The following is a 56135-nucleotide window of genomic DNA, read 5'->3' as shown; positions in this document are numbered from 1 at the left end:
TGGGACGATTTCATCACGCCGGTGGAACTGCACGATCTGCTTGTTGCGGCAGGCCTGAAGATGGGCAATCCGATGGGCATCGCATGGAGCGTATCGCGCGGCCTGCATCTGTCCGACGATCTGGCGCTGAATTACATCGTTACCGTGACCAGAGAGGATTGAACCATGGCCGCCGAACGCTTTGAACGCCACAAGCAGGCGTGGACTGCCGATGAAATCCAGAAGCTGCATACTTTGGCGAAAAAAGGCATGGCGCTCAAAGCCATTGCCAAGGCGCTTACCCGCAGCGAGGAATCGGTGAAGTTGCGCGCGAAGAACGACAGCCTTAGCATCGCCAAGCTGCGCTGATCGTCACTTCCAGAACTGTTGCATCAGATCCCATGCGTTCCAGCAGACGATCGCGATGATCTGAAGAAACGCGATTGTGTGCAGATAGCGCACGAACGGCTGCTTGCGGGTCTTGTGGCGGAACACGCGGCGGCCAAGATAGGCACCCGGCGTGCCGCCCAGTAACGCCAGTTGCAGCAAGGTTCCTTCGCTGACGCGCCAACGCCCAGTGCGGGCTTTCCACTTGTCGATCCCGAATGAGACAAAGGTCGTGGCGTTCAGTGCGAGGAGCGCTGTCACGACGTTTTCGATGGTCAACAGGTCGGCAAGCGAATCGATCATCGCCGCAGAACTATCCGCGCATGGTCAACGATTGGTATATTGCATCTGCCGGGCGTGTTAAGCCGCCGAAGATGGCAGGAACTTCTCCACCAGATCGCGCGCAAGCCGTGCCGGCCGCAGCGTTTCGGCGTCAAGGCAGCACCAGCTGGATTTGACTTCCGCCAGCACGTCTTCGCCGCGCTTGATGATCGTTTCGTAGAACGCGCGTGCACCTTGCACCTTTTCAAGGATGACATGGGCAATCACCGCGTCGTCCAGAAAGGTTGGTCGGCGATAGGTGATCTCGTGTTTCAGCGCGACCCACAGGTGCGCTGCCACCGCATCGGCAGGCGCAATTGCGCGCCAGTGGTCTATCACCGCGTCCTGCACCCACTTCAGGTAGGACGCGTTGTTAACGTGCCCCATGAAATCAATGTCGGCGGGATCGACGGAAATCGGGACGAGGTGGGGGATCGCGTTGTTCACACCGATGTAGATAACATGATTCGCGGCTGGCCGGTAGGGCGGCGTTCAACCTTATTGCGCTTCGCAACACTTCATGACGAGAGCAGTTCGCCCACCCAATCCGGCACGATCTGCGTTGCGGGACCAAGCCGGGTTTCATGGAACCACGCAGACCCTTTCGAGCGTTCGAGATTGAGTTCGAGCGTCTGCACGCCAAGGTCACGCGCGTTGCGCACAAGCCCGGCAGCCGGGTAGACCGCGCCGGAAGTACCGATCGAGACAAAAAGATCAGCAGTAGAAACGGCGGCGTAAATTTCCTCCATACGATAGGGCATCTCGCCAAACCACACGATATCGGGGCGCAGCGCCGCCATTCCGCACGCCGGGCATGGCGGGCGGTGGATCAGCGGCCCTGTCCACCGATGGCGTGTGTCGCAGGCAATGCACCACGCGTTGAGATGTTCGCCATGCATGTGCAGGACATTCAATGCGCCGCCTCTCTCGTGCAGGTCATCCACGTTCTGCGTTACGATCAACACATCCCCGCCTTCGCGTTTTGGCCATTCACGGTCCAGCCGGGCGAGCGCCACGTGGGCAGCGTTGGGCTGTTTTGTCTGGATCGCCTCACGCCGCATGTCGTAAAAGCGCAGAACCAGATCGGGATCGCGCACGAAAGCTTCGGGCGTGGCAACGTCCTCCACCCGATGTTGCTCCCACAATCCGCCTTCACTGCGGAAAGTGTCGATGCCGGATTCGGCGGAAATTCCCGCTCCGGTGAGAATGACGATATTGCGCAGCTTGCTCATCCCGACCATGAAGCACGCCACGCAAGGGGTAAGCAATGACCAGAATCGGGATTATCGGCAGCGCTGGACGAATGGGCAATGCGCTGCAGGCAGCTGTGGCGGCTGCGGGGCACGACTTTGCAGGCGGAATCGATAAAGGTGGCGATCCGCTTGCGCTGGCGCAGGCCAGCGATGTGCTGGTTGATTTCTCCGCTCCCGCTGCGCTGGAGTTCAATCTGGACGCAGCGATCCATGCGGGCATTCCCGTCGTGATTGGCACCACCGGCCTTGAAGAGCGCCACCACTGGCTGATCGATGCGGCTGCGGTGAGCATTCCGGTGTTGCAGACTGGCAATACCTCGCTTGGCGTTACGCTGCTCGCCCATCTGGTGCGCGAAGCGGCGCAGAGGCTGGGCGACGATTGGGACATCGAGATCGTCGAGACGCACCACCGCATGAAGGTGGACGCGCCATCGGGCACCGCACTGCTGCTGGGCGAGGCGGCGGCCAAGGGGCGCGGCGTTGCGCTGGCCAATGAAGCCGTGCGCGGGCGCGACGGGATCACTGGCGCGCGTCAGGCAGGCACCATCGGTTTTGCATCGTTGCGAGGCGGATCGGTGGCGGGTGACCATTCGGTGCATTTTCTGGCGGACAATGAACGGCTGACGTTCTCGCACCTCGCCGAAAACCGCGCGATCTTTGCCAAAGGTGCGGTGCGCGCGGCGGAATGGCTGCTGGGGCAGAAGCCAGGCCGCTATACCATGCCCGAAGTGTTGGGTCTGTAAGATGAAGAAGGCGGACGTATTCGAATTCTTCCGCCGTCTCGCCGAGGCCAATCCTTCGCCCGAGACTGAGTTGGAATACGGCAACACCTACCAGCTGCTGGTGGCCGTCACGCTTTCGGCGCAGGCAACCGATGTTGGCGTGAACAAAGCAACGCGCAAGCTGTTCGCCATCGTGAAGACGCCACAGGACATGCTGGATCTGGGCGAAGATGGGCTGAAGCAGCACATCAAAACCATCGGCCTGTTCAATTCCAAGGCCAAAAACGTTATGGCGATGGCAGAGATTCTCGTCAGGCAGCACGGTGGCGAAGTTCCGGCAGACCGCGATCTGCTGACCGAATTGCCCGGCGTGGGGCGCAAGACTGCCAATGTAGTGATGAACTGCGCTTTTGGCGCGGAGACCTTTGCAGTCGACACACACATCTTCCGCGTCGGCAATCGCACCGGCCTTGCGAAGGGCAAGACGCCGCTCGCCGTTGAAAAGGGACTGGAGAAACACGTCCCCCAACCTTTTCGTGTGGGCGCACACCACTGGCTGATCCTGCATGGGCGCTACATCTGCAAGGCGCGCACACCCGAATGCTGGCACTGCGGACTGGTTGACCTTTGCGCGTTCAAGGGCAAGGTTCTGGAGAAGGGGGCGAAACCCGCAACGGCAGCGCAAAAGCCTGTCGCGCGGAAACGCAAGGAGAGCATGGCATGAAGCGCACGACTCCAATCCTTATTGCAAGTTTGTCACTGGCTTTGGCGAGCTGCGCTGCTGGTGAGAACAAAGGCAACGACGGCCACCGCGCCGACATTCCCAAGGCAACAGTCACCGGCAAGCCTGTCACCTGCCTGCCAATCCAGTCGATCCGTGAAAGCATCGTCCGCGATGACTGGACCATCGATTTCCGCACCGGTGCAAACACCTGGTATCGCAACAGCCTGCCGCGTCGCTGCAATGGATTGGGGTTCGAGCGCGCGTTCTCTTACGCCACGTCACTGTCGCAGCTGTGCAACGTGGATATCATCACGGTGATCGTGAACAATGCTGGTTCCGGTCCGATGAACCGTGGGTCGTGCGGGTTGGGCGAATTTACGCCGGTAGAGCTGGCAAAGTAGCGCAAACAACAAAACGCCACCCCGGCCAAGGCTGGGATGGCGTTTGTAACTTACCACTGTGACGAATCAGCTGGCGCGGCGCACCTTGTTGCGGTGTGCGCCTACGCCGGGCGCGCCGCCGCCACGTGGGCGGAAGTTGCGCGGCTGATTGCCGTCACGCTCGCCGCCATTGACGGTCGCATCAAGCACCGGATTGCGCACCGGCCCACGATCATTCGCGGCACCATCACGGCGTTCCTGACGCGGTGAAGTGTCGCGCGGGCGTCCGTCACGGCCCTGTGCCTTGCCGCCAAAGTTCTGGTTTCCGCGCTTTTGCTCTCCGCGCGGTTGACCGCTGCCGCCACGGCCACCATTGCCACGCTGGGCGCGGGCATCATGGCGGGCATCGCGCTCTTCTTCGGCAGGCTTGCGGGTAGGAGCGGGCAGTTTTGCGGCTTCGGACAGGAAGTTTTCCGGCAGGGCCATCGTGTCGATCTTGAGGCGGGTAAGCTTCTCGATGTCCTTGAGGTACGGCTTTTCATCCGGCGCGCAGAAGCTCATCGCGATGCCATCGGCCCCGGCGCGCGCGGTGCGGCCAATGCGGTGGACGTACTGCTCAGGCACGTTAGGCAGTTCGAAGTTGAAGACGTGCGAAACGCCCGAAACGTCGATCCCGCGCGCGGCGATGTCGGTTGCCACCAGCACAGGGCACGAACCCTGACGGAAAGCTTCAAGTGCGGCGGTGCGCTGGGCCTGGCTCTTGTTGCCGTGAATGGCGCGCGCTTCGATCCCGGCAGAGATCAGGTGGCGCACCACGCGGTCTGCGCCGTGCTTCGTGCGGGTGAACACCAATGCGCGGTCCATTTCCTTCGACGCCAGCAGCGTGCGGATACGCAGTGTCAGCAGTGCCTGCTTTTCTGCTTGGTTGATGAAGGTGACGTACTGTTCGACGCGCTCGGCCGTGGTCGAGTTCGGGGCGACTTCGACGCGCACCGGGTTGACGATGAACTGCTTGCCCAGATCCTCGATCGCCTTTGGCATCGTGGCGGAGAAGAACAGGCTCTGGCGTGTTTTCGGCAGCAGGTTGGCCACGCGCTTCAGCGCATGGATAAAGCCGAGGTCCATCATCTGGTCGGCTTCATCAAGCACGAAGATTTCGGTGCGGCTGAGTGTCAGCGCGCGCTGGTCGATCAGGTCGAGCAGGCGGCCGGGCGTGGCGACAAGGATGTCGACGCCGGGCACAAGGCGGCGGGCCTGCTTGCCGACGGGGACGCCGCCGAACACGCAGGCAACCGAGATGTTGAGGTACTTGGCATAGCCCTCGATATTGTCGGCAATCTGCGCCGCCAGTTCGCGCGTCGGCGAAAGGATCAACATGCGGCACGAAGCCGGCTTGCGATCAATGCGGTTGGCAGCAAGGCGATGCAATGAAGGCAGCGCGAATGCGGCGGTCTTGCCGGTTCCGGTCTGCGCAATGCCGAGCAGGTCGCGGCCTTCGAGCAGCGCGGGGATCGACTGGCGCTGGATCGGGGTAGGATCGTTGTAGCCCTTGGCTTCGAGGGCACGGAGAATGGGTTCGGCAAGGCCGAGTTCAGCAAAAAATGACATGAATATGCTTTCGTGAAACGTATCGGCAAAAGCCGACGCGCAAATTGGGTTCGCTATGCGCAAGCGCCGAAAAGGCACATGCGGGGTCGATCGTGCGACCCATGCGTGAAAGGGGAAGCGGGCGGGGCAAAAACCGTTCGTCCGGGGCGGAGCCAGTGCTTTTCAGCAGGCTCTCACGCCAGCACCCGGATTGCAGCGGATAAGTCCGCCGCCGGTCTTGCTGCGGCGCACATAGGTATAGATTGGCAATAAGGCAAGGAAATTCGCGGAAAAGGCGGTTGCATGGGCAGGGCGCGCGCGCCAACGTGGACGCCAAAGGAGCCTCAGATGCGTTCGATTTCCGCTGTTGTCGTGTCTCTTGCCGTGATTTGTGGCTCTGCGCAGGCCGCCCCCAGCGGCGGTGAGGCAAAAATGGTCGCAACTGTCGATACAGAACAGAAGCGCACGCTGAAATTCCTTGAGACCATGGTCAACCAGAACTCTGGCAGCCGCAATCTGGATGGCGTACGCAAGGTACGTGACATCGTGGTGCCGGAATTCACTGCACTGGGCTTCACGGCCCGTTGGATACCTATGGAGCAGATCGGCCGCGCGGGTCACCTTGTCCTCACGCACAAGGGCCGCAAGGGCGCCAAGAAACTGTTGCTCATCGGCCACCTCGACACGGTGTTCGAACCTGATTCGCCATTCCAGACTTATGTGCTGAAGGGCGATAAGGCGATTGGCCCCGGTGTAGGGGACGACAAAGGCGGCATTGCCGTAATCCTTGCCGCTGCGCGTGCAATGCAGGCCGCGGGAACGCTAAAAACCGCCAATATTGAAGTGTTCCTGACCGGTGACGAGGAAGAGGCAGGCTCTCCCACCGAAGTCGCCCGTGCCGATCTGGTCGCTGCGGCAAAGGCGGCAGACGTCGCGCTCGATTTCGAAGGGCTCAGCCGTGAAGATGGCAAAGACATGGGCTCGATCGCGCGTCGCTCCTCACAAAGCTGGACGCTGACCATCGAGGCGCTTTCTGGCCATTCGAGCGGGGTGTGGAACCCGAAGTCGGGCGATGGTGCGATCTACGCTGCGGCAAAGATGATCACCGCCTTGCGTGAAGAACTGCCCGAACCCTATCTCACGCTCAACGTCGGTCTGATTGCGGGTGGGGCGCAGGCAGACGTTGCGAAAGACAACGCCCACGTTTCGGCGCGAGGCAAGACAAACATCATCGCCGGAAAAGCTGTCGCGCGTGGCGATCTGCGCACGCTCAGTCTTGAGCAGAACCGCGCTGCAATGCGCAAGATGGAGGCCATCGTCGCGCGCAAGTTCCCCGGCGTAACCTCGGCCAAGATCACCTTCAGTGAAGGTTATCCGCCGATGGCCCCGACCGAGGGCAACAAGGCGCTGCTGGCAAAGCTCAATGGCGTCAACGCCACGCTCGGCCTGCCCGAAATGCAACCGCTCGACCCGATGAAGCGTGGCGCGGGCGATATCAGCTTTGTGGCGGAATACATCGACGGTTTGGTCGGCCTCGGCCCACATTCCACGGGCGACCATGCGCCGGGTGAGACGGTCGACGTGCCTAGCCTGTGGACTCAGGCCAAGCGTGCTGCCCTGCTGATGACCCGGCTCTCTGCGGAGAAGTCAGCCCGGTGACGTCTGCCGATCCGCCGAGCCCATGCACCGGCGTTTGCGTGATTGAACCGGCGCAGCAGCTGTGCCGGGGATGCTACCGGACGATCGAGGAAATTACCGCTTGGCCCGCTGCAAGTGCAGCGCGCAAGCAAGCAATCCTTGGCGAAGTGGCGAGCCGTCATAGCGTAAGCGTCAGGTCGACATAACCATAGCGCGTGTTGCCGCTGACCGGTGCATTGGTCGCATCGCGCAAAAGCCCGCGTTTCAGCAGCAAGGCCGCACCTGCATCAATCTGTAGCAATCCCGGCACGATCCAGTGGCGCACACGGCTTTCGATCTGGTGTGCGCCGAGGCTGCCCGAAGTGTTGGTCGCATTGCGTACCCCGGTCGCGGCGAACTGGTCGCGCCTGTTTTCGGCCCAAGCACTGCGCCACGCCACGAAGGCGTCGGTTCGTTTGGAAGGCGCAACTTCCAGCCGCAGCGATGGCGAGACGATGTTGCTGCGCCGGAATGGACCGTAGAGTCCGTTCGGCCCGAATTCGAACCGGCGTGCGGAATAGAGCGTGTCAAAGCGGGTGTACTTGCCCGCCTTGCCGCCATCGCCACTGGCTGCATCGAACAGCACGGCAATGCGCGGTGTCCAACCGCCTGACAAGGTGTGGCCCAATTCTGCGTGGACGAACCATGCAAAGACGTCGAGGTCTGTGCGATCCGCAGCGGAGGAACTGCGCCGTGCCTTGCCGAATTGCACTGCACCTTCCAGATCATGATCCCACTCTCCGCGCATTGCCTTCACGAAATGCCGCGCGCCCACTGTGCCGATGCGGCGATTGGCCGTGGCGAGCCGTGCGCCATCTCGCTCGATCAGTCCGAAAGCATAGGGCAGCAGCGTCCCACCCAACACATCTGGCAAAGTGCCATGCGCGCCGAAGAACATGACATCGAAATTCTCGCGGTCCCACTTCACTCGGTCGCTGCGGATGCCATCCACATCATCGGGCAGACGCTGGTGAGGCAGCGCGAACATCAAGTCCAGCTTGCGCCCGGCCCCACCATCAAGCGCAAGATAGGCGCCGGTAAAGGCGTTGGTGGTGTTGCGAAACCGCTGTCGCGCCACCATCCGGCGGTTGCCCAGATCGAGCGTGTATCGTCCCAGTGTCAGCACACTTTTGCCCGCCAGCGGCACCTGCACATTGGCCTGTACCAGTTCCAGTGCATTGACCTCGCTGGTATTGGCCGATGAGCGGACATCCTGCCCCCAAGCACGCGCGTCCCACAGTTCCGCCACGAAGCGCAAGTGGCCGGCATTGTATTGCGCGGCGATCTCTGTGCGCAGCGATACCATCGTGTCATGTTCGGGCGCGGGTGCGGGGCGGAACTGGCCGTCGATGGACTCAATACGCAGCCGCGCCGATGCGGAAATGCTCCATGGATCGTCGTGCGCCAAAGCCGGAAAGGCGCAGGAAACCGCCACGGTTGCCAGAAGTGCCGCAATCACCAACCGCATACCGCACCTTATATCAACTAAATAAGTAGACTTTATAGCGACGCAACTGCGCCCGCACCAGTCCTGATTTCGAGTACTCAGAGCCGACCCGGCCTTGCACCTTTGGCCATACGCGGTTAACGCGCAGTCACGTCACTTGGGGAGTAGCCACCGCTTTTGCAGCGGCCCTCAGCGTCAACATGCTTGGTCGAGAGGCCATGGCGCAGGCGGCGGGACTTTTCCGGTCCCCCGGGCGAGACCAATGACAGCGCGCTTTCTATCCGGGCCGGGTGGAGGGGCACGCTGTCGTTGGCCAGATCGCTCCGCCCGGCCCCGGAAATGTCATGATCTTCGAAGCTTTTACCACTTCCACCGCGATCGTCGCACTGGCAGAGATCGGCGACAAGACGCAGCTTCTCGCCATCGTCCTTGCCGCGCGGTTCAAGCGGCCTATGCCGATCGTGCTCGGGATTCTGGCAGCAACGCTTGCCAACCATTTCCTTGCGGCCCTGCTGGGGGCAACTGCCGCCGCTTTCCTCGATGGCATGTGGTTCCGTATCGCCATCGCGGTCGGCTTCGTGGCCATGGGACTGTGGACGCTGGTCCCAGACAAACTGGACGATGACGAAGCGCCGAAACCCTCGCGCTATGGTGCCTTCCTCACCACACTCGTCGCGTTCTTCATCGTCGAGATGGGTGACAAGACGCAGATCGCCACAATTGCCTTGGGCGCGCGCTTCAACGATGCGCTGATGGTCACGGCGGGCACCACGCTGGGCATGATGATTGCCAATGTGCCTGCTGTCGTGTTCGGTAATGCCTTGATAAAGCGCGTCCCGCTCGATGTGGTGCGAATGATTGCAGCGGCGCTGCTGGTGGCAACAGGCGTATGGCTGTTCGTGCAGACGATCGGGCTCTGGTAAGCTCTTTACCTGTTCGTCATTTGTTCTTACGCTGTGCAGATGGTCGAATCACTTCCCGTCAGTCAGGACGCCATCGAACGTGAGGCACGCGCCGTGGCGCGCGGCATCTGCCGTTTGTTCGCGCGCAACGACATCTGGTGTCTGCTGGAAATGCCGTTGCGCTCGGGCAGGCGGGCCGACCTGATGGGCATAGATGCCAAGGGGCAGGTCGTGATCGTGGAGATCAAGGTCTCCCGCGCAGACTTGCTGGGCGATGCCAAGTGGACCGACTATCTCGACCATTGCGACAGATATTACTGGGGCCTCGCCCCGCATCTGGACCCTGCGGTGCTGGAAACCGAGGATTTTCTGCCGCACGCCTGCGGGGTGATTGTGGCTGATGGGTATGACGCTGAAATCTTGCGTCCGGCACCGACTGTTCCGTTAGCAGCTGCAAGACGGAAAGCAGAGGTTGAGCGATTGGCCCGCGCCTCGCTGCGCCGCCATCTTGTCAGCCTCGATCCCCACTGCGCAGCGTGGGGCGGGTAGGGATCACGGCCTGCGCTTGATTCCCAGCGGGGGGATCAGCGCCAGCAGGGCAGTGCGGGCCGAAACGAATTCATGCCAAAGTGCCGTTGCGGCCGGTGCGGGTGAGTGCCCCCGTGCCGATACTGCCAGCAATGCCGCCAGTCCTGGCTCCATAAATGCAGCCAGATCATCAACGCCCTGCCGCGCCAGTTCATAGCGCCAGCCGCCAGTATCGCGCATGATTGCGGGAAAGTTGCGCACTTCAGGCTTGCGCATTTCAGGCTGCAACCCTGCAAGTTGGCAGATTATCGATGAAGCGTCGTGCAGCGCCGACCATTTCATCGACATGGCATTGCCCGAACCTTGCCCGAACGCAGTACGCTGAGTCCCGTTTCTGGCTGCGCTATGCGGCACATTGCGCGAATCGCTTCCGGCTAGGCTGGGTTCCTTCATGGGTTGAGGGGATACCCTGCCGTTGGCTACCAAAACCCTAAACAGCCGGATTGGATGAGAGCCTGCACGCGGCGCACAAAACACTGGCAAGCCAGCCGCAGCACTGCTAGGTGGCCCAACGGCTCAGGCACCCGTAGCTCAGCTGGATAGAGTACTGCCCTCCGAAGGCAGGGGTCACAGGTTCGAATCCTGTCGGGTGCACCATTTCCCTTTTTGGGCTTGAAATGTCCTCTAATGCCTTGAAAGGCATGGATATTTCAGGGGTTTGAAACCCTGTTTTCCGGGCATATAAGAGACTGCCCGGAAAGACCAATTTAAGCATAGCTCTGCGGTCCTCTAACCTGCCAGTTTCCTAAAGATTCCAAGGGTTTGTGAGAAACGTCATCGAGGTTTGAAAAACCTCGTCATAGTAGTGTGCGGGCGTACTGCATTTGGCGATGTTTTCCGCTAAAATCCGCTTGTCGCGCTCCGGTTCGCCAATCTTGCTCTCATGGGATAGTGGCAATCGCCGCAGGCGATGAAGCCGCGCATCGGGAAATCCGCGTTGATGTCCTTGCGAGATGGAGCGCGAGCCTTGCCCGCCAAACGCTGCTGAATGAGATCGAAGGCCTCAAGAGAAATCAGCCCGTCATGCTGTCCCTTGCGCAGTGACAGGTTCCAGCGCGGCACTTCGATATACCCGGCATAAAGTGGCTGGGTCAGGATTTGATTGACGCGCTCATTGGTCACCAACCCTTGCCGATCCTTGGGGAAGAGTGCGTTCGACTCGAAGAAGCGCTTCACCTCCGCCTGAGAGCCAAAGCGACCTGAGGCGTAGCCTTCCAAACCTTCCTGAATGATCGAGGCTATGGGTTCGTCACGAACCAGATGCTTGCCGCCGCCGGACGCTTTCTCAAAACGATAGCCCCACGGGGCCTGAAAAACCCAGTAGCCGTTCATGACGCGAGCACGCATCCGGGTCATGGTCTGTTCGGCATTCTTGCGGCGATGCTCGCCTGCAAAGGCGGCTTCGATGATTTCGAGAATATCGTCGTCGGGATCGTCCGCGAACACGCGCTTGGGCGATTCCAGTTTGCCGCCAGCTTTCGCCACAGCATCACGAATGGCGTAGTGCGTTCTAAGCGATCTTGCGAGGCGATTGAGGTCATCGCCGTCCTTGCTCAAGGCCCCCAGATGGCGGCTGAACTTTGCGCCAAGCGCTCTGCCGGACAGGTAGTGCCAGAGGCGGCGCTCCATCGGGGTTGCCTCGCGCCTTAGCATTCGGGCGCGTTCGATGTTGCGGGGCTTGAAGGGGTGCATTTGGGGAGGGTTACGGCTGGGGGCGTTGCGCCCGGCCCGCCGCTCGCCTATCGCGCGGGCATGGAATTTGACGATCAGCTCCGCCGCTATTTTGGCACAGACGACTTCGCGCAAGTCACGCCCGCCGCGCTTGATGCGGGGGTTGAGCGGATGCTGGTGGATTTCGGGCTGGAGAAAGACCGGGCGCGACGCTTTGGCCTTTGGACTCTGCTGCATATGCTGGGCCGCGCGCCGGATCTGGACGTGGCGTTCAAGGATGCGGCTGACCGCGATGCGGCGCGGGACTTCATGGACATGATTGACCGGGCGGGCGATTGATTCCTGCGCATGGCGCGCGCTGGCGCTCTTGCATGGGGCAGGCCGTCCGTGCATAGGAACAAAGCATGATCGCGAAGCTCACCGGCATCCTTGATGACACCGGCCCTGACTGGGCCGTGATCGACGTGGGGGGCGTGGGCTACCTCGTCCAGTGCTCGGCCAAGACGCTCAGCCATCTGGGCATCCGGGGGGATCGGGTGGTGGTCCACACCGAAATGCAGGTGAGTGAAACCGACCAGCGCCTGATCGGCTTCACCAGCGCGGGCGAACGCGCGTGGTTCAGGCTGTTGACGGCGGTGCAGGGTGTCGGGTCGAAAGTGGCGCTGGCGATCCTTTCGGCACTGTCGGTGGAAGAATTGCAACGCGCCTGTGCGCAAGGCGATGCAGCGATGGTGGCGCGGGCGAACGGCGTGGGGCCGAAACTGGCGAGCCGGATCGTCAACGAACTGCAGGACAAGGCGGGGGGCCTTGCGGGCTATACCTCGCCGGTGGGCATGGGCGGAGACACCTTTGCCCCGCCGCCGGGCGATGCGGCTGCCGATGCCGTATCGGCGCTGCAGAACCTAGGCTTCAAGCCGATGGTGGCCAGCAGCGCAGTGGCCGCAGCGGTGAAGGAACTGGGTGAAGATGCAGGACTGAACGATCTGGTGCGCGTGGCGTTGAAGCGGGCGGCGGGATAGGATGACCGATAACCCTCTCCTCACCCCCGAACGCATGGTCGAAGACCAGGACGCTGCTTTGCGGCCCAAGACGCTGGCCGAATTCGTGGGGCAGGCGGCGGCGAAGGACAATCTGCAGGTGTTCATCGAAAGCGCCAAGATGCGGCGCGAGGCGATGGATCATGTGCTGTTCTTCGGGCCGCCGGGCCTTGGCAAGACCACGCTGGCGCAGATCATTGCGCGCGAATTAGGCGTGAACTTCCGCTCCACGTCCGGCCCGGTGATTGCCAAAGCAGGCGATCTGGCGGCGCTGCTGACCAATCTTGAATCCGGCGATGTGCTGTTCATCGACGAGATCCACCGCCTCAATCCCGTGGTCGAGGAAGTGCTCTATCCGGCGATGGAAGACCGCGCGCTGGATCTGATGATCGGGGAAGGGCCGTCTGCCCGATCGGTGCGGATCGATCTGCCGCCGTTCACGCTGATCGGGGCGACTACGCGGCAGGGGTTGTTGCAGACGCCGTTGCGGGACCGCTTCGGCATTCCGGTGCGGCTGCAGTTCTATTCGGTGGACGAACTGGAACGCGTGGTGGCGCGCGGCGCTTCGCTGCTGGGCATCGGCATCGACAAGGGCGGGGCGACCGAGATTGCGCGCCGTTCACGCGGCACACCTCGCGTTGCCGGGAGACTGCTGCGCCGCGTGCGCGATTTTGCGCAAGTGGCGGGTGCCGAGAAGATCACGAAAGACAATGCCGACAATGCGCTGACCCGGCTGGAGATCGACCAGATCGGGCTGGACCTGCAAGACCGGCGCTATCTGATGATGATTGCCGACATCTATAAAGGCGGTCCGGTGGGCGTGGAAACGCTGGCGGCGGGCCTTTCGGAACCGCGCGATACGATTGAGGAAGTTATCGAGCCTTACCTGATCCAGTTGGGGCTGATTGCCCGCACGGCGCGCGGGCGCTGCCTCAATGATCGTGGTTGGCAGCATCTGGGACTCACCCCGCCAACCGGGCAAATGCCCGGTTTGTTCGATTCGGGCGAATGAGGGCTGTTGACGCGTGCCGGCGAAAGACTCCGGCTTCATTCGGTCCCAAACTGGCACAGAGTTAACCAGCGAGGGGCGACGGTCCCGTTTTCGGGCAGATTCAGAGGCCAGAACAGGGTTAACGTCATTGCCCTGACCCATGCCATCTGCGTTGATCGACCTGTCAGGAAAGCAAAGCAAGGCGTTAACCCGCTTCTGCTAGCCCGCTTTCCCTAAGGAAGAACGAGAGAAACGATCATGTCGGTTCGGATGGCATTGGCAAAATTGGCAGCGGCAGCAGCAGGCGGGGCGATGCTCGGCGGCGGCGCTGTTCACGTTTCGGAAGCGCCTTCACGCGGTGAAATCCATCATGTGAAGCCGATCAAGGTCAAGAAGGCCCCTGCCAAGCGCGTGGTGGCCAAGCGCGCCGCGCCGCGCACAGTGCATCGCGCCCGCCGCGTGGTGACGACGACGACGACCCGCACCTGTGAACCTGCGCCGCAGATGGCAATGGTGCCAGTGCCCTACATGCCGCCAATGCCTCCGCAGCAGATGGCTGGTGGCGGCGGCGGTGGTGTGCCCGTGGTGATCGGCGGCGGCGGCCTTGGCGGTTTCGGCGGCGGCTTCTTCGGAGGTTTCTTTGGCGGCGGCGGCGGCGGCGGCGGAAGCAGCGGCGGCGGTGGCGGCAGCGTGGTCATTTCCTCGACCAGCACCGGGTCCACGTCGACCTCGGGCGGTTCGACGTCCAGTTCGGGCGGCTCCACCTCGACTTCGGGCGGTTCCACATCTTCGACCAGCGGCGGGGTTTCGACTTCGACAGGCGGTATCTCGACGTCCACCTCGACCGGTGGCGTTTCGACATCCACGGGTGGCGTTTCGACCTCGTCGGGCAACGTGTCCTCATCGAGTGGCAACGTCAGCACGTCTTCGGGCAACGTCAGCACGTCTTCGGGTAATGTCAGCACGTCGTCGGGCAACGTTTCCAGCAGTTCATCGACCTCGACTTCATCGGGCAACGTGACGTCCAGTTCGTCCACGTCGTCTTCAACCTCGTCGTCGTCTTCAACGTCGAGCAGCACCAGCAGTTCGACATCGTCGTCCACGTCGTCGTCAACATCATCAAGCTCGAATGGCGCGACCTCCACTTCGACCTCGTCGACCAACGGCGGAACCGAAGTCCCTGAACCTTCGATGGTCATCCTGTTCGGTGCGGCCGCGGCCGGGCTTGTGGCGCGCCGCCGCTTTGGCAAGGCGAAGACTCACGCTTGAATGCGCTTCATCGCCCGCCGCGGCGGGTGAACGGGAAGGGCGGCGTCCGGGGGGAGCCGCCCTTTTTTGTGTCCGGGTTACAGGCTCAACGGTGGCTGCCGAGCATGTTGGCGTGGGTTATTGCCACAGCGAGCGCATCGGAAGCGTCCTCACCCGCAAGCTGGACGCCGGGCAGCAGGATCTTGAGCATATGCTGGATCTGCTGCTTTTCCGCCCCACCGGTGCCGACCAGCGCTTTCTTGATGACCTTTGTGGGATATTCGGCCACGGGAATGCCCGACCGTGCCACCGCTACCATGGCAACACCACGCGCCTGGCCCAACTTGAGTGTGGACTGCGGGTTGACGTTGACGAAGACCTCTTCCACCGCGCCGCTATCGGGTTTGAAGGTATCGATCACGGCTGCGAGCGCGGAATCGAGTTCCACAAGGCGTTCGGCCATGGTGGCCTTGGCATTGGTGCGGATCTGTCCGTTGGCAACGTGGCTGAGCCGACTGCCCGATTTGGAAACGACGCCCCAGCCCGTGCATGTCAGGCCGGGGTCGATGCCGAGGATGATCAGGAAAGCTTCTCCATCACGTCGTCGGGGATTTCGTAGTTGCCCCATACGGTCTGGACGTCATCATCGTCGTCCAGCACATCGATCAGCTTGAGCAGCGTTGCCGCGTCGTCGGCCGAAACTTCGGTCTTCAGGCTGGGTTTCCACGCGAGCTTCACGCCCTCAGCTTCGCCCAGAACCTTTTCGAGTTCACGGGCAACTTCATGGAGGTTTTCTACCGCAACCCAGATCTGATGGCTGCCGGGGTTTTCGTCGCCATCACCCATGTCGGACTCAACGTCATCGGCCCCAGCTTCGATTGCGGCTTCGAGGACCTTTTCCTCGTCGCCCGCCTTGCCGGGATATTCGATCAGGCCAAGCCGTTCGAAGCCGTGGCTCACTGCACCGCTGGCGCCAAGGTTGCCGCCGTTCTTTGAGAACGCGGTGCGCACGTTGGTGGCAGTGCGATTGCGGTTGTCGGTCAGCGCTTCGACAATGATCGCCACGCCGCCGGGGCCGTAACCTTCGTAGCGCACTTCTTCGTAGTTGTCGCCTTCGCCCTTGGTCGCCTTGTCGATGGCGCGGGCGATGTTGTCCTTGGGCATGGACTGGGCCTTGGCCGCGTTGACCGCAGCGCGCAGGCGCGGGTTCATGTCCGGGTCGGGCATTCCCATCTTGGCCGCGACGGTAATTTCGCGGCTGAGCTTGGAAAACTGCGCTGAACGCTTTTTGTCCTGCGCGCCCTTGCGATGCATGATGTTCTTGAACTTGGAATGGCCTGCCATGGTCCGTCTTCTTGCGTGTTTCAGGAATCTGGGTTGCCCCTAGCCGAGACAGCGGCTCCCGGCAATCTATGTGGCGCAATGCTGTTTTTGACGGCATGAAGCGGGGATGATCCGCTCGACACTGACCGAACTCATGGCCTTTCTCCGCAATCCGCGCCCGATGGAGGCTACAGGGCTGAACGCCGATGGCGCGATCCCGCGCTGGTTGGTGCTCAGCGCGCTGCAAATCGCAGTGCTGGGGCTGGTGGTCATGCCGCTCATCCTGACATGGCAAAAGGCCTTCGGACTGCCATCGCCCAATGCGTTTGAGGGGCTTAGCCCATTGGCGTTGTGGGGTGGGGCGGTGTTGCTGGCACCTGTGCTGGAAGAGCTGTTCTTTCGCGGATGGATGAGCGGGCGGCCCGCTGCACTGTGGCTGACGGGCATCGTGATTGCTGCGCTCGCGCTTTTCATGATGGTGGGCAAAGGAAATCCGCTGGCGACCGGAGCGATTCTGCTGGGCACGCTGATTGCGGCTGGCGTCGCGTGGTTGCTCACGCGGCGCATTGGCGGAGCGCCGGGCTGGTTCATGCGCGTCTTTCCGGTGATGTTCTATCTGGTGACCGCGCTGTTCGCGCTGATGCACGTGTTCAACTACCCGCAGGTTAGCGCTGTGGTTTTGCCGATGGTGTTGCCGCAGTTCTGGTCTGGCCTGATGCTAGGCTATATTCGTGTTCGACAAGGGCTGCTCGCGGCAATCCTTGCACATGTTGCGTCAAATGCAGTCATGCTGACAGCAGCGTCGGCTGCGGGTTAGAGCACAACCGCCGTGCCGGTGACGCTGACCATCAGCATCGATCCGCGCGCCCCGATTGTCTCGTAATCGATATCGACGCCGATCACCGCATTGGCTCCGAATGCGCGGGCTTTGTCCTCCAACTCACGCAGGGCCTGCTCACGACCGCGTGCCAGCACTTCCTCATACTTACCGGAGCGCCCGCCGAATATATCGGTCACAGCGGCGAAGAAATCGCGCACGATGTTTGCGCCGAGGATCACTTCGCCAGTGACGATTCCGAGATGGCGTTGGACGGGGCGGCCTTCGACAATGCTGGTGGTGGTGATGAGCATTGTCTGACCGTAGCAGGTTGGATCGTGCGGTAAAGTCAGCTTCCCACCACCGTACCACCGTTAGGGTGAAGCACTTGTCCTGACATGTAGGATGAATCCTCGCAGGCAAGAAACAGGAAGCAGGGTGCAACTTCATTTGGCTGGCCGGGGCGGCCCATCGGTGTGCTCTCGCCGAAGTGTTCCAGCTTTTCGGGGGTAGCGCCGCCGCAGGGGTTGAGCGGGGTCCAGATCGGACCGGGGGCGACGGCATTTACGCGGATGCCGTCTTCGATCAGGCTTTCTGAAAGCGAGCGGGTGAACGCGGTGATCGCACCCTTGGTGCTGGCGTAGTCGAGCAACTCTGCCGAACCCTGATACATCGTTATCGAGGTGCAATTGATGATGGCAGCACCGGATTTGAGGTGCGGGCGCGCAGCTTGAACAAGGTAAAACATGGAGAAAATGTTGGTCTGGAACGTGCGCTGCAACTGGTTGGTGGTGATGTCGCGGATATCCTTGTCAGGATGCTGTTCGCCCGCGTTGTTGACCAGAATGTCAAGTTGGCCCCATTCGCAGATCACGAGATCGACCAGCGCGTGGGCCACTTCAGGATCGCCCAGATCACCTGAAAAGATAACTGTTTGCGCGCCCTCAGCTTCGCACAGTTCGCGCGTTTTTGCGGCGTCCTCGTCCTCGCAAAGATACGCGATGGCAACTTTGGCACCCTCGCGCGCAAAAAGCACGGCAGTGGCTCGGCCAATCCCGCTGTCAGCGCCTGTAATGAGGGCAATTTTGCCTTTGAGCCTGCCCGATCCTGGGTAGCGTGGCTGCCAGTCTGGCTGCGGGGCCAGCGTCGCTTCGCTCCCGGGCAGGCCGTCTTCATGAATCGGCGGGCGGATGGTGGCAGTGTGGTTCATCGGGCTATCCTGTTGAGACTACAGAAAGCCAATGACGCGGCGGGACGGCTGTTCCGTCCCGCTCGGGTTAATGCGATGAGTTGTGGTGTTTCAGTCGATGCCGAGAGCGTTCTTGTACGTTTCCAGCACGGCTTCCATCTCGCGGCGATCATCAGGTTTCATCTTCCGCAGGCGGACGATCTGGCGCATGATCTTGGCGTCATAGCCGGCGGTCGTCAGCGGTTTCGGCCATCGGGGAAGTCTCCGGGTAAGGGGCGTGAATCGGTTGGCCGGGCTGATAGACGCAGGCGTGGATTCGGGCAAAGCGGGGGCTGTGGAAATCTATCGCCGGAACGGAACGGTCAGTGCGTTCCGCCGTTCAGCTTGAGGCTTTCTTCCATGCGCGCCATCTGTTCCGGCGTGGCTTCGGTCTGGTAAGCCGCCTTCCATTCGTCAAACGCCATACCGTGGATGACAGCGCGGGCGGCTGTCTTGTCGCCTTCAAAACCGGCATCGCGAATCCAGTCAGACAGGCAATTGCGGCAAAAACCGGCAAGGCCCATCAGATCAATGTTCTGGGCATCGTGTCGCTTTTGCAGGTGCTTTACCAGGCGGCGGAAAGCGGCGGCGGAAATGTCATCTGGCAGACTATCGATTGCATTCGTATCCACTGTAATCGTCCTTGGGTTTTGAAATGGCATGGGCCATACGCGCGTTGAGAATTTCATACAGGAGTACAAGCGCGGTGGCCAAGCTCGATCCACGTTCCAGCATGGTTTTGGGACGCAAAGTAAAAATCCTTGCCACGGTTGGCCCGGCAAGCCGCGATCCTGAAATGCTGGAAAAGCTTTATCGCGCCGGGGCCGATGCCTTTCGCGTGAATATGAGCCACGGCGAACACGCGATCCACGCCGAAACCATCGCCAATATCCGCGCGCTGGAAAAAAAAGTGGACCGGCCAATCACCGTGCTTTGCGATCTGCAGGGGCCGAAACTGCGCGTCGGGAAGTTCAAGGAAGGGCGCGCTGTCATCCGCCATTCCGGGCACTTCACGCTAGACCGCAATCCTGAACCAGGTGACGAAACCCGTGTCTGCCTGCCGCACCCTGAACTGTTCGGCGTGCTGCAAAAAGGCCAGCGCCTGCTGATCGACGATGGCAAGCTACGGTTGCGGGTTATCCGGGCCGACGAGAACGAGATTCTGTGCTCTGCCGAAGTGGGCGGGGTGATTTCTGATCGCAAGGGCGTGAACGTGCCCGATGCGGTGGTGCCCGTGCCCGCGCTGACCGACAAGGATCGGCGTGATCTGGCATTCGCGGTGGAAAACGGCGCTGACTGGATCGCACTGTCGTTTGTTCAGCGGCCCGAAGACGTGGCCGAGGCGCGTAAGCTGATGGGCGGCTATGGCTCCCTGATGGCCAAGATCGAAAAGCCTGCGGCAATCTCGCGGTTGGAAGAGATCATCGAACTGTCCGATGGCATCATGGTGGCGCGCGGGGATCTGGGCGTAGAGCTGAACCCCGAAGAAGTGCCGCCGCTGCAGAAGCGCATCGTGGAAAGCGCGCGGCGGCAGGGCAAGCCGGTGGTCGTGGCCACGCAGATGCTCGAATCGATGATCGAGACGCCCACGCCAACCCGCGCCGAAGTTTCCGACGTGGCCAACGCGGTCTATGACGGTGCGGACGCAGTGATGCTTTCTGCCGAAACGGCGGCCGGTGCCTGGCCGGAAGAGGCGGTGACCATCATGCACCGTATCGCCGCGCAAGTGGAAGCCGATCCGGGCTATGCCGCGCGTGTCCACTTCATCGAAACGCTGCCTGATCCGACCACGGCAGACGCTTTGGCGCAGGCGGCAGCAAGTATCGTCAATACCTTGCCGATTGCCGGGATTATCGTGTTTACAGGCTCTGGATCAACCGCTCGCCGCGTGGCGCGTGAACGGTCTGCAGTGCCGATGCTTGTGCTGACACCTTCGCAAAAGACGGCGCGCAAGGTAGGCCTGCTGTGGGGCGCTCATGCCGTCAGCACCAAGGACATCGGCAGCTTCGAAGAGATGATCGCCAAGGGCAAGCGCATGGCGCTGCGCCACGGGTTCGGCACTGCCGGATCGAGGCTGATCGCGCTGGCAGGCGTTCCCTTCGGTACACCGGGCGCGACGAATCTTCTGCATGTGGTGACGCTGACCGGTGACGAGCTTGATCGTTACAGCCGACAATAGTGTAAATAGGCCACACTTGCGCGCTCAATTTAATTGATCGATTGAAAACAGGTTGATCCTGATGCTGCGTCGTCCATTTTGCGCCCACAAAACAATGGGAGTTATGGATGCCGAAGAATTTCAAGGTCGCTCTGCGTGCAGGGTTTACCGGTGGTTTGAGTGTAATTGCGCTGCTGGCATTGGGTGCTGGCGGTGCCCATGCGCAGGAAGCTGATCAGGCAGATCAGCAGATGTCGTCGATTGACATGCTTAACGCCGACATCATCGTGACGGCCACCAAAAAGAAGAACGTTGAGAATGTTCAGGCGGTGCCGATGGCGATTACCGCTTTCAACGCCGATACACTGCAAGCGCTTCAGGTGCGCGATCTCCAGACGCTGACATTCAGCGCGCCGAACGTTTCGCTCGATCAGGCTGGCACCTCGCGTGGCACGGCCAACTTTTCGATCCGCGGGCTTGGCGTGAACAGCTCGATTCCTTCGATCGACCCCACCGTCGGCGTGTTCGTCGACGGTGTTTATATCGGCGTGAACGCTGGTCTGGTGTTCGATGTCTTCGACCTCGGCTCCATCGAAGTGGCGCGCGGTCCGCAGGGCATCCTTTATGGTCGCAACACCACCGGCGGCGCGGTGCTGATCAACACCGGCGATCCCACTTCGGACTTCCGCGGCAATTTCCGCGTGTTCTATGAAGGCCCGGTCGATTCCGGGCGCGGTTCGGGCAACTTTGCCGCTCAGGCGGTGATTTCCGGCCCACTGATCAAGGATAAGCTGAACTTCAAGCTTGGCGGTTACGTCAACAACGATCAGGGCTATTTCAAGAACCTGTTCGATGGCACCGATTTTGGCAAGGCCAGCACCGAGATCGTGCGCGGTGCGCTGGAATTCCTGCCCAGCGACACTGTCCGCATGGTGGCAAAGGTGGAATACTTCACCAGCAATGGCGATGGTCCTGCGGGACAGAACCATGGCGTTTACAGCCGCGACACGTTTGATTTCGCGGTCGACAATCGCGGCTTTTACCGGAACGAGGCGTGGTTCGCGACGCACAAGACCGAAATCGACATTGGCGATGGCCAGTTGACCAACATCTTCGGTTTCCGCGATTTCAAGTCGGCCACCAGCGGCGATATCGATGCGCTGCCTGTGTTCCGTTTCCATTCGGAAACCCAATTCAACCAGCGCCAGTATTCGAACGAGCTGCGCTACAACGTGCGACTTGGCAATCTTGACCTGACCACCGGCGGCTTCTGGTTCCAGCAGGATCTCGGCTATGACGAAATCCGTCGCTACCCAGCCTTCATCAGCCCGCTGACTCAAATCGGTGGTGGTCGGCAGGATCATGAAGTGCTCGGCCTGTTCGTGGCGGGTGATTATGATGTGACCGAAAAGCTGACTTTGACGGCAGGTATCCGCTGGTCGCGCGAGGACAAGGATGCGGCCGTCACCTATATTCGTCCTCGCCCAACCTGCTCGGTGGTGGCGGAATCCTGCCCTACGTCCGGTGTCAACCCGATCATCCCGACTGAAAACAACGGCTTCACTGACAAACGCCGGTGGGAAAACTGGAGCCCGAAAGTGGGCTTCCAGTATCGCTTCAACAACGATGCGCAGGTCTATGGCAACTGGTCGCGCGGGTTCCGTTCGGGTGGCTACAACTTCCGTATCACCAATGCCCGCGCGTTCGAGCTGCTGGCAGGAGTTGGTGGACCTAACCCGCAATATGCCTTCGACGAGGAGCAGGTCGACAGCTTCGAACTGGGCGTGAAATACCGCTCGCCCGATCGCAAGCTGACGCTGAACCTTGCTGCCTTCCGCACCGATGTGAAGAACATGCAGCGCGAAGTGAACGAGGGCTCGGCCGCAGGTGTCGCGCAATCGATTTTCAACACCGCCGATGCGCGGATTGATGGCATCGAAGGCGAAGGCCGCTTTGCGCTGAACAGCAACATCCTGTTCACGGCCAACTTCGGCTATATCAACGGGCGCTACCGCAAGGTGCTGTTCGATCTTTCAAGCGATGGCGTGGTGAACGATGTTGATCGCCAGCTAGCCCTGCCGCGCCTGCCCAAGTGGACGTATGGTGCCGGCACCGTCCTCGATTTCCCGGTCGGTGACGACAAGAGCATCATGGCGCGTGCAAACTGGCAGTTCCGTGACCGGTTTGCCTATACCGACAACAACTTTGGCTGGATCACTTCGGCAGACAACCTCGATGCCTCGATCAGCTATCGTACCGGCGGGCTGACCTTCACGCTCTATGGCCGCAATCTGCTGGATCAGGTGCAGCATGGTGGTGATACGCAGCTTGGCAGTGGAGCGGCGCAGATCCCCGTGTTCGGCGGTCCGCTTTCGACAGGCGTGAATCGGCCGTTTGCCGAAAATCCCGCAGTTGGCACGTTCTCACCGCTGGTGCGTGGGCGCGTTCTGGGGATTGAGGTGAACGCCAACTTCTGATGCAGGCAGCAGGCCGGGCAGATGCAAATCTGCCCGGCCCAGCCTTTGCAATCAGTGCGTCTTGGCTTTGATCGTTGCCAGCCGTGGCGGCTCGCGTCCGGCGCGCTTGTCCGAAGCCATGACGCAGTTCTTGCCAGCCTTTTTCGCGGCATAGAGTGCAGCGTCGGCGATAGGCAGGATGTCGGTGGCCGATGTTGCCGTTTCGGGAACCGCTGCAACGCCAAGCGACGCACTGATTGCGCATTCATGGCTGGCGCTGAGTGACTCAATCCGCTCGCGCAGCGCTTCGGCCTTCTCGAGGGCGTCTTCCAGCGAGCAATCAGGCAGGATCACCACCAGTTCCTCGCCGCCATAACGGCACACGACATCGGTGGGACGCAGTGCGCCAACGATTTGAGCGGCAACATCACGCAACACGGCATCGCCCTTGGCGTGGCCGTGCTCGTCGTTCAGCTTCTTGAAGTTGTCGAGATCGAGCATGACCACCGCTGTGCTGGCCCCGGTTCGCGAACCGAGCGAGACGAAGCGTTCGAGCGCGTCTTCCATATAGCGGCGGTTGTACAGCCCGGTCAGCGGATCGCGCAGCGATTGCGTCCGCAGCTTTTCACGCAGTGCGATGTTGGAAAGCGCCAGGGACATAGAATCCGCCAGCGCACGGCCAAGGCGGCGCATTTCCATCAGCCGGTCGAATGCGCCGTCGATTTCAGGGTGCGTGATGATCAACAGTCCATGCAACTGCCCGCACGCCATCATCGGCAGTTCAACACTGGCAATGTTCGTACCATGATGCGCACAGCACAGGGTGCTGTCGCCCGGTGCATTGATATGCGGCTTTCCGCGCTTCAACGCCCAGCAGTTGGATGGCGAGAGCATTTCGGGCGCATCGAAGCCTTCGGGCATGTCCCATGCGCGCGCGAGATCGAGCCGGTCGCGCGAGTTGTTGAACACCAGCAGTGCGGCACCATAACCTGGCAGCAGGCGGCGCGAAGTGGCCATGAGCACCGAGCCTGCATCTTCGTACGTCTCGGCGGCCTGCAGCATGTCGGTCATCGCGAACAGTTCCTGGATCTGCTCGCGCGAATCGCGGGTCTGGCGGAACTGCTGTTGTTGGCGCAGGCGTATCGACATGGCAACGTGGCGCAGGATCATTTGCAGGCCAAAGACACCGATGAGTCCGAACGTGGCAATCATGGCGAGATGATCGTGCAACGCTTCATCGACATACAGCGTAAGGAGTACCGCACCCAGCACGATGGCCTGCGCAACCATTGCGCCGCGATGCGCGCGGTCCAGCAGGCGGTCGTCGGCGAGCAGTCTGCGCTGCTCAGGTGATGGCACTGTTGCCATGCGATTCGTTCTCCCCGGGGTCACATACTTTTGGCCTGTGGACCGGGCAGATTGGGTTAAGCCCGACGGCAGTAGAATGCCGTCTGACGCAGACATCTGAAATTAAGGTTAAATCGGGCTGTTTTTCAGCGGCTTCCGAACAGGGCAGAGCCAACGCGGACGTGCGTTGCGCCTAGTTGCACCGCAACTTCCAGATCCTCGCTCATCCCCATCGACAGGCAAGGCAGGCAGTGATCGTCAGCCAGCTTGTCGAGCAGAGCAAAGAACGGCGCGGATTCGATGTCGGCGGGCGGAACGCACATCAGGCCGATGACTTCGATCCCGGCACCGCGTGCCTGATCGAGCAATACAGACAGATCGGCGACTGAACAGCCGCCTTTTTGCTCTTCGGCACCGATGTTGACCTGGATAAAACAAGGAACCTTGCGACCCAATCTGTCCTGCGCCTTACCCAATGCGGTAACCAAACTCGCGCGATCAAGCGAATGGATGCAATCGAACAACGCTACGGCGTCTTCAGCCTTGTTCGATTGGAGCTGGCCGACAAGATGCAGCGTCACATCGGGGTGTGCAGCGCGGATGTCCGGCCATTTGGCCTGCGCTTCCTGCACGCGGTTCTCGCCGAACACGCGCTGTCCCTCGGCAATCAGGCTGAGTATTGCCTCAACGGGCTTGGTCTTGGAAATGGCGATCAGCGTCACGTCCTCTGCCTTGCGCCCGGCGATCCGGGCGGCCTTGGCGATGCGTGTGCGAACATTGTCGAGCGGCGATGAAGGGACTGCCTGTTCCATGGCGCGGTGCTATAGCGCGAGGATGGGAAAGCGCCAGAGGCCGAAAAGGCAGCAAGTGCCGCGATGCGTGCTGTTGACCGATGCGCGCAATGATGCCGGGCTGGAGCGCGCGATCCGACGGTTGCCGCGTGGGAGTGCGCTGGTGTTCCGGCACTATCATCTGGCAAATGCCGCGCGGCGGCGCAGGTTTGAAGAGTTGCGCAGGTTGGCGCACGGGTGCGGGCTGTTGGTAATCGGCTCACGTGTGCCCGCAAGCTGGTACACTGATGGGACATATGGCGCAGCAGACGAAGTGGCGGGCAAGCCCGGCCTCCGGCTGGCGACGGCACATTCGCTGCGTGAAATCGCCATGGCGGCGCGCGAGGGCGCTGATGCCGTGCTCCTCTCGCCAGTATTTGCAACGCGCTCTCATCCAGGAGCAGCAGCACTGGGTACGGTTCGTTTTCTGCTGCTGGCAAGGCGATCCCCGCTACCGGTCATCGCGCTCGGTGGCATGACACGGGCGCGCGCTGTGCGGTTGCCGGTGGCAGGCTGGGCTGCGATTGATGGTTTGGCGTAACGCATCAAAGCGCTGATTCACCGCATTTCCTGTCGGGATTCTTGACGGTGAGTCCCCATCGGGCGCATGATGGCGCGATCAAGGGCAGGGATACGCGAAGACATGGCAAGCCGGGCAGGATCATCCGCACGCACAAGCGGCGCTGACTGGCGTGCCGTGCTGCGCCGTTCCGTGCGCCGCAGCTTCGAACTGATCGGCGGGGCTGTGCTGGCCGGTGCGATGCTGTTTCTGGCGCTTGCGCTGGTGAGCTATACCCAGACCGACCCTTCGGGCAGCACCGCATCGGGCAGTCCGGTGGAAAACTGGATGGGCCTTGCCGGAGCTTGGGCGGCAGAGCGCGTGCTGCTGTTCTTCGGCCTGCCCGGCGCGCTGCTGTTACCGCTGCTGTGGGTCTTTGCGCGGCGACTTTGGGGAGCCGAAAGCGATCTGATCGACTTTGACGAGGATGAAGAACCCGCGCCCGAACCACGCTGGTGGCGGCCCACACTGCTGCTGTTCGTGGCGATGGCGCTGCTCGGGCTGGCACTGTCATTATGGGGTGCCGGAGCTGCAAGCCGGTTACCGGCAGGGCCGGGCGGGCTTGCCGGGTTGCTTGGCGCTGCAGCAATTACCGCTCTGGCCGACCTTGTGCCGCAAGTTTCGCAGGCGTGGTTTACTGTGCCAGTGGGACTGGCGGCGCTGGCAGGCGGCATGGCGATTGCCAGCCGGATCTTCGCGTTTGATTGGGGGCAGATGCTTTCACTCCCGCCATTCATGCGACGTGCGCCACGTGCGGCGAGGCTGGTCGATGAAAGCGACGCGCCTGCGCCCACCCCCAAGCGCGAACGACGCGAGAAGGAAACGCGCGCAGCAGCCGAGGACATCGACGTCGACGATGCGATGGCACAGCGCAAGCCGACCGAGATCAGCGATTCCACCCGCGCGCCCGTGCTGGCCGCCGCCATGCCGAAGGCGCGGCAGGGGGATTTGTTCGACAAATTTGAGCTGCCCTCGATAGAGTTGCTTGTCGAAGCCCCAGCCGGGGCGACGCAGAAGGTCGACAAGCTGGCGCTGGAACGCAATGCGCGCCTGCTTGAAAACGTGCTCGACGATTTCAACGTGAAGGGCGAAATCACTGCCGTGCGCACCGGGCCGGTCGTCACGATGTACGAACTGGAACCTGCGCCGGGTATCAAGGCCAGTCGCGTAATTGGCCTGGCCGACGATATTGCCCGCAACATGAGCGCGATCTCCGCGCGTGTCTCGTCCATTCCGGGCCGCACTGTCATGGGCATCGAATTGCCCAACGCGATCCGCGACATGGTCAGCTTCCGAGAATTGATCGCCTGCGAGAAGTTTGCCAGCTCCAAGGCCTTGCTGCCGATCATTCTGGGCAAGGACATTGCGGGCGAACCTATCGTGGCCGATCTTGCCACCATGCCGCACTTGTTGGTCGCGGGCACCACCGGTTCGGGCAAGTCGGTGGGGCTGAACTGCATCCTGCTGTCGCTTCTGTACCGTTTGACGCCCGCTCAGTGCCGTTTGATCCTGGTCGATCCCAAAGTGCTGGAACTGAAGTCCTATGACGACATCCCGCACCTGCTTTCCCCCGTGGTCACCGAACCGGCCAAGGCGGTGCGTGCGCTGAAGTGGGCGGTGGAGGAAATGGAGCGGCGCTACCGGCAGATGTCGTCGATTGCTGTGCGCAATATTTCGGGCTTCAACGAAAAGGTGCGCGCAGCACAGGCCAAGGGCAAGCCGCTGGGCCGCCGCATTCAGGTGGGCTTCGATCCCGATACGGGTGAGGAACTGTTCGAGGAGCAGCAGCTCGATTACGAAGTGCTGCCGCAGATCGTTGTCATCGTCGATGAACTGGCCGATCTTATGGTGACGGTGGGCAAAGAAGTCGAAGTCCTGATCCAGCGCCTTGCGCAGAAAAGCCGCGCGGCCGGTATCCATCTGATCATGGCCACGCAGCGCCCTTCGGTTGACGTCATCACCGGCGTGATCAAGGCCAACCTGCCCACGCGCATCTCGTTCGCGGTCACCAGCCGGATCGACAGCCGCACCATCCTTGGCGAGCAGGGCGCAGAGCAACTGCTGGGCAAGGGCGACATGCTCTACAAGCCCAACAACGATCCGTTGAAGCGCGTCCACGGACCGTTCGTGAGCGACGAAGAGGTTGAAAAGGTTGCCGATCACTGGCGCGGACAGGGCAGCCCCGACTATGTCGATTCGGTTACCGAGGAGCCGGAAGATGGCGGCTTTGGTTTCGACGATATCGATAGCGCTTCGGACAATCCCGAAGATCGCAAGTATCGGCAGGTGTGCCAGTTGGTCTTCGAAAGCCAGAAGGCGAGCGCGAGCTGGATCCAGCGCCAGATGGGCGTGGGATACAACACCGCCTCCAAATGGATTGAGCGGATGGAAGCCGACGGGCTGGTTGGCCCTGCCAACCACGTCGGGCGGCGCGAGATCTATCGCGACAAGGATGGCAATGTGCTTTGATCGCTCCCAACTAAGTGTGAACAGAATTTATACTACAATGTTGGCTGAAATTCACTTTTGTTGCGCAGCAGCATTAACTGCCTTCTAAACTTGTCGCGTTATTGCGGCGCCATGATTCGTGGACTGGGACGTTTTCTGGCCTTTGTCCTGCTTGTGTCGCTCGGTAGTGTCGCGGCATTTGCAGATGCTGGCACCGTGCCCGTTGCGAGCGTCTGCCATGCCGAGGCTCCGATCAATGAGACCTGGTCTGAAGTGGCAGCACAGCCTTCGCGCTGGCGGTGCGATGGTAAGGGCTGGACGCTCGCCACGCAGACCGTGCTGATTCGCTTCGACTTGCCTGACACCACCAATCGACTGCTTCCACAGAGCCTGACCACGCATACCGGCAATTTCGAGCGGATTGATGTGGGCGTGATTGATCGGCAAGGCCGCGCGAACTGGGCCTCGTACTGGCCGGGAGACGTGCGCCATCTTGCCACCGGTCCTTACATGACCATTCCGGTGCCGGGTGTGACTGCTGAAACGGCGCAGATCGCCGTGAGAATGGTGCGGCCCTGGGGCAAGACAAGTTTGAGTGAAATGCGGCTTGATCCGTTCGCCGAAGGAAGCGGTTGGCCGCTGCAACTGATCGTGGCCATGGCGGCGACTTGCGGGATGTTGCTGGTGCCGCTGTTGATCAACACGGCGTTCTATTCGGTCCTGCCTGAGCGCTATGTGATCTGGCATCTCGTGATGGTGTCGGCCATGCTCGCGCAGGCAGCTTTTGCCACGGGATTTGCCCATCTGTTTTTCCAGCCAGCCATGCAGTGGGAATGGCAGGCTTCGAACGTCGCCTTTGCTACTATGGCGGGTGCAGGGCTGCTGTTTGCAACGAATTTCATTGAAGAAGATCGGCTTGATCCCCGGTTGCGCAAGCTGTCGGCGCGCCTCGCCCCGATGATGTGGCTAGTGGGAGTCCTGACCAGCGTTCCGATAGAAGCGGTCCGGCCCTACTCGTCGCTCACCATGCATCTGTCGGTGGGAGTCGCAATCATCATGCTCGTGATCGCGATGATTGATGCGGGCCGCCGGGGTAGCCGCGCGGTACGCTTCCTGTTTTTCGGTTGGACCCCGCTCATGGCCATTGGCGCTTGGCGCATCTTGGCGCATTTTGCGCCAATGCTGCATCCCACAGAGGCCATCCTTCCCTACCAGATTTCGCTGGTTTTCGAAGTGCTGGTAACTGCCTTGGGCATCGTCAACCGCTTTGTTGAAGTGCGCGAGGAGCGTGACGAAGCCACCGCGCGCGCGCTGGAACTGGAAGGTGTGGCCGATCGCGACCCCCTGACTGGCCTGCGCAACCGCCGCACGATCGAGGCACGGTTCGAAGAGCTGTTCCGGCGTGGCTTCCGCACGATGGCAGTAATCGATCTCGATCACTTCAAGGTGGTGAACGACACACACGGCCACGCGACCGGGGATATGGTGTTGTGCGCCGTCGCCCATGCACTGACCGATGATCGCGATACGCGCGCGATCCGTATGGGGGGCGAGGAGTTCCTGCTGTTGCTGCGCGGCCACGATGCCGCAGCCCGCGCGGAACGCTGCCGCCGTGCCATCAGCGCGCGAATTACCACGGAAGTGCCGGGGCTGGAACGGATCGTTACGGCCAGCATGGGGCTGGTTGAACACGATACTCGCGGCAACCTGCAGATCGACTTTGCATCGCTCTATGCCCGCTGTGACCAGTTGCTCTACGAGGCCAAGCGCTTGGGCCGCAACCGCACGATGCGCGAGAAAGTGACCGGGTTCCAGCCTGCCTTGGCAGAGGCAGTTTAAGGCAGGAACGGCGCGGCGACATCCTTGGGCACGCGCAGGATGTGGCCCGAGGCGCGGTCGATGATCGCCCACGTAGTCTTTGCGCTGACTATCACCTTGCCCGCCGCATTGCGGAAATCGACACGCCGATCAAACCGCGCGCCGGTGGGTGGTTCGGGGATGAAGGTTTCGGCGGTGACGCTTTCGCCTTCGGAAATGTTGCCGCGATAATCGATCTCGTGCCGGGTCACGACCCAGATGTAGGCTGCCTGATGTTCGGCGCTTGCCACTGCCGCCCAATGCGCGGTCGCAATGTCCTGAATCCAGTTCACCCACACCGCGTTGTTGACGTGGCCAAGTTCGTCGATGTGTTCAGGCCCGGCGGTGAAGGTGAGGGTGTGGCGATTGCTCAAGCAGGCACCCCTAACTGCCACAGGATAAAGGCAAATTCCTCCGCCGTTTCCTTCAAGCTCTCGAACCGGCCCGACTTGCCGCCATGCCCCGCGCCCATGTTGGTCTTGAGGATCAGTTCGTTGGTGTCGGTCTTTGCCTCGCGCAGGCGGGCCACCCACTTGGCGGGTTCCCAGTAGGTCACGCGCGGGTCGTTAAGCCCTGCGGTCACCATCAGCGGCGGATAGGCCTGCGCGCGGATCTGATCATAGGGCGAGTACGACTGGATCAGTTCGAACGCGGCCTTGTCCTCGATCGGGTTGCCCCATTCGGGCCATTCGCCCGGCGTCAGCGGCAGGTCTTCGTCCAGCATCGTGTTCAGCACATCGACAAACGGCACGTGCGCCACGACTGCGCCCCACAGATCAGGGTCGGAATTGATTACCGCGCCCATCAGTTCGCCGCCAGCCGATCCGCCCGAAATGCTGATCTTTCCGGCCTGGGTAAAGCCGCGCTCGATCAGGCCTTTGGCTACATCGACGAAATCCTTGAACGTGTTGGTGCGCGCTTCCAGCTTGCCCGCCTTGTACCACGCGCGGCCGAGATCATCGCCGCCCCGGATATGCGCGATGGCATAAGCAAAACCGCGATCCACAAGGCTGAGGCGCGTGGTGGAGAAGCCGGGGCCAATGGCGATCCCATAAGCACCATAGCCATAGAGGTGCAGCGGTCCACCCGCCGCGCGATCCTTGCGCCACACCACGCTGACCGGCACCATCGTGCCATCGCGTGCGGCAATCTCTAACCGTGCGGTTTCATAGAGCGAGGCGTCATAGCCGCTGGGAATTTCCTGCACTTTCAGCAGCGTCAGGCTTTGCGCCGCCACATCGTAATCATAGACCGAGGCCGGGCTGACCATCGATTCATAGCCTACGCGCAGCACCTGCATGTCCCATTCGGGATTGTCGCCCAGTGATGCTTCATAGCTGGCTTCGGGGAAAGCGATGGGCTGCACCCGCGTGGGATCGTCGTAATACCGCAGTTCGATCCGGTCCAACCCGCGCACGCGGCCTTCGACTACATAGAAATCGCGGAACAGTTCGAAGCCGGTCAAGTAGAAATCGTCCGTGCCTTCGATCAGCGTGGACCATTCGCCGGGATTGTCGAGCGGTGCGGTGGCGAGGCGGAAGTTTTCGTGCGTGTCGTTGGCGTGGATATAAAGCACGCCGTCACGTTCATCGACGTCATACTCCACACCCTTTTGCCGGCGCTTCACCAGCAGAGGCGTTGCCAGCGGGTCATCGGCAGGGACAAGCCGGACTTCGCCGGTTTCGTGATCCCCGGTCGAAATGATGAGCCACTTTTCATTGGCCGAAAGCGCCGCGCCAACGCGGAAGCCCTCGTCATCCTCGTGATAGAGTTCGACATCGCTTTCCAGCGGCTGGCCGATCCAATGCAGGCGGGCATTGTCGGTCCGCCAGTTTTCATTGGCGAGGGAGTAGACGAGGCCAGTATCGTTCTTCACCCAGATCAGGCCGGACAGCGTGCCGGGGATCTCGTCGGGCAGCACTTCACCCGTGGCGATCACTTTGATCCGTGCGGTAAAACGTTCGGAACCGTTGTCATCGACCGACCACGCCAGCTTCGTCCCGTCGGCTGACACCGCAATCGCGCCGAGGCGGAAGTATTCCTTGCCCTCTGCCAGCGCCACTTCATCGAGGATCAGTTCGTCGGCGCTGCCATCGTCAGGCGCGCCAACCGGCCTGCGCCACCACTCCTTGTATTCCGCGCCGTCTTCGAACTCGATCCAGTAGAGCCAGTTGCCATCCTTTTGCGGGACGGACTTGTCAGCCTCTTTGATGCGTGCGCGCATTTCCTTGAACAGCCCGTCAATCACCGGCTGGCGTTCGTCCATCCGGCTTTTGAACCAAGCGTTTTCGGCTTCGAGGTGGGCCAGCACTGCCTTGTCGGTCACTTCAGGGTAGCCGGGATCGCGCAGCCATGCGTAATCGTCGGTAACAGGAGGTGTGGCAATGCTCATCCCTCGCATCTATGTTGCTTGCATGATGCCCGCAAGGCGGGCCGCCCACATTCAGGACCAAGACCATGCTGATGCACACACACGAAACCCGCCTAGACGCCTTGCGCAAGCAACTGGTGAAGGACGGGCTGGACGGCTTTGTCATCCCGATTTCCGACGAACACATGAGCGAATATGTCGGCACCTATGCCCAGCGGCTGGAATGGTTGACCGGATTTGGCGGATCGGCAGGCACGGCGGTGGTGCTGGCCGATGAGGCCGCGATCTTTGTCGATGGGCGCTATACGCTGCAGGTGTGCGATCAGGTGGATGGCAAACTGTGGTCGTACCAGTCGGTGCCGCAGACGAGCGTGGCAGCGTGGCTGGGCGAACACGCGCCCAAGGGTGCGAAGATCGGCTACGACGCATGGCTCCATGGCAAGGGCTGGGCCGAAGAAGCGGCAAAGGCGTTGCAGGTGCGTGGCGCTACGCTCGTGCCGGTTTCGGCCAATCCGGTGGACGCCGTGTGGCAGGATCAACCAATGCCCTCACTCGCCCCGGCGGTGCCCCATGCCGATGAACATGCGGGCAAGTCTGCGCATGAAAAACGTGCCGAAGTGGCCGAATGGCTGGGAGCGAAGGGTTTGGATGCGGCAGTGGTTTCGGCGCTCGATTCGGTGGCATGGCTGCTCAACATCCGTGGCGCGGACGTGGACCGCACGCCGGTGGCGCTGTCCTATGTGATCGCCCATGCCGATGGTACGGCTGACCTGTTCATCGCGCCTGAAAAGGTCACTCCTGAACTGACCGCGCATCTCGGCAATGCCGTGCGTGTGCAGCCGCGCGAGGCTTTCGTGCCCACGCTGGAGCAGTTGAAGGGCCGCAAGGTCGCGGTCGATCCCGAACGTGCGGTCGCGGCGATTTTCCACGCGCTCGAAGGCGCAGGGGCCGAAGTTGTGGCGGTGACCGATCCGGTGGTCCTGCCCAAGGCGATCAAGAACCCGGTCGAGCAGGCCGGTCACCGCGCCGCGCAGGCACGCGATGGCGCCGCGATTGTGCGCTTCCTGCGCTGGGTTTCGGTGGAGGCCCCGAAGGGCGGTGTTACCGAGCTATCTGCAGCAGACCGTCTGCAAGCCTTCCGCGCGGAGACCGGGCTTTTGCGTGATCTGTCGTTCGACACGATCTCGGGCGCGGGGCCGAACGGGGCGGTGGTTCACTACCGCGTAAGCGAAGAGACGAGCCGGAATTTGGAGCCGAACAGCGTCTATCTGGTCGATTCGGGCGGGCAGTATCTTGATGGCACGACGGACATTACGCGCACCGTCTGGGTCGGCCCCGATGCACCGCCTGCTGAGGTCAAGGATCGCTTCACCCGCGTGCTCAAAGGCCACATCGCGCTGGCCCGCGCGGTATTTCCCAAGGGTACGGCTGGTAGCCAGTTGGACAGCTTTGCTCGCCAGTTCCTGTGGTCGGCCGGGCTGGATTATGCGCATGGGACGGGGCACGGCGTGGGCAGCTTCCTTGCTGTGCACGAAGGCCCGCAACGCATTGCCAAGGCCAGCGGCGGGCAAGCCGGCACGGGGCAGGAGTTGCTTCCGGGCATGATCCTTTCCAACGAACCCGGATATTACAAGACTGGCGAATACGGCATCCGCATCGAAAATCTGGTGCTGGTCGAACGGCGCGACATCGCGGGCGCCGAAGGCGAGTTCTACGGTTTTGAAACGCTCACCTTTGCGCCGATCGCACGCGATCTGGTGGATATGGCACTGCTTTCGGCCGAAGAGCGCGACTGGCTGAACAGCTATCACACCAAAGTGCGTTCGGTGCTGGCGCCACAGCTTTCGGACGATGACCTGGCATGGCTGGACGCTGCCTGCGCAGTCTTGTGACGGTCACATTGTTCCCGTATTGTTCTTTCTCCCCGATTCGCGGGGTGGAGGAACACTGCCATGATCGGATATGTCACCGTTGGTACCAATGATCTGGAACGCGGCGCAAAATTCTATGATGCGATCGCCGCCGAACTGGGCGTTGGCCGCATGATGGAATGGGATGGCGCAATTGCCTGGGGCGCACCGGGTGGCGGCGCGGGAATTGGCCTGACAAAGCCTTTCGATGGCAACGTCGCATCCGTAGGCAATGGCGTGATGGTTGCGTTTGAGGCCAAGGACAATGCGCAGGTGGATCGGATTCATGCCATCGCGCTGGCCAGCGGCGGCACCTGCGAGGGCGCTCCGGGGCCGCGCGGCGATACGTTCTATGCCGCCTATTTCCGCGATCCCGATGGCAACAAGTTGAACGCTTTCGTGATGGGTTGAACCGCTTCGCTTGCGCCGGGATGAACGCAAGACACCCGGCGCGACAAATTGCGACAATTAACCCCGCTCCCCGGCATAGTCGCGCGACATGCTGCGCCTAGATAGGTGTCACAGGAACTGCGGTCGCCCTCCCAAATCCCCCGGGCAAGGCTTCCCTCCCCCTCTCCTTGCAAAGGGGCGGCTGCAGTTTCTGACCCCTTTGTTGCTCAAGGAGCACCACGATGAAAAAATTCCAGATAGCTGCCGCCGCCGCCGTTATGGCGACCGCCTCGGTGGCCCTATATTCCGCTTCGCCCGCCATGGCTCAAAAGATGGACGCCGATGGCGACAAGACCGTCACCTGGGCCGAGATGAAGACCAAGGCTGACGCGATGTGGGCCAAGCTTGATCTCAACAAGGACGGCAAGCTCGACAGCGCCGATCGTGATGCCAAGATGGGCATGATGTTCGACAAGATCGACACCGACAAGAACGGCTCGGTCAGCCGCGCAGAATTCATGGCGCATCACAGTGCGATGAAGGGCCGCGGTATGGGTGCCGACAAGATGGCGGCCGGGCCAGAAGGCAAGCGCGAAGGCTGGAAAGGCCGTGGCAAGGGCCGCATGGGCCATCACGGGATGATGGGTGGTGCCATGCAGATGGCCAAGATGGCCGATACCAACAAGGACGGCGCAGTCTCGCGCGCGGAATTCGACGCCGGTGTGAAGATGCACTTCGATATGGCCGACGCGAACAAGGACGGCAAGATCACGCCTGACGAGCGCCGCGCTGCCATGAAGGCGATGCGTGACAAGATGGGCATGGGCAAGATGCGCGGCTCGATGGGCAATGGACCGGCGCCCACGCCTCCTGCTAACTGAATGTCATGAACGAAGCGCCGATCCGTATTCTCCTGGTCGATGACGAACCGGCCCTGCGTGAGCCCCTGGCGGACTATCTGGTCCGGCAGGGGTTTGCCGTAACACAGGCCGGCACCGCTGCCGAAGCCCGCAGCCGGTTGAACGAGGCCGGGTGCGATCTCGTACTGCTCGACATCATGATGCCCGGTGAGGACGGGCTTTCGTTTTGCCGCCATCTGGTTGAGGCAAAGCGGCTGCCAGTGATCTTCATTACGGCCAAGGGCGAATCTACCGATCGTATCGTCGGTCTGGAAATCGGCGCTGACGACTATGTGGTGAAACCGTTCGACCCGCGCGAACTGGTGGCGCGCATCCGCTCGGTCCTGCGGCGCGCGACCAAGCAATCGAGCGAAGTTTCCGACGCGGTCATCTATGAATTCGAAGGCTGGCGGCTCGATCCGCTCAAGCGTCGGCTGATCGACCGCGAAGGCGCGGTTGTGGCCATTTCTTCGGCTGAATTCCGCCTTCTGCTGGCTTTTCTCGATCACCCTCGGCAAGTGCTCGACCGTGATCGCCTGCTCGACATGGTGCAGGGCCGCGAAGCGCATCTGTTTGATCGCGCGGTGGACAACCAGATTTCGCGCCTGCGCCGCAAGGTTGAGGTCGACAGCCGCAATCCGCAACTGATCCAGACCGTGTGGGGCGGCGGCTATATGCTCGCCACCGAAGTGCGCAAACGCCCTGCTACGGACGCGGAAAGCTGAGCGACATGGGGGGCATTCGTCTGTGGCCGCGCAGTTTGCAGGGGCAGGTCCTGCTGGCTATCGCGCTGGCATTGCTGGTGGCGCAAACCATTTCGGCCGTGCTGATCTGGCGCGAACAAAGCCATCGCCGCGAAGTCTCGATGGTCAGTTCAGCCGCCTTCCGTCTGATCGGGCCGACGCCTGAGGAGCGAAGGCAGCGGCGTGGTGAAAGGCACGGTGATGGCGAAGATCGCGCACCGTCGCCCTTCCGGCTTTTGCACACCGATCAGTCGCCACAGCGTATCGGTGAACGCCGTTTGCCTCGCGTGGAGCGCGAACTTGCCGAAGTTCTCAGCTCGCAAGGCGTGGATGCTGTCGAAGTCGTGGTGTTTGAACGCAACCCCATGAAAGACGGGCCAAGTCTTGAGTTCTGGCAGCGCAACAAGCGGAAGCTGGCTGCGGTATCCAACGAACCCATGCCGCGTCTGGTCATTGCGTCGATCCGGCGGCCATCGGGAGGTTGGACGTCCACCCGCGTCTTCACCGAAGGCCGTGAGATGCGCGTGCTGGCCCCGCTCGTGGGGCAGACCATCGTGCTCTACCTCGTGCTGGTGGGCACGATGGCTTGGATATTGCGCCGTATGGCGCGGCCGCTCAAGGCGTTGACCCGGCGGGTCGAGGACTTCGCCGGCAACCGTGCGCTCGACGGGCAATTGCAGCCCGAAGGGCCGGAGGATATCCAGGGCCTGATCGTGGCGCACAATGCGATGGAAGCCCGCATCGCGGCGATGCTCGATGAAAAGGACGTGATGCTCGGCGCAATCGGGCACGACCTCAAGACGCCCCTGGCGGCCCTTAGAGTGCGCATAGAGGCCGTTGAGGACGATACAGAGCGCGGCCGGATGGCAGCGACGATCGAAGACATCAACCGCTCGCTGGATGATATTCTCTCGCTGGCACGGGTTGGCCGTCCTTCTGATCCGGTGGAGCCGACCGAACTTGCAGCGCTGGTCGCTGATGTGATCGGCGAGTTCGAGGACATGGGCGAGCCGGTGGAACTGGGCGAGACGGATCGCATTGTCCTGCCGGTGCGCGCAACATGGATGCGCCGCGCGCTGCGCAATCTCGTGTCCAACGCCATGCGCTATGGCGAGCGCGCACGGGTTTCGCTCCACCGTGAAGGGCAGACGGCCATGCTGCGAATCGAGGACGATGGCCCGGGTATCCCGGAAAACGAGATCACGCGCATGATGGAACCGTTCACCCGGCTCGACGCGTCGCGCAACAGCAGCACGGGCGGCAGCGGGCTAGGCCTTACACTCGCCCGCGCGATTGCCGACCAGCATGGTGGAACATTGACACTGACCAACCGGCGTGGACTGGATGGAAAGGTGTTGGGCCTGACCGCTATCGTGCAATTGCCAATCGGGGCATAGTCAACCGTAGTTGGTCGGACGTGAAAGGCGCTTTGTCGAAAGGATTCGCGAGGTGGCGGACCGGTTGCTAGTGTAACCAATCTTTCAGGTTCTGGAGTTCCTGCCCCCGATGCGTACCCTTTCCCTAGTCTCGGCGTTTGCGCTATCCATCGCCGCTGTCTCCGCTCCAGCGTTTGCCCAGAACGCGCCTGCAAATCCATCAGCCGCAGCGGGCGTCCACACCGATCTTCCGCGCGTGGCGCACCCTTCGCACTATACCATTGCGATCACACCCGATGCAGCGAACCTCAAGTTCAGCGGCCAGTCCTCGGTCGATCTGGAAGTAACCGAGGCGACGCCGTTCCTGACGCTCCACTCGCTGGATCTGAATATTTCTGCGGCCACACTGACGCCTGTTGGCGGCACTGCCATGCCTGTGACCATCACCATGGACGCGGCCAGCCAGACCGCGCGCTTCACCGCTGCTCAGCCCTTGGCCCCCGGCAAGTACCGCCTCGATACGACATACACCGGCATCATCAACACGCAGGCCAACGGCCTGTTCGCGCTCGATTATCCCGACAAGATCACCGGCAAGGATGTGCGTGGGCTGTTTACGCAGTTTGAAGCGCCCGATGCGCGCCGCTTCGCCCCGATGTTCGATGAGCCGATCTACAAGGCGACATTCGACCTTTCCGCCGTCGTCCCGGCGAGCCAAATGGCCATCGGAAATATGCCGGTGGCCAAGGAAGAGCCGCTCGACGGTGGGCTGAAGCGCGTGACCTTTGGCACCAGCCCGAAAATGTCGTCCTATCTGCTGTTCTTCTCGCTCGGCGATTTTGAACGCATGGCCCGCGAAGCCTCGCCCGGCGTGCAGGTCGGCATCGTTGCACCCAGGGGCAGTGGCGAACAGTCGCGCTTTGCCTTGAACGAACTCGCTCCGCTGATCCCCTATTACGCGGAATACTTCGGCCAACCCTATCCCCTGCCCAAGCTGGATAACGTGGCTGCGCCCGGCCAGTCGCAGTTCTTTTCGGCAATGGAAAACTGGGGCGCGATCCTCACGTTCGAACGCATCCTGCTTGATGATCCGGCGATCACCAGCGCGGCTGCGCGCCAGAACATCGTCACCACGCAGGCGCATGAAGTTGCGCACCAGTGGTTCGGCAATCTGGTGACGATGGCGTGGTGGGAAGACCTCTGGCTGAACGAGGGATTTGCCAGCTGGATGGAAACCAAGGCCACCGCGCATTTCCACCCCGACTGGTTCCCGCTGCTTGGCCGCGTGAACGGGCGCGATGCGGCGATGGGCCTTGATGGGTACAAGACCACGCACCCAATCGTGCAGGAAATCAAGACCGTCGACGAGACCAACCAGGCCTTCGACGCGATTACCTATCAGAAGGGCGAAGCGGTCATTTCCATGCTCGAAGCCTTTGCCGGTGAAACCGTGTGGCGCGACGGTTTGCGCGCCTATATGCGTGATCACAAGTTCGGCAACACGCAGTCCAAGGATCTGTGGCAGGCGGTCGAAAAGGCGGGCGCTCCGGGCCTCACCGCCATCGCAATGGACTTCACCACCAAACCCGGCATTCCGTTGGTCAAGGTCACCGGCATGACCTGCAAGAAGGGCGTGGCCACGCTCAATCTTGAGCAGAGCGAATTCAGCGTTGACCGCAAGGCTGAAGTTGCCGCCACGCCACAGCAGTGGAAAGTGCCGCTGCTGGTTTCCAGCGCTTCGGGTGAACCGGTGCGGACGATCCTTGATGGCGGCAAAGCCACGGTCAGCGTCAATGGCTGCGGGCCGGTGGTGATCAATGCGGGCCAGCTCGGCTACTACCGTTCGCTCTATACGCCGAAGATGCTGCAATCGCTGAAAGCTGCGATGCCAGGCCTCGCCCCGGTCGATCAGATGGGCCTGATTGCCGACAATCTGGCGCTCTCGGCCAGCGGCTATCAGCCCTATGGCCCTGCGTTTGATCTGCTTGCGGCCATTCCCGGCAATGCCAATCCGGTTGTGCTGAGCAATGCGTTCGGCGATTTCGTGGGTGCATGGCGCACGCTCGACAAGGACGCTGCAGCGCAAAAGAAGCTGGCGACCAAGGTCGCGGCAACCTACAAGCCGCGCCTGCTGTCGCTGGGCTTCGAGCCGAAGGCGGGCGAAAGCCTGCCCGATGCCGACTTGCGCTCAACGCTGATTGCAGGATTTGGCACGATGGGCGATTCGGACGTAGTGGCAGAAGCGCGCCGCCGCTTCGGCCTGCTGGCTTCGAACCCCAAGGCAATGGACGGGCCGCTGAAAACGACCTGGCTCAACATCATCGCACGCAATGCCACGAAGGCAGAGTGGGATGCGATCCGCAATATGGCCGCAGCATCGAACAGCGGAGTAGAGCGGCAGTTCCTTTACACGCTGCTGGGTCGCCCCGCTGATGCTGCACTGGCAAAGGCCGCGCGTGAACTTGCGTTGACCGATGCTCCGGGCAAGACCACCAGCGCGGCGATGATCGTCGCTTCGGCTGGCTTGCACGCTGACGAGACATACGCGTTCGCACTGGCCAACCGTGACCAGATCGAAGCGCTGGTCGATGCGCAGAGCCGGGTGACCTTCATCGCAGGCCTAGGTTCGAACTCCAATGATCCGGCTATGATCGAGAAACTGAACACCTTCAAGGCGACCGTTCCAGCTGAAGCGGCGCGACCGGTCGACCGCGTGATCGCGGTGCTGACCGAAAAGGCCAAATCGCGTCCGCTCTTTGCCAAGGGCCTGTCGGACTGGCTGGCCAAGCTGAAGAAGTAACTCACTCAAAATCCCCCTCCTCTTCAGAGGAGGGGTAAGGGGTGGTGGCGATGCCGCAGGCGTCGCTTGTATAACGACTTCGGGCTAGGCGGAAAACACCACCCCCAACCCCCTCCTCTGAAGAGGAGGGGGCTCAGTAAAACCTTTGCCCGTCCCGCAGGCATACTATCAGCGCAGCAATCCGCCCATGATGCCGCGCGCAAAGCGGCCGAAAGCGGCTCCGCCGATGGACGTGGCGATGGTGCCGACCACGGCGGTGAGTCCTGTGGACATTGGCGATGCGCTTGTCTTCTTGCCTGTGATCTTGGCCGCGATGACCGCTCCGGCGGACGATGCCACCGCGCCCGCCGCAGCTTTCCCGGCCTTTTCCCACATGGAAGACGTGCGACGCGGCGCTGCGCGCTGCGCTTCCTCGCCTTCTTCCGCGACCTGCTGCGCAGCGGCAGCCGCATCGGCGGACTTCTGCGCCAGCACTTCGGCGGCAGATTCGCGATTTACGGCAGTGTCGTATTTGCCATCGAACGGGCTGACCGACTGGATGATCGCGCGCTCCTTCGGCGTCACCGGCCCCAGGCGCGAGCGCGGCGGCGAGATCATCGTGCGTTGCACGACTGCGGGCGAACCGTCGTCGTTCAGCGTTGAAACCAGCGCCTCGCCCACCTTCAGCTCAGTGATGACAGTTTCAACGTCCAGTTCCTTGTTGATGCGGAACGTCTCTGCCGCCGCGCGGATTGCACGCTGATCGCGCGGGGTGAAGGCGCGCAAGGCGTGCTGAACGCGGTTACCAAGCTGGCCTGCAATCTTTTCGGGAATGTCGATCGGGTTCTGCGAGATGAAATAGACGCCCACGCCCTTGGACCGGATCAGGCGAACAACCTGCTCCACCTTGTCCATCAACGCGTCGGGCGCATCTTCGAACAGCAGGTGGGCTTCATCGAAGAAGAACACGAGGATTGGTTTGTCGGGATCACCCACTTCAGGCAGCGCCTCGAACAGTTCGGACAGCAGCCATAGCAGGAACGTGGCATACAGCTTCGGGCTCTGCATCAGCTTTTCAGCTGCAAGCACGTTGACCATGCCCCGGCCCTGATCGTCGACCTTGATGAAGTCGTTGATTTCGAACGCAGGCTCGCCAAAGAAACGGTCTGCGCCCTGGCTTTCGAAGCTCAATAACTGACGCTGGATCGCGCCGACGCTGGCCTTGGAAACATTGCCGTACTTGCCGGAAAGCTCGCTGGCATTTTCCGCACAGGCCATCAGCACCGATTGCAGGTCGGGCAGGTCGATCAGCAGCAAACCATTGTCATCGGCATAGCGGAACGCGATGTTCAGCACGCCTTCCTGCGTATCGTTGAGGCCCATCAGGCGCGAAAGCAGCAGCGGCCCCATTTCCGAAATCGTCGTGCGGATAGGGTGGCCGTTCTCGCCATAAAGGTCCCAGAACACCGCCGGATTGTCGGTATAGGCATAGTCGGTGATGCCCAGATCCTTGGCGCGCTGTTCGAGGCTGGCTGCGTGCTTGAAAGTGGGGCTGCCCGGCATCGAAATGCCCGCAAGGTCGCCTTTCACGTCGGCCATGAACACGGGTACGCCGCGCATCGAAAATTGTTCGGCAATGCCCTGCAGCGTCACCGTCTTGCCCGTGCCGGTCGCGCCTGCGATCAGCCCATGGCGGTTGGCCCGGCGCAAGCGTAGCACCTGCCGTTCGCCATTGGATGCCAGACCAAGGTAGATATCGTCCATGCCAGAAACCCCGTTCGTTTCGATGATGATTAGGCCGGGTAACCGCCCCTTGCGAGGGGTTTTTGCATCCAGAGCGGGGAACGGCTAGAGCGCGCTCCAGCCATGACGCCCAAGCCCTTCATCTTGCTCGACGATGCCCGAACCGAGGGCGCCAGCGACGCGCGACTTTATGAGGACGCGCTCGAAATCGTGGTCGCGCGCCGGGCCGACGAGGTTGAGGCGGCGCTGGCGCAGATTGCGGCGACACCCGGGGATTGGGCAGGCTACCTTGCCTATGAAGCTGGGCTGGCGCTGGAACCGCGTCTTGCGCCACTGGCGGCGGAGCGCACAGACGCGGCGGGACCGCTCGTGTGGTTCGCACGATTCGCCAAAGTCACGCGCATGGCCAGCGCCGAAGTGGAGCACTGGCTGGCTGGCAGGGCGGCAGGGCCGGGGCGGCTCGGCCCAATGGGCGCGGCGATTTCGTGCGGTGGCTATGCCAAAGCTTTCGAACTGGTGCAGGAAGCGATCCGCGCAGGCGACATCTATCAGGCCAACCTCACCTTCCCGCTGGCTGGTACGTGGAATGGCGACCCTCTGGCAATATACGCCGACGTTCGCCGCGATTCCCGTGCAGGCTATGGCGGGGTGATCTGGGACGGCGCGCACTGGCACCTCTCGTTCTCGCCCGAACTGTTCTTCAAGCTGGCAAATGGCGAAGCGCGCGTGCGCCCGATGAAGGGCACTGCGCCGCGCGGGGCCACGCCAGAAGAGGACGCGCGTTTCAAGGCGGACCTCTTTGCCAGCGTTAAGGACCGCGCCGAAAACCTGATGATCGTGGACCTGATGCGCAACGACCTGTCGCGCGTGTCGAATGCAGGTTCGGTCAAGGTTGAAGCGCCTTTTGCCATAGAAACCTACCCCACTGTCCACCAGATGGTCACGACGGTGCGCGCCAAACTTGTTCCGGGGGAAGACGTGAGCAGCCTGTTGCGCGCCATTTTCCCCTGCGGATCGATCACCGGCGCGCCAAAGATCCGCGCGATGGAAATCATCCACCGGGCCGAGCGGGATGCCCGCGGGCTCTATTGCGGATCGATCGGGCGGATAGACCCCTCTGGCGATGCCGCGTTCAATGTGGCAATCCGCACCGTGCGCCTTTCGCCGGATGGTCGCGCGGTCATGGGCGTGGGGTCTGCTGTCGTCGCCGATTCCGTAATGATTGGCGAATGGCGCGAATGCGTGGTGAAGGGGAATTTCTTGCGCTTGTCTGCTGGCCATGCCGACCTGATTGAAACGATGGCCTTCGATCCGGCCAAGGGCATCGAACTGCTCGAACTCCACCTCGAACGCATAAAGGCCAGTGCGCTGGCGCTCGGCTTCAGCTTCGATCGCCATGCGCTGCGCAATGCCATCCACGCCCTGTGCTTCGATCTGGACGCGCCGTGCAAGGTAAGGCTGGTCGTGTCGAAAAGCGGCGCTCACGCGCTCGATGCCGGGCCGCTGCCCGCGCCGCTGGAGCGGGTGACTTGCGTGGTGCTGCCGCTGCCAGTGTCTGACGGGGATTGGCGGCTGCGTCACAAGACTACAGACCGTGGCTTCTACGATGCAGGCCTCGCCGCCGCCAGACAGGTAGGCGCTAACGAGGCGCTGTTCCTGCGCGATGACGGCCTGCTGACCGAAGGCATGTTCACCAACATATTCGTAGAGCGCGATGGCGTGCTGCTCACCCCCCGCGCCGAAGTTGGCCTGCTGCCCGGCGTGCTGCGACGTTCGCTGATCGAAGCCGGGCGCGCGGTCGAGGCGGACCTGACGCTCGATGATCTGGCGGGCGGCTTCCTCGTCGGCAATGCCCTTCGCGGGCTTATCCCGGCGCGGCTGCTCGGCGCATGACCCAACTTTCCGTGGCCCTTGCGCGCATTGCCCCTTCGCGCACCACCGCCATTACCGACCGTGCGATCCAGTTGCGTGCCGAAGGGCGCGATGTGATCTCGCTCTCGGTGGGCGAGCCCGACTTCGCCACGCCCGCCCATGTGGTGCAGGCAGCCAAGGATGCACTTGACGCAGGCGACACCAAGTACACCGCCGTCGTCGGCACGCAGCGTTTGCGCGAAGCCGCCGCGCGGCACTTCCACCGTGATCTCGGTATCCAAGTACCGCCATCGCAGGTGATCGTCAGCGCAGGTGGCAAGCAGGCCATATTCCATGCCCTCCTCGCCACGCTCGATCCGGGCGATGAAGTGCTGGTCCCCAGCCCGTGGTGGGTCAGCTACCCCGAAATTGTCCGCTTTGCAGGGGCACAAGTGGTGGACCTGCCGACCGGTGCGGCGGGTGGTTTCCGCATCACGCCCGCTCAACTCGAAGCGGCCATCACCCCTGCCACACGCTGGCTCCTGCTCAACAGCCCTGGTAATCCCACCGGCGCGACCTATCCGGCACAGGAACTGCGCGCCCTTGGCGAAGTGCTGCGCCAGCACCCGCGCGTGCTGGTGATGAGCGACGACATCTACGCCCCCCTGCGCTATGGTGAGTGGATGCACGCCACGCTGGCGGTGGAATGCCCTGACCTTGCCGACCGCATCCTGACTGTTTCCGGCGTATCCAAAAGCCACGCGATGACCGGCTTCCGCATCGGTGTGTCGGCAGGTCCGGCATGGCTGATCGGAGCGATGGGGCGGCTGCAATCGCACTCGTCGGGCAATGCCGCTTCGATCAGCCAAGCCGCCGCCGTTGCCGCATTCGAAGGCCCGCAGGACTTCCTGATCGACTGGCGCGAGCGTTTCCGCGCGCGGCGTGATATGGTCTGCGCTGCGATCAACGCCATCCCCGGTCTCTCCACGCCGATCCCCGATGGCGCATTCTATTGCATGGTCGATGCCGTGCCATTGATGGTACGGTTCGGCGATGATGAGGCGCTTTGCCTCCACCTGCTGGAAAGCGGCGTGGCGGTCGTCCCTGCCTCGGCCTTTGGTGGCCGGGATGGTTTCCGTATCAGCTTCGCGGCGGACGAAGCAAAACTTGAAGAAGCGCTCCGGCGTATAGCAAAGGCCGTAGCGTGATCGATTTTTCCATCCTGTTCGAAGACGGTGAAGCTCTGGTGATCGACAAGCCCGCAGGCTTGCCGCTGGATCGCCCACGCGCGGGCGGGCCGTGCCTCGAAGACCACCTTGATGGCCTGCGCCTCGGCTTCCAGCGTGAACCGCACCCCGTCCACCGGCTCGACCAGGACACTTCGGGTTGCCTGCTGCTGGCCCGCAACCCCAAGGCGCTGAAGCGCTTTTCCGCCGCTTTCGAAGCGCGCGAGGTGGAGAAAGTCTACCTCGGCATCGTCTCAGGCGAAGTTGAAGGTGATAGCGGCACGATCGACCTTGCCTTGTCCAAGATCAGCTCGGCCGAAAAGGGCTGGCGGATGATCCCGGCGAAGAAAGGCAAGCCTTCCGTTACCCACTGGAAAGTACTGTCGCGCAAACCCGGCATGACTCTGGTGGAATTCAGGCCCGAAACCGGTCGTACCCATCAGATCCGCATTCACGCTCTCGCCGGGCTTGGCCACGCTCTGGTCGGCGATCCGATCTATGGTGATGGCAAGATCGCATGGCGCACTATGCTGCACGCCTCGGAACTGAAAGTGACGCGCGAAGGCAAGGAGCCGATTGACGCGTACTCGCCGATGCCGCTGGATTTCGCGGCTTTCGCGTTTGATGTGCCCTTGGCTGACGAAGCGCCGGTAACCGAAGGTTGACATGGACGTCGACGCTCTCGTCGCCCACGCGCTGACGCTGGTCGAGGAAAGTTTCATCGCCTCGGCCGGCCCTGGCGGGCAGAACGTCAACAAGGTGGCAACTGCCGTGCAGGTGCGGCTGGATGTATACGCGCTGCGCCTGCCACCGCCGATCTTCCACCGCCTGAAGGATCTTGCGGGCAGCAAGATGACCGCCAAGGGCGAAATCGTGATGACCGCTCGCAGCTATCGCACGCAGGAACAGAACCGCGAGGATGCGCGAAAGCGCCTTGCAGAGCTGCTGCGCGATGCCTGCAACCTGCCGCAAAAGCGCGCCAAATCCCGGCTGAATCGCGTGGGCAAGGTGCAGCGGCTGGCGGGAAAAAAGATACGCGGCGCGGTAAAAGCCGGACGCGGGAAGGTGCGGCTGGATTAGGCGGCTTGGTCTAATAGCCGTTCGTGTCGAGCGTAGTCGAGACACGCTGCTGGCAGTGTCTCGACTACGCTCGACACGAACGGAAGGTGGTGTTGGCTCAGTCCCCGCCAACCCGCTCGATTTCTGCGCCCATCAGCGACAGTTTTTCCTCAAGCCGCTCATACCCGCGATCAAGGTGATACAGCCGGTGCACCTGCGTCTCGCCCTCTGCCGCCAGCCCTGCAATCACCAGGCTCATCGAAGCGCGCAGGTCGGTTGCCATCACTTCGGCACCGGTCAACTTGTCCACGCCATGAACCACAGCCGTGCGGCCCTTGGTCTCGATCCACGCGCCCATGCGGTTCAGTTCGGGTACGTGCATGTAGCGGTTTTCAAAGATCGTTTCGGTCAACACCGACGATCCCTTGGCCATGCACAGCATCGCCATCAGTTGCGCCTGCATGTCGGTGGCAAAGCCGGGGTAGGGCGCAGTTGAAAGCGTGACCGGCTTCAGCGGACCGTCCGATACCACATGAATGCCACCTTTGACCGGCTCCACATGCACGCCTGCATCGCGCAGCGCCTGCACGGTGGCTTCCATGTCCTCGATCTTCGCGCCCTGTAGCGTCACTTCTCCGCCGGTAATCGCCGCAGCGCAGGCATAGGAGCCTGCCTCGATCCGGTCAGGCATGACCATGTAAGTCGCGCCATGCAGCCGGTCCACGCCATGGATGGTGATGTCAGATGTGCCAATGCCTTCGATCTGCGCACCCATCGCCACCAGCATGTTGCACAAGTCTACGATCTCAGGCTCACGCGCAGCATTGTGCAACGTGGATTTGCCCTTGGCGAGGACTGCGGTCATCAGCGCATTCTCGGTCGCGCCGACGGACACCACCGGGAAGGAATAACGCCCGCCCGGAAGCCCGCCATCGGGCGCAATCGCGCGCACATACCCAGCAGCCAGTTCGATGGTTGCGCCCAGCGCTTCCAGCGCTTTTAGATGAAGGTCGATTGGACGGTTGCCAATCGCGCAGCCACCAGGGAGCGACACCGTTGCCTCGCCCGCACGCGCCAGCAGCGGGCCGAGAACGAGGATCGAGGCGCGCATCTTGCGCACCAGATCGTATGGCGCGACGGTGGATGTCAGGCGCGTGGCCTGCAACGTCATGACGCGTCCAAAATCCTCAGGCCGCGCGCCCGCAATGGATGTGGACACCCCGAACTGGTTCATAAGATGCTGAAAGCCATCAATATCGGCAAGGCGCGGCAGATTGCGCAGCGTCACCGGCTCATCCGTCAGCAATGCACACGGGAGCAAGGTGAGGGCCGAATTCTTTGCGCCGGAAACCGGCACAGTGCCCGAAAGGCGCTTTCCGCCGCGAATGATGATCTTGTCCATCGCCGTCATTTAACCGGTTTGCTGCACCGTGCAAGCATGAGCGATTGTTAAACCGGGCCACACTGGCTTGACATTCTTCCTCAGTAATTGTGCAGTGCATCATGAGGGTGCAACAAACTGTGGACATTATTGGACAATGAGCTCGAACCAGCAGCGCAAACCGATCCGTAAAGCCGTGTTTCCCGTTGCGGGTCTTGGCACCCGCTTCCTGCCAGCGACCAAGGCAATTCCCAAGGAAATGCTGCCCATCATCGACCGCCCGCTGATCCAGTATGCGGTGGATGAAGCGCGCGAGGCTGGGATCGAACAACTGATCTTCGTCACCGGACGCGGAAAGACGGCCATCGTCGAACATTTCGACACTGCCTTCGAACTCGAACATACGATGAGCGGGCGAGGCAAGAAACTGGACGTACTCGATGCCACCCGCATCCAGCCCGGCAACCTCGTCACCGTGCGCCAGCAGGTGCCGATGGGGCTCGGCCACGCCATCTGGTGCGCCCGCGCTGTCGTGGGCGATGAACCTTTCGCTATTTTCCTGCCGGACGAAATGATGGTCGGCGAGCCGGGCGGCAAGGGCGGCTGCATGAAGCAGATGGTCGATGCCTATAACGAAGTTGGTGGCAATCTGATCTCCGTGCTCGAAGTGCCGCGCGAAGAGGTTTCCAGTTACGGCGTGATCGCGCCTGGTGCCAAAGTGTCGGACACGCTGACCGAAGTCACCGGCCTTGTCGAAAAGCCGAAGGTAGCCGATGCGCCGTCAAATCTCATCATCTCGGGCCGGTACATCCTTCAGCCCGAAGTGATGCGGACGCTGGAAAATCAGGACAAGGGTGCCGGTGGCGAGATTCAGCTGACAGACGCCATGGCGCGCATGATCGGCCAGCAGCCATTCCATGCAGTAAAATTCGCTGGCCGCCGCTTCGACTGCGGCAGCAAGGCGGGCTTCGTGGAGGCCACCCTGTCGCTGGCACTGGAACGGTCCGATATGGCCGACGAAGTGCGTGCGATCATGCGGCGTCTGCTCGCTGAAGGATAACGATCAGGGCGCGCGCAAGTAGGCAAGGCACATGCGGCCGAGTTCTCGCTTGAGCACGTCCCAGTCGTAATCGTGCGCCGCTTCGCCCGATGAACCAAGGCTCAACTGGCGTGCCAGCGTTGCAAAGACGATCTTGTACGCAGAGTTGGCTCTGGTCTCGTGATCGTCACCGCCAAAGCTGTCGCGATAGTGCAACATGGCATTCATCCCGCGCGCAGTTGCGCGCAGGGCGTGGTCCTTGCCGGGTTTGGACACTAGCGGATCGAATGAGGCGCGTTCCATCGCAAGGCGCAGCAGCGGCGCGTTGATGCGCAGCACTTCGGCATAGCCTGCCACATAACGTGGCATGAATTCATCCAGCGTGGGTGACTGCGCCAGCACGTCGTTCACCATCGTCTCTTCGGCAGCGGCCAGTTCCTCAAGCGCGCGGGCAATCACCGCGCGCACCAGGTTGTCCTTGCTCTGGAACCGCAAATAGATCGACCCGATGGACACCGCGCCACGCTGGTTCACGTCCTGAAGCGTGAAATCCTCGTTGCCACGCTCCAGCATCAGTTCGCGCGCCGCGCTGAGCATCCGTTCAAGCGAGGCTTTGCTGCGGCCCTGCTGCGGCTTTCTGCTGACCGTTTCCACCGCCAGCGCTGGTTCTTCCGCCGGGCGCTTTGCGCTTCGTGCCATCGTATTCGTCTGCCGATCCTGAAATGAAGGTTCTAGAATATACTACCCTTTGGATTTTGCATGAAATGCCTTCAAAGGCGAACGCAAAAATGCGAGGCAAGGATAAGCGCTGGTTGACCCGGCGATGTTCGCAATTAGAATACATCTTTTAATGACAGCGATGACAGATCGGGAGAATGCAATGCGGCGTTTGCGAATGGGCATGATTGGTGGCGGACCGGGCGCATTTATCGGCCCGGTGCATCGCTATGCTGCCGAGATGGATCGCGAGATCGAGCTTGTCGCAGGCGTGTTTTCGAGCGACGCCGCACGCAGCGCGGCAGCCGGCGAAAGCTACCGTATTGATCCTGCGCGCGCCTATCCCTCGCTTGACGCCATGTTCGCGGGTGAGGCCGCACGCGAAGATGGCATTGATTTCGTGTCGATCGTCACGCCCAATCACAATCACCTGCCATCGGCTCGCGCTGCACTGGCAGCAGGCTTTCCGGTGATGACCGACAAGCCGCTCACCGCAACACTGGCCGAGGCGCACGAACTGGCAGGTCTCGTTGCCGCATCGGCCAAGCCCTTCGGCGTGACCTACACCTATTCCGGCTACCCCTTGGTTCGAGAAGCCCGCGCCCGCATCGCGGCAGGACAGATCGGCACGATCCGCAAAGTCGTCGTGGAATACCCACAAGGCTGGCTAGCTGGTGAAGCATTGGGCAAGCAGGCCGAATGGCGTGTCGATCCGGCAAAGGCGGGCCTTGGTGGATGCATCGGTGATATCGGCGTTCATGCCTTCCAGCTTGCCGAATTCGTCACCGGTCTGCGCGTGTCAGAAATGCTGGCCGATCTTGGCGCGGTCGTGCCTGGCCGCCTGCTCGATGATGACTGCTCGATCCTGCTGCGCTTCGATAATGGGGCACGCGGCGTGCTACTCGCCAGCCAGATCGAGGTGGGTGAACTCAACGGCTTGCGCATTCGCGCCTATGGCGACAAGGGCGGCATCACGTGGAAGCAGGAACAGCCCAACACGCTCACCATCGCGCATCTTGATGGCACCTGCACCCTGGTGCGGGCCGGCACGGAAGCGCTCGGCCCCGACGCTGCATCACGCACCCGCACGCCCGGCGGCCACCCCGAAGGCTATCTCGAAGCCTTCGCCAATCTCTACCGCGATTTTGCCGCACTTGTGCGCGGTGAAAGCGCCCCGCTGCTGCCGAGCATTGCCGATGGCGTGCGCGGCATGATCTTTATCGACACCGCCGTTTCCGCCAGCCGCAGCAATGCTGGCTGGGTCACGCTTGAAGCCTGAGGAGAGAGCCACCATGAAGACCATCAAAGGCCCCGGCATTTTCCTTGCCCAGTTCGCCAGTGACACCGCTCCATTCAACAGCCTTGAGAGCATCGCCGATTGGGCAGCAGGGCTGGGGTACAAAGGCATCCAGATTCCCAGTTGGGCCGGGCAGCTTTTCGATCTGGAAAAGGCTGCCACCAGCCAGACCTATTGTGACGAGATCAAGGGGATGCTGGCCGACAAGGGGCTGGAAATCACCGAGCTTTCGACGCACCTTCAGGGCCAGCTTGTCGCCGTCCACCCGGCATTTGATGCGCAGTTCGATGGCTTTGCACCTGCCTCGGTCCACGGCAACCCTGACGCCCGGCAGGAATGGGCGGTGCAGCAGATGAAGTTCGCCGCCAAGGCCAGCGCCAACCTCGGCCTTGCCGCTCACGCCTCGTTCTCAGGCGCGTTTGCGTGGCCCTACTTCTACCCTTGGCCTGCCCGCCCTGCCGGTTTGGTCGAAGACGCGTTTGACGAACTCGCCCGTCGCTGGAAACCGATTCTCGATGTGTTCGATGAAAACGGCGTCGATGTTGCCTATGAGATTCACCCCGGCGAAGATCTGCATGACGGGGTGACTTTCGAGATGTTCCTCGAACGCGTCGGCAACCACCCCCGCGCCAATATTCTCTACGACCCCAGCCACTTCGTGCTGCAACAGCTCGATTATCTGGCCTTCATCGATATCTATCACGAACGCATCAAATGCTTCCACGTGAAGGATGCCGAGTTCCGTCCCAATGGCCGCTCTGGCGTCTACGGCGGCTACCAATCGTGGGTAGACCGGCCCGGACGCTTCCGTTCATTGGGTGACGGGCAGGTCGATTTCCCCGGCATCTTCAGCAAGATGGCCGCCAACGACTTTACCGGGTGGGCCGTGCTCGAATGGGAATGCGCGCTGAAGCACCCTGAAGTAGGCGCGGCCGAAGGCGCCCCCTTCATCGATCGCCACATCATCAAGGTGACCGAACACGCTTTCGACGACTTTGCAGCAGGCGGTGCTGACCGGGCGCTTAATGCAAGGCTTATGGGCATCGGCTGAACCCACTTTTCCTTCCCCACCGAAAGAACGCCGACAGATCCGCTCTGCCGGCGTTTCTTTTTGCCTGCCTGCCATGCATTCATAAGATAAATGAAAAATGATGAATGATATTTCTATTTCGGATAAATTTTTCAGATGTATCACAAGTGTCGCAGTAGCGGACGACGTCAGCACTCTATCCAGAGTCATGGCCTATGCTATCCAAAGGAATCATTATTTTACTTGATGCAGAGCTTGCGTCATCGCGTGTTTTGACAGTGTCCGCAGCCCGGTCCGACAGCCTGTGCCTGGAAATCTGATTTAATAGAACAATAGTTCTAGTTTTTATAATTCGCATCTGATAACGACTGTTCACGCCAAATATGGCACTACATGGGGAGGAAAGACGACCATGCCCAAGACCACTTTCACACGCGCATTGCTGCTGAGCGCTTGCTCGCTGGCCTTCGCCGCTCCCGCCTACGCGCAGGAAAGTGCAGCCGAAGAGGCTGATTCAAAAATCATCATCGTAACCGCACAGAACCGTGCGCAAAACGTCAATGACGTGCCCATCGCCATCAATGTGGTGAATGCCGAGCAGCTGCAGCAGGCTGGCTTCTCGAACATGAACGACATCGGCAAAATTGCCCCGGCTGTTCAGCTCAATCAGGATCAGGGCACCATCAAGGTGACCGTCCGCGGCGTCGGCACAAATTCAAACGACGAATCGCAGGACACCTCGGTCGTCGTGAATATCGACGGCGAATACATGAACCGCCCGCAGGCGCTCAGCATTGCGCTGTTCGATCTTGATCGCGTCGAAGTTCTGCGTGGGCCGCAGGGCACACTTTACGGTCGTAACTCGACCGGTGGCGCGATCAACTTCATCACCCGCAAGCCGGGCAAGGAATTTGCAGCGAACGGCTCGGCCAGCTACGGTAACTACAACGCTGTCCGTCTTGACGGGGGCGTCACCGTCCCGCTCGGCGACATTGGCGGCATCCGCCTTGCTGGTTTCTATGACGAGCATGATGGCTACATCAGGCATCCAGCACGCCCGTCGTACAACGCAGGCTACACGTATCCGGCCTTCTCAGGTGGGCGCTCTGACGACAACAAGGCCTATGGTGGTCGTGCCTCGATCCAGCTTGAGCCGACCGATGCCCTGACCGTCTACTTCGCAGGCGAATACGCCAAGCGTGAATTCACGCCGCAGGCCTTCGCCTCGGCCGATCTCAACGCTGCGGGCGTCCGGCCGACCAATGCAAGCTGCGCCACGGCAAGCGGGTTCACCGCTGTAGCGCCTATCTACGCATCGGCTCTCGGTCAGGTGCTCTGCATCCCGAACCAAACCAACCTGCTCGCTGGCGTAAACCGCGGTGAATACGCAGCTCCGGCCTTCGGTCTCGGCAAGTTGTCGCAGGACACGTACGCACTGCGTGGACGGCTGGCCTATGAAGTCAGCGATGCTCTGACGATTTCCTACATCGGCGGCTATCGCAAGTTTGAAGGCACTCCCGGCCAGTTCCTGACCCTGCCAGTCACCTATCGCTCGTTCGGTTGGGACCAGCGCACCAGCACGCAAAGCCACGAGCTTCGCTTCAACGGCGAAGTGAACGGCATCACCTATCAGGTCGGCGGCTTCTACTTCAAGGAAACCGTCAACGCCGAAAGCAGCTTCGTCACCACCTTTGGTCCGAACGTTGTGACGCTGTCCTACTTTGATCGTGACATCACCAGCGAGAGCAAGTCCGCGTTCGGTCAGGTGGAGTTGCCCTTGGGCGAAACGCTGACCGCCGTTGGTGGCCTGCGCTACACCGAAAATTCGCGCGAGGCACTCTATCGCAATGCCACGCCGTTTGGTGCCGGTCCGCCAGATCCGCTGCTGTTCAACGGCGCAATCACCCCGAAGAGCTTCAACGATTTGCGTTTCAAGACGATCTTCCCGCTTTCGAGCAAGGAAGATCAGGTCACGTGGCTCGTAGGTTTGAACTACAAGCCGAACAGTGACACCCTAGTGTTCGCCAAAGTGTCGACCGGTTTCAAGGGCGGTGGCTTTGATTCGGTGGGTGACTACAAGCCTGAAACCAACACTGCCTACGAAATGGGCTGGAAGCAGACGTTTGGTGATCGTGGGCAGCACCAGTTCAATCTTGGCGGGTTCTACTACGATTACAAGGATCTGCAGGTGTCGGTCCTGCTTGATACCACGGTCGGTGGTCAGACGTTCAACGCCGGCAAGGCCAAGATCTGGGGCATCGAAGCATCGGCAGATTTTGCGCTGAGCGACAACGACAGCTTCCATGCTTCGGTCAACTACCTGAACGCCGAGTACAAGGAACTGTTCGCGCAGTTCAACGTCTATTGCCTTCCCGTGCCCGGTCGCCCCCAAAGCGTATGCGACAGCCGCAATGGCATCGGTGATCTGGATCCCACCACGCCAGGTGCACAGCAGCCAAACTTTGCCGGCAACCGTCCGCCATTCTCGCCGGAGTGGGTGATCACCGCGGGCTATGACCACATTTTCAACCTCGGCGGTGCAGGCACGCTGCGTGCCAGCGCGAACACCACGTTCAAGAGTTCGTACTTCACCGAATTCTACAACTACCGTGATGGCCAGCAAAAGGCACTGACTCAGACTGACGCCAGCCTTGAATACAAGCCTGAGAACGAGCGCTTCTCGATCACGGCCTTTGCCAAGAACCTCGAAAACGTAAGGCCGCTGACTTACGGCGGCTTCACATCGGCTGGCCCGAACGATGACGTGTTCAACTGGCAGTTCGGTACGCCACGCACATACGGCGTCCGCCTCGCAGTCGATTTCTAAGTCCGATCAAGAGTGAAAATGCAATTTGGGGGGCGGGCAACCGCTCCCCTTTTTCTTTGCGCGCGCCCAAACTGCAAACTTTTGGTTTGCACCTTTGCAAATTTACCATGAGCATGAACCCGTTTGACGAGATCGCGGTTGAGGAAGCCATTCGCCTGAAGGAAAAGGGCGTGGTGACCGAGATCGTGGCGGTGTCTGTCGGACCGGCGAAGGCGCAGGAAACGCTGCGCACGGCGCTGGCGATGGGCGCGGATCGGGCGGTTCTGGTACTGTGCGAGGACGAGGTAGAGCCGCTGGCTGTGGCCAAGATCATCAAGGGCATTGCCGATGAAGAGGCCCCCGGCCTGATCATCACCGGCAAGCAGGCGATCGACGATGACAGCAACCAGGTGGGCCAGATGGTCGCCGCGCTGCTGGGCCGTCCGCAGGGCACTTTCGCCAACGAGATCAGCGTTGAGGGCGATGCGGTCGTCGTCAAGCGCGAGATCGATGGCGGTCTGCAGACCGTGCGTCTGGCGCTGCCCGCCGTGGTCACCACCGACCTGCGCCTGAACGAGCCGCGCTATGCAAGCTTGCCCAACATCATGAAGGCCAAGTCCAAGCCCTTGGCCAACAAGACCCCCGCCGATTACGGTGTCGATGTCGCCCCGCGCCTCAAGACGCTGAAAGTCACCGAACCGCCGGTGCGCAGCGCGGGCATCAAGGTGCCCGATGTCGATACGCTGGTCGCCAAGCTCAAGGAAATGGGAGTAGCCTGATGTCGAAGGTTCTCGTTCTGGTCGAACACGACAACGCCTCCGTCAAGGATGCCACCCTCGCCGCCGTCACCGCCGCTGCCCAGATCGGCGAAGTGACCGCGCTGGTCGCAGGCGCAGGCTGTGACGGCGCCGCAACCGCCGCCGCGCAGATCGCCGGCGTCGCCAAAGTGCTGAAAGCCGATGACGCCGCACTCGAAAACGCGCTGGCCGAAAACCTCGCGCCCCTGATCGCAGGCCTGATGGCGGACTACGACGCCTTCGTCGCACCCGCCACCACCACCGGCAAGAACGTCGCCCCGCGCGTTGCTGCGCTGCTCGATGTGATGCAGGTGTCCGACATCCTCTCGGTCGAAGGCCCCAAGACCTTCACGCGCCCGATCTACGCCGGCAACGCCATCGCCACGGTCGAAAGCTCGGACGCCAAGCTGGTGATCACCGTACGCGGCACCGCCTTTGCCAAGGCCGCCCCCACGGGCGGCAGCGCCAGCGTAGAAGCCGTCGCAGCCACCCCCGACAGCGGCCTCAGCACGTTCATCAGCGCCGAAATCGCCAAGTCCGAGCGCCCCGAACTGACCAGCGCCAAGATCATCGTCTCGGGCGGCCGCGCGCTCAAGGACGCGGCAACCTTCGAACAGGTCATCACGCCGCTGGCCGACAAACTGAACGCAGGCATCGGCGCCAGCCGCGCCGCTGTCGACGCAGGCTACGTGCCCAACGACTACCAGGTCGGCCAGACCGGCAAGATCGTGGCGCCCGAAGTTTACATCGCGGTCGGCATCTCCGGCGCGATCCAGCACCTTGC

The 56135-nt window shown here is 61.5% G+C and carries 54 protein-coding genes, 1 tRNA gene and 2 pseudogenes (1 of these 57 running past the window's edge); 36 read left to right on the top strand and 21 right to left on the bottom strand.

The window, feature by feature from the left end; all coding sequences use genetic code 11:
- On the top strand, positions 1–162 hold the end of the coding sequence (gene ubiG / locus B7X90_RS10600) for a bifunctional 2-polyprenyl-6-hydroxyphenol methylase/3-demethylubiquinol 3-O-methyltransferase UbiG (protein ID WP_292624281.1). Its footprint begins 591 nt before the window's first position; 162 of the gene's 753 nt are visible here — the last part of the coding sequence; its start codon lies beyond the left edge, outside the window; the stop codon is at positions 160–162.
- Positions 163–165: 3 nt separating this feature from the next.
- Positions 166–348, top strand: a complete 183-nt coding sequence (locus B7X90_RS10595) for a hypothetical protein (protein ID WP_292624279.1) — start codon at positions 166–168, stop codon at positions 346–348.
- Between the two features lie 3 nt (positions 349–351).
- Here B7X90_RS10595 and B7X90_RS10590 read toward each other — a convergent pair whose 3' ends face one another.
- From B7X90_RS10590 to B7X90_RS10580, 3 genes are all read right to left on the bottom strand, one after another.
- On the bottom strand, positions 352–669 hold the full coding sequence (locus tag B7X90_RS10590) for a DUF1294 domain-containing protein (protein WP_292624277.1): 318 nt from the start codon (positions 667–669) through the stop codon (positions 352–354).
- Between the two features lie 57 nt (positions 670–726).
- Positions 727–1134 (bottom strand): thioesterase family protein, encoded by a 408-nt coding sequence (locus tag B7X90_RS10585; protein ID WP_292624276.1) that lies wholly within the window; start codon positions 1132–1134, stop codon positions 727–729.
- Positions 1135–1205: 71 nt separating this feature from the next.
- Positions 1206–1919 carry an NAD-dependent deacylase gene (locus tag B7X90_RS10580; protein ID WP_292624293.1) on the bottom strand — a complete coding sequence of 238 codons (714 nt, stop codon included), beginning with the start codon at positions 1917–1919 and terminating at the stop codon, positions 1206–1208.
- 35 nt (positions 1920–1954) lie between these two features.
- Between B7X90_RS10580 and dapB the strand changes: the two genes are divergently transcribed.
- The 3 genes from dapB to B7X90_RS10565 are packed head-to-tail and all read left to right on the top strand — an operon-like array spanning position 1955 to position 3787.
- Positions 1955–2683: a 4-hydroxy-tetrahydrodipicolinate reductase gene (gene dapB / locus B7X90_RS10575; protein WP_292624274.1), complete on the top strand. Its 729-nt coding sequence runs from the start codon at positions 1955–1957 to the stop codon at positions 2681–2683.
- A gap of 1 nt (position 2684) precedes the next feature.
- A complete protein-coding gene (gene nth / locus B7X90_RS10570) occupies positions 2685–3386 on the top strand; it encodes an endonuclease III (RefSeq protein WP_292624272.1) in 702 nt (233 codons plus the stop codon).
- The gene (locus B7X90_RS10565) at positions 3383–3787 is read left to right on the top strand and encodes a hypothetical protein (protein WP_292624270.1); all 405 of its coding nucleotides are present in this window, start codon (positions 3383–3385) and stop codon (positions 3785–3787) included. The genes nth and B7X90_RS10565 overlap by 4 nt, the downstream gene beginning before the upstream one ends.
- 66 nt (positions 3788–3853) lie before the next feature.
- Here the strand turns inward: B7X90_RS10565 and B7X90_RS10560 are convergent, their stop codons facing one another.
- Positions 3854–5374: a DEAD/DEAH box helicase gene (locus B7X90_RS10560; protein ID WP_292624268.1), complete on the bottom strand. Its 1521-nt coding sequence runs from the start codon at positions 5372–5374 to the stop codon at positions 3854–3856.
- 327 nt (positions 5375–5701) lie between these two features.
- Between B7X90_RS10560 and B7X90_RS10555 the strand changes: the two genes are divergently transcribed.
- Both B7X90_RS10555 and B7X90_RS10550 read left to right on the top strand, forming a co-directional pair.
- Positions 5702–7012 (top strand): M20/M25/M40 family metallo-hydrolase, encoded by a 1311-nt coding sequence (locus B7X90_RS10555; protein ID WP_292624267.1) that lies wholly within the window; start codon positions 5702–5704, stop codon positions 7010–7012.
- A complete protein-coding gene (locus B7X90_RS10550) occupies positions 6946–7197 on the top strand; it encodes a DUF1289 domain-containing protein (protein ID WP_366409682.1) in 252 nt (83 codons plus the stop codon). The genes B7X90_RS10555 and B7X90_RS10550 overlap by 67 nt, the downstream gene beginning before the upstream one ends.
- Here the strand turns inward: B7X90_RS10550 and B7X90_RS10545 are convergent.
- On the bottom strand, positions 7170–8498 hold the full coding sequence (locus B7X90_RS10545; RefSeq protein ID WP_292624264.1) for an alginate export family protein: 1329 nt from the start codon (positions 8496–8498) through the stop codon (positions 7170–7172). The two genes, B7X90_RS10550 and B7X90_RS10545, sit on opposite strands and share 28 nt — an antisense overlap.
- Before the next feature lie 323 nt (positions 8499–8821).
- On the opposite strand from B7X90_RS10545, the gene B7X90_RS10540 reads away from it, so the two are divergent.
- Together B7X90_RS10540 and B7X90_RS10535 are read left to right on the top strand one after the other, a co-directional pair.
- Positions 8822–9400, top strand: a complete 579-nt coding sequence (locus B7X90_RS10540) for a TMEM165/GDT1 family protein (protein WP_292624262.1) — start codon at positions 8822–8824, stop codon at positions 9398–9400.
- Between the two features lie 39 nt (positions 9401–9439).
- A complete protein-coding gene (locus B7X90_RS10535) occupies positions 9440–9928 on the top strand; it encodes an MmcB family DNA repair protein (protein WP_292624261.1) in 489 nt (162 codons plus the stop codon).
- Positions 9929–9931: 3 nt separating this feature from the next.
- Here the strand turns inward: B7X90_RS10535 and B7X90_RS10530 are convergent, their stop codons facing one another.
- Positions 9932–10360, bottom strand: coding sequence for a hypothetical protein (locus B7X90_RS10530; protein WP_292624260.1), 429 nt, complete (start codon positions 10358–10360; stop codon positions 9932–9934).
- Between the two features lie 127 nt (positions 10361–10487).
- Between B7X90_RS10530 and B7X90_RS10525 the strand changes: the two genes are divergently transcribed.
- Positions 10488–10564, top strand: a tRNA-Arg gene (locus tag B7X90_RS10525).
- 243 nt (positions 10565–10807) lie between these two features.
- Here B7X90_RS10525 and B7X90_RS10520 read toward each other — a convergent pair.
- The gene (locus tag B7X90_RS10520) at positions 10808–11524 is read right to left on the bottom strand and encodes a recombinase family protein (RefSeq protein WP_292624259.1); all 717 of its coding nucleotides are present in this window, start codon (positions 11522–11524) and stop codon (positions 10808–10810) included.
- 195 nt (positions 11525–11719) lie between these two features.
- On the opposite strand from B7X90_RS10520, the gene B7X90_RS10515 reads away from it, so the two are divergent.
- The 3 genes from B7X90_RS10515 to ruvB all read left to right on the top strand — a co-directional run bounded on the left by B7X90_RS10515 (position 11720) and on the right by ruvB (position 13687).
- The gene (locus B7X90_RS10515) at positions 11720–11977 is read left to right on the top strand and encodes a hypothetical protein (protein ID WP_292624291.1); all 258 of its coding nucleotides are present in this window, start codon (positions 11720–11722) and stop codon (positions 11975–11977) included.
- Between the two features lie 65 nt (positions 11978–12042).
- Entirely contained in the window at positions 12043–12657 is a 615-nt protein-coding gene (gene ruvA, locus B7X90_RS10510; RefSeq protein ID WP_292624258.1) for a Holliday junction branch migration protein RuvA, read from the top strand.
- A gap of 1 nt (position 12658) precedes the next feature.
- Positions 12659–13687: a Holliday junction branch migration DNA helicase RuvB gene (gene ruvB / locus B7X90_RS10505; protein WP_292624256.1), complete on the top strand. Its 1029-nt coding sequence runs from the start codon at positions 12659–12661 to the stop codon at positions 13685–13687.
- 503 nt (positions 13688–14190) lie between these two features.
- Here the strand turns inward: ruvB and B7X90_RS10500 are convergent.
- Positions 14191–14865 carry a hypothetical protein gene (locus tag B7X90_RS10500; RefSeq protein ID WP_292624295.1) on the bottom strand — a complete coding sequence of 225 codons (675 nt, stop codon included), beginning with the start codon at positions 14863–14865 and terminating at the stop codon, positions 14191–14193.
- On the opposite strand from B7X90_RS10500, the gene B7X90_RS10495 reads away from it, so the two are divergent.
- Complete coding sequence (locus B7X90_RS10495) at positions 14858–14935, top strand: hypothetical protein (RefSeq protein WP_292624290.1); 78 nt, start codon at positions 14858–14860, stop codon at positions 14933–14935. The genes B7X90_RS10500 and B7X90_RS10495 overlap by 8 nt on opposite strands.
- 85 nt (positions 14936–15020) lie before the next feature.
- Here the strand turns inward: B7X90_RS10495 and ruvC are convergent, their stop codons facing one another.
- Together ruvC and B7X90_RS10485 are read right to left on the bottom strand one after the other, a co-directional pair.
- Entirely contained in the window at positions 15021–15497 is a 477-nt protein-coding gene (gene ruvC, locus B7X90_RS10490) for a crossover junction endodeoxyribonuclease RuvC (RefSeq protein ID WP_292624289.1), read from the bottom strand.
- Complete coding sequence (locus B7X90_RS10485) at positions 15494–16258, bottom strand: YebC/PmpR family DNA-binding transcriptional regulator (protein ID WP_292624254.1); 765 nt, start codon at positions 16256–16258, stop codon at positions 15494–15496. Before B7X90_RS10485 ends, ruvC begins: the two co-directional genes overlap by 4 nt.
- A gap of 106 nt (positions 16259–16364) precedes the next feature.
- Between B7X90_RS10485 and B7X90_RS10480 the strand changes: the two genes are divergently transcribed.
- On the top strand, positions 16365–17054 hold the full coding sequence (locus tag B7X90_RS10480; protein ID WP_292624253.1) for a CPBP family glutamic-type intramembrane protease: 690 nt from the start codon (positions 16365–16367) through the stop codon (positions 17052–17054).
- Here B7X90_RS10480 and B7X90_RS10475 read toward each other — a convergent pair.
- The 4 genes and pseudogenes from B7X90_RS10475 to B7X90_RS10460 all read right to left on the bottom strand — a co-directional run bounded on the left by B7X90_RS10475 (position 17051) and on the right by B7X90_RS10460 (position 18914).
- A complete protein-coding gene (locus B7X90_RS10475; protein ID WP_292624251.1) occupies positions 17051–17368 on the bottom strand; it encodes a heavy metal-binding domain-containing protein in 318 nt (105 codons plus the stop codon). The two genes, B7X90_RS10480 and B7X90_RS10475, sit on opposite strands and share 4 nt — an antisense overlap.
- A gap of 35 nt (positions 17369–17403) precedes the next feature.
- Positions 17404–18264 carry an SDR family oxidoreductase gene (locus tag B7X90_RS10470; RefSeq protein WP_292624249.1) on the bottom strand — a complete coding sequence of 287 codons (861 nt, stop codon included), beginning with the start codon at positions 18262–18264 and terminating at the stop codon, positions 17404–17406.
- A gap of 90 nt (positions 18265–18354) precedes the next feature.
- A pseudogene (locus tag B7X90_RS10465) lies at positions 18355–18471 on the bottom strand (GapR family DNA-binding domain-containing protein); the annotation flags it as partial.
- Between the two features lie 134 nt (positions 18472–18605).
- Positions 18606–18914, bottom strand: a complete 309-nt coding sequence (locus B7X90_RS10460; RefSeq protein WP_292624247.1) for a DUF1244 domain-containing protein — start codon at positions 18912–18914, stop codon at positions 18606–18608.
- A 101-nt stretch (positions 18915–19015) separates the two neighbouring features.
- Between B7X90_RS10460 and pyk the strand changes: the two genes are divergently transcribed.
- The gene (gene pyk, locus B7X90_RS10455) at positions 19016–20461 is read left to right on the top strand and encodes a pyruvate kinase (RefSeq protein WP_292624287.1); all 1446 of its coding nucleotides are present in this window, start codon (positions 19016–19018) and stop codon (positions 20459–20461) included.
- A 107-nt stretch (positions 20462–20568) separates the two neighbouring features.
- The gene (locus B7X90_RS10450) at positions 20569–22917 is read left to right on the top strand and encodes a TonB-dependent receptor (RefSeq protein WP_292624245.1); all 2349 of its coding nucleotides are present in this window, start codon (positions 20569–20571) and stop codon (positions 22915–22917) included.
- Between the two features lie 51 nt (positions 22918–22968).
- Here B7X90_RS10450 and B7X90_RS10445 read toward each other — a convergent pair whose 3' ends face one another.
- Both B7X90_RS10445 and B7X90_RS10440 read right to left on the bottom strand, forming a co-directional pair.
- Positions 22969–24264: a GGDEF domain-containing protein gene (locus B7X90_RS10445; protein WP_292624243.1), complete on the bottom strand. Its 1296-nt coding sequence runs from the start codon at positions 24262–24264 to the stop codon at positions 22969–22971.
- 125 nt (positions 24265–24389) lie between these two features.
- Complete coding sequence (locus B7X90_RS10440; protein ID WP_292624242.1) at positions 24390–25055, bottom strand: YggS family pyridoxal phosphate-dependent enzyme; 666 nt, start codon at positions 25053–25055, stop codon at positions 24390–24392.
- 67 nt (positions 25056–25122) lie between these two features.
- Between B7X90_RS10440 and B7X90_RS10435 the strand changes: the two genes are divergently transcribed.
- The 3 genes from B7X90_RS10435 (at position 25123) to B7X90_RS10425 (ending at position 29919) form a co-directional block, all read left to right on the top strand.
- Entirely contained in the window at positions 25123–25614 is a 492-nt protein-coding gene (locus tag B7X90_RS10435) for a thiamine phosphate synthase (protein ID WP_366409681.1), read from the top strand.
- Between the two features lie 102 nt (positions 25615–25716).
- On the top strand, positions 25717–28101 hold the full coding sequence (locus B7X90_RS10430) for a DNA translocase FtsK 4TM domain-containing protein (protein WP_292624238.1): 2385 nt from the start codon (positions 25717–25719) through the stop codon (positions 28099–28101).
- A gap of 111 nt (positions 28102–28212) precedes the next feature.
- A complete protein-coding gene (locus tag B7X90_RS10425; protein ID WP_292624237.1) occupies positions 28213–29919 on the top strand; it encodes a diguanylate cyclase in 1707 nt (568 codons plus the stop codon).
- Here the strand turns inward: B7X90_RS10425 and B7X90_RS10420 are convergent.
- A complete protein-coding gene (locus B7X90_RS10420; RefSeq protein WP_292624235.1) occupies positions 29916–30311 on the bottom strand; it encodes an acyl-CoA thioesterase in 396 nt (131 codons plus the stop codon). The two genes, B7X90_RS10425 and B7X90_RS10420, sit on opposite strands and share 4 nt — an antisense overlap.
- Positions 30308–32329, bottom strand: a complete 2022-nt coding sequence (locus B7X90_RS10415) for a S9 family peptidase (RefSeq protein WP_292624233.1) — start codon at positions 32327–32329, stop codon at positions 30308–30310. The genes B7X90_RS10420 and B7X90_RS10415 overlap by 4 nt, the downstream gene beginning before the upstream one ends.
- Positions 32330–32400: 71 nt before the next feature.
- Here B7X90_RS10415 and B7X90_RS10410 point away from each other — a divergent pair, with 71 nt between their 5' ends.
- The 6 genes from B7X90_RS10410 to B7X90_RS10385 all read left to right on the top strand — a co-directional run bounded on the left by B7X90_RS10410 (position 32401) and on the right by B7X90_RS10385 (position 40426).
- Positions 32401–34200, top strand: coding sequence for an aminopeptidase P family protein (locus tag B7X90_RS10410; protein WP_292624285.1), 1800 nt, complete (start codon positions 32401–32403; stop codon positions 34198–34200).
- Between the two features lie 60 nt (positions 34201–34260).
- Positions 34261–34629, top strand: coding sequence for a VOC family protein (locus B7X90_RS10405; protein ID WP_292624231.1), 369 nt, complete (start codon positions 34261–34263; stop codon positions 34627–34629).
- A 221-nt stretch (positions 34630–34850) separates the two neighbouring features.
- Positions 34851–35489, top strand: a complete 639-nt coding sequence (locus tag B7X90_RS10400; protein ID WP_292624229.1) for an EF-hand domain-containing protein — start codon at positions 34851–34853, stop codon at positions 35487–35489.
- A 5-nt stretch (positions 35490–35494) separates the two neighbouring features.
- The gene (locus B7X90_RS10395) at positions 35495–36232 is read left to right on the top strand and encodes a response regulator (protein WP_292624228.1); all 738 of its coding nucleotides are present in this window, start codon (positions 35495–35497) and stop codon (positions 36230–36232) included.
- A gap of 5 nt (positions 36233–36237) precedes the next feature.
- The gene (locus B7X90_RS10390) at positions 36238–37647 is read left to right on the top strand and encodes an ATP-binding protein (protein ID WP_292624226.1); all 1410 of its coding nucleotides are present in this window, start codon (positions 36238–36240) and stop codon (positions 37645–37647) included.
- Between the two features lie 109 nt (positions 37648–37756).
- Complete coding sequence (locus B7X90_RS10385) at positions 37757–40426, top strand: M1 family metallopeptidase (RefSeq protein ID WP_292624224.1); 2670 nt, start codon at positions 37757–37759, stop codon at positions 40424–40426.
- 168 nt (positions 40427–40594) lie between these two features.
- Here the strand turns inward: B7X90_RS10385 and B7X90_RS10380 are convergent, their stop codons facing one another.
- A complete protein-coding gene (locus B7X90_RS10380) occupies positions 40595–42169 on the bottom strand; it encodes a helicase HerA-like domain-containing protein (protein ID WP_292624222.1) in 1575 nt (524 codons plus the stop codon).
- A gap of 102 nt (positions 42170–42271) precedes the next feature.
- Here B7X90_RS10380 and pabB point away from each other — a divergent pair, with 102 nt between their 5' ends.
- From pabB to arfB, 4 genes are read left to right on the top strand one after another with little or no spacing between them, the layout of a single operon-like run.
- Positions 42272–44041: an aminodeoxychorismate synthase component I gene (pabB, locus tag B7X90_RS10375; RefSeq protein WP_292624221.1), complete on the top strand. Its 1770-nt coding sequence runs from the start codon at positions 42272–42274 to the stop codon at positions 44039–44041.
- Positions 44038–45207 (top strand): pyridoxal phosphate-dependent aminotransferase, encoded by a 1170-nt coding sequence (locus tag B7X90_RS10370; protein ID WP_292624220.1) that lies wholly within the window; start codon positions 44038–44040, stop codon positions 45205–45207. Before pabB ends, B7X90_RS10370 begins: the two co-directional genes overlap by 4 nt.
- Positions 45204–45890, top strand: a complete 687-nt coding sequence (locus B7X90_RS10365; RefSeq protein ID WP_292624219.1) for an RluA family pseudouridine synthase — start codon at positions 45204–45206, stop codon at positions 45888–45890. Before B7X90_RS10370 ends, B7X90_RS10365 begins: the two co-directional genes overlap by 4 nt.
- Before the next feature lies 1 nt (position 45891).
- On the top strand, positions 45892–46305 hold the full coding sequence (arfB, locus tag B7X90_RS10360) for an alternative ribosome rescue aminoacyl-tRNA hydrolase ArfB (protein WP_292624218.1): 414 nt from the start codon (positions 45892–45894) through the stop codon (positions 46303–46305).
- 97 nt (positions 46306–46402) lie between these two features.
- On the opposite strand, the gene murA is transcribed toward arfB, so the two are convergent.
- Complete coding sequence (gene murA / locus B7X90_RS10355) at positions 46403–47686, bottom strand: UDP-N-acetylglucosamine 1-carboxyvinyltransferase (protein WP_292624283.1); 1284 nt, start codon at positions 47684–47686, stop codon at positions 46403–46405.
- Between the two features lie 136 nt (positions 47687–47822).
- Between murA and galU the strand changes: the two genes are divergently transcribed.
- Positions 47823–48725, top strand: a complete 903-nt coding sequence (gene galU, locus B7X90_RS10350) for a UTP--glucose-1-phosphate uridylyltransferase GalU (protein ID WP_292624216.1) — start codon at positions 47823–47825, stop codon at positions 48723–48725.
- A gap of 3 nt (positions 48726–48728) precedes the next feature.
- Here galU and B7X90_RS10345 read toward each other — a convergent pair whose 3' ends face one another.
- On the bottom strand, positions 48729–49403 hold the full coding sequence (locus B7X90_RS10345; RefSeq protein ID WP_292624214.1) for a TetR/AcrR family transcriptional regulator: 675 nt from the start codon (positions 49401–49403) through the stop codon (positions 48729–48731).
- Positions 49404–49584: 181 nt separating this feature from the next.
- On the opposite strand from B7X90_RS10345, the gene B7X90_RS10340 reads away from it, so the two are divergent.
- The 5 genes and pseudogenes from B7X90_RS10340 to B7X90_RS10320 form a co-directional block, all read left to right on the top strand.
- On the top strand, positions 49585–50700 hold the full coding sequence (locus B7X90_RS10340; RefSeq protein WP_292624212.1) for a Gfo/Idh/MocA family oxidoreductase: 1116 nt from the start codon (positions 49585–49587) through the stop codon (positions 50698–50700).
- A gap of 13 nt (positions 50701–50713) precedes the next feature.
- Complete coding sequence (locus B7X90_RS10335; protein WP_292624211.1) at positions 50714–51769, top strand: sugar phosphate isomerase/epimerase; 1056 nt, start codon at positions 50714–50716, stop codon at positions 51767–51769.
- 391 nt (positions 51770–52160) lie between these two features.
- On the top strand, positions 52161–54575 hold the full coding sequence (locus tag B7X90_RS10330) for a TonB-dependent receptor (protein WP_292624209.1): 2415 nt from the start codon (positions 52161–52163) through the stop codon (positions 54573–54575).
- Positions 54576–54682: 107 nt separating this feature from the next.
- Positions 54683–55333, top strand: a pseudogene (locus tag B7X90_RS10325) (electron transfer flavoprotein subunit beta/FixA family protein); the annotation flags it as partial.
- A partial coding sequence (locus B7X90_RS10320) for an electron transfer flavoprotein subunit alpha/FixB family protein (RefSeq protein ID WP_292624207.1) occupies positions 55333–56135 on the top strand: 803 nt, incomplete at its 3' end. The pseudogene B7X90_RS10325 and the gene B7X90_RS10320, both read left to right, overlap by 1 nt.

The sequence above is a fragment of the Novosphingobium sp. 17-62-19 genome (genome assembly GCF_002256775.1).
In the GTDB taxonomy this organism is placed as follows: Bacteria; Pseudomonadota; Alphaproteobacteria; order Sphingomonadales; family Sphingomonadaceae; genus Novosphingobium.
The sequence above is the reverse complement of the archived record's forward strand: the minus strand, read 5'-3'. Positions and strand labels throughout refer to the sequence as shown.

Excerpts from the sequence above, each read along its gene's own strand:
- B7X90_RS10405 (WP_292624231.1), top strand. The coding sequence starts at position 34,261 with ATGATCGGATATGTCACCGTTGGTACCAATGATCTGGAACGCGGCGCA.
- murA (WP_292624283.1), bottom strand. The coding sequence starts at position 47,686 with ATGGACAAGATCATCATTCGCGGCGGAAAGCGCCTTTCGGGCACTGTG.
- B7X90_RS10580 (WP_292624293.1), bottom strand. The coding sequence starts at position 1,919 with ATGAGCAAGCTGCGCAATATCGTCATTCTCACCGGAGCGGGAATTTCC.
- B7X90_RS10500 (WP_292624295.1), bottom strand. The coding sequence starts at position 14,865 with ATGACCATCGAAGGTTCAGGGACTTCGGTTCCGCCGTTGGTCGACGAG.
- B7X90_RS10565 (WP_292624270.1), top strand. The coding sequence starts at position 3,383 with ATGAAGCGCACGACTCCAATCCTTATTGCAAGTTTGTCACTGGCTTTG.
- B7X90_RS10450 (WP_292624245.1), top strand. The coding sequence starts at position 20,569 with ATGCCGAAGAATTTCAAGGTCGCTCTGCGTGCAGGGTTTACCGGTGGT.
- B7X90_RS10590 (WP_292624277.1), bottom strand. The coding sequence starts at position 669 with ATGATCGATTCGCTTGCCGACCTGTTGACCATCGAAAACGTCGTGACA.
- B7X90_RS10530 (WP_292624260.1), bottom strand. The coding sequence starts at position 10,360 with ATGAAGGAACCCAGCCTAGCCGGAAGCGATTCGCGCAATGTGCCGCAT.
- B7X90_RS10415 (WP_292624233.1), bottom strand. The coding sequence starts at position 32,329 with ATGAGCATTGCCACACCTCCTGTTACCGACGATTACGCATGGCTGCGC.
- B7X90_RS10345 (WP_292624214.1), bottom strand. The coding sequence starts at position 49,403 with ATGGCACGAAGCGCAAAGCGCCCGGCGGAAGAACCAGCGCTGGCGGTG.
- ruvA (WP_292624258.1), top strand. The coding sequence starts at position 12,043 with ATGATCGCGAAGCTCACCGGCATCCTTGATGACACCGGCCCTGACTGG.
- B7X90_RS10595 (WP_292624279.1), top strand. The coding sequence starts at position 166 with ATGGCCGCCGAACGCTTTGAACGCCACAAGCAGGCGTGGACTGCCGAT.
- pyk (WP_292624287.1), top strand. The coding sequence starts at position 19,016 with ATGGTTTTGGGACGCAAAGTAAAAATCCTTGCCACGGTTGGCCCGGCA.
- B7X90_RS10445 (WP_292624243.1), bottom strand. The coding sequence starts at position 24,264 with ATGGCAACAGTGCCATCACCTGAGCAGCGCAGACTGCTCGCCGACGAC.
- pabB (WP_292624221.1), top strand. The coding sequence starts at position 42,272 with ATGACGCCCAAGCCCTTCATCTTGCTCGACGATGCCCGAACCGAGGGC.
- B7X90_RS10470 (WP_292624249.1), bottom strand. The coding sequence starts at position 18,264 with ATGAACCACACTGCCACCATCCGCCCGCCGATTCATGAAGACGGCCTG.
- ruvB (WP_292624256.1), top strand. The coding sequence starts at position 12,659 with ATGACCGATAACCCTCTCCTCACCCCCGAACGCATGGTCGAAGACCAG.
- B7X90_RS10385 (WP_292624224.1), top strand. The coding sequence starts at position 37,757 with ATGCGTACCCTTTCCCTAGTCTCGGCGTTTGCGCTATCCATCGCCGCT.
- nth (WP_292624272.1), top strand. The coding sequence starts at position 2,685 with ATGAAGAAGGCGGACGTATTCGAATTCTTCCGCCGTCTCGCCGAGGCC.
- galU (WP_292624216.1), top strand. The coding sequence starts at position 47,823 with ATGAGCTCGAACCAGCAGCGCAAACCGATCCGTAAAGCCGTGTTTCCC.
- B7X90_RS10545 (WP_292624264.1), bottom strand. The coding sequence starts at position 8,498 with ATGCGGTTGGTGATTGCGGCACTTCTGGCAACCGTGGCGGTTTCCTGC.
- B7X90_RS10485 (WP_292624254.1), bottom strand. The coding sequence starts at position 16,258 with ATGGCAGGCCATTCCAAGTTCAAGAACATCATGCATCGCAAGGGCGCG.
- dapB (WP_292624274.1), top strand. The coding sequence starts at position 1,955 with ATGACCAGAATCGGGATTATCGGCAGCGCTGGACGAATGGGCAATGCG.
- B7X90_RS10380 (WP_292624222.1), bottom strand. The coding sequence starts at position 42,169 with ATGGACGATATCTACCTTGGTCTGGCATCCAATGGCGAACGGCAGGTG.
- B7X90_RS10480 (WP_292624253.1), top strand. The coding sequence starts at position 16,365 with ATGATCCGCTCGACACTGACCGAACTCATGGCCTTTCTCCGCAATCCG.
- B7X90_RS10340 (WP_292624212.1), top strand. The coding sequence starts at position 49,585 with ATGCGGCGTTTGCGAATGGGCATGATTGGTGGCGGACCGGGCGCATTT.
- B7X90_RS10335 (WP_292624211.1), top strand. The coding sequence starts at position 50,714 with ATGAAGACCATCAAAGGCCCCGGCATTTTCCTTGCCCAGTTCGCCAGT.
- B7X90_RS10330 (WP_292624209.1), top strand. The coding sequence starts at position 52,161 with ATGCCCAAGACCACTTTCACACGCGCATTGCTGCTGAGCGCTTGCTCG.
- B7X90_RS10395 (WP_292624228.1), top strand. The coding sequence starts at position 35,495 with ATGAACGAAGCGCCGATCCGTATTCTCCTGGTCGATGACGAACCGGCC.
- B7X90_RS10495 (WP_292624290.1), top strand. The coding sequence starts at position 14,858 with ATGGTCATCCTGTTCGGTGCGGCCGCGGCCGGGCTTGTGGCGCGCCGC.
- B7X90_RS10515 (WP_292624291.1), top strand. The coding sequence starts at position 11,720 with ATGGAATTTGACGATCAGCTCCGCCGCTATTTTGGCACAGACGACTTC.
- B7X90_RS10475 (WP_292624251.1), bottom strand. The coding sequence starts at position 17,368 with ATGCTCATCACCACCACCAGCATTGTCGAAGGCCGCCCCGTCCAACGC.
- B7X90_RS10400 (WP_292624229.1), top strand. The coding sequence starts at position 34,851 with ATGAAAAAATTCCAGATAGCTGCCGCCGCCGCCGTTATGGCGACCGCC.
- B7X90_RS10425 (WP_292624237.1), top strand. The coding sequence starts at position 28,213 with ATGATTCGTGGACTGGGACGTTTTCTGGCCTTTGTCCTGCTTGTGTCG.
- arfB (WP_292624218.1), top strand. The coding sequence starts at position 45,892 with ATGGACGTCGACGCTCTCGTCGCCCACGCGCTGACGCTGGTCGAGGAA.
- B7X90_RS10555 (WP_292624267.1), top strand. The coding sequence starts at position 5,702 with ATGCGTTCGATTTCCGCTGTTGTCGTGTCTCTTGCCGTGATTTGTGGC.
- B7X90_RS10410 (WP_292624285.1), top strand. The coding sequence starts at position 32,401 with ATGCACACACACGAAACCCGCCTAGACGCCTTGCGCAAGCAACTGGTG.
- B7X90_RS10560 (WP_292624268.1), bottom strand. The coding sequence starts at position 5,374 with ATGTCATTTTTTGCTGAACTCGGCCTTGCCGAACCCATTCTCCGTGCC.
- B7X90_RS10390 (WP_292624226.1), top strand. The coding sequence starts at position 36,238 with ATGGGGGGCATTCGTCTGTGGCCGCGCAGTTTGCAGGGGCAGGTCCTG.
- B7X90_RS10430 (WP_292624238.1), top strand. The coding sequence starts at position 25,717 with ATGGCAAGCCGGGCAGGATCATCCGCACGCACAAGCGGCGCTGACTGG.
- B7X90_RS10540 (WP_292624262.1), top strand. The coding sequence starts at position 8,822 with ATGATCTTCGAAGCTTTTACCACTTCCACCGCGATCGTCGCACTGGCA.
- B7X90_RS10535 (WP_292624261.1), top strand. The coding sequence starts at position 9,440 with ATGGTCGAATCACTTCCCGTCAGTCAGGACGCCATCGAACGTGAGGCA.
- B7X90_RS10440 (WP_292624242.1), bottom strand. The coding sequence starts at position 25,055 with ATGGAACAGGCAGTCCCTTCATCGCCGCTCGACAATGTTCGCACACGC.
- B7X90_RS10370 (WP_292624220.1), top strand. The coding sequence starts at position 44,038 with ATGACCCAACTTTCCGTGGCCCTTGCGCGCATTGCCCCTTCGCGCACC.